This window comes from Tenacibaculum sp. Mcav3-52, from assembly GCF_022347665.1.
Taxonomy (GTDB): domain Bacteria; phylum Bacteroidota; class Bacteroidia; order Flavobacteriales; family Flavobacteriaceae; genus Polaribacter; species Polaribacter mesophilus.
In genome coordinates this window covers 115,343-173,013 of the sequence record NZ_JAKRGE010000004.1, presented here as the reverse complement: position 1 = coordinate 173,013, position 57,671 = coordinate 115,343, and the positions used below count along the sequence as shown (strand labels likewise).

Sequence of the window (57,671 nt, the reverse complement as noted above, 5' to 3'; positions counted from 1 at the left end):
AGGTACCACTTCGTTAAATAATACTCTACCAACAGTAGTTTCTATTAATTGAGTTACTAACTCACCATTCTCGTTAAAGTCTTTAGTTCTTACTTTTATTCCAGCATTTAAGTCTACTTGCTCTTCATTATAAGCAATAGTTACTTCTTCTGGAGAATAGAAAGTTAACCCTTCACCTTTAATAGGTACTTCTGGAGTTGACTTTCTTTCTTTTGTCATATAATATAACCCTAAAACCATATCCTGAGATGGTACCGTAATTGGTGCTCCATTTGCAGGGTTTAAAACATTATGAGAAGCTAACATTAATAACTGTGCTTCTAAAATTGCTTCTGGTCCTAATGGTAAGTGAACCGCCATTTGATCCCCATCAAAATCGGCATTAAATGCCGTACATACTAATGGGTGTAAACGAATTGCCTTTCCTTCAATTAATTTTGGTTGGAAAGCTTGAATACCTAAACGGTGTAAGGTAGGGGCACGGTTTAATAAAACAGGGTGTCCTTTAATTACATTTTCTAAGATATCCCAAACAACTGGTTCTTTTCTATCAATTATTTTCTTTGCAGATTTAACTGTTTTTACAATTCCTCTTTCGATTAACTTACGAATAACGAAAGGTTTGTACAATTCAGCTGCCATATCTTTTGGCAATCCACATTCATATAATTTTAATTCTGGTCCAACAACAATTACCGAACGTGCAGAGTAATCAACACGCTTACCTAATAAGTTTTGACGGAAACGTCCTTGCTTACCTTTTAAACTATCAGATAATGATTTTAATGGTCTGTTAGACTCTGTTTTTACAGCTGATGATTTACGTGTGTTATCAAATAATGAATCTACTGATTCTTGTAACATACGTTTTTCATTACGTAAAATTACTTCTGGTGCTTTAATTTCCATTAATCGTTTTAAACGATTGTTACGGATAATTACACGACGGTATAAATCATTTAAGTCTGAAGTAGCAAAACGACCTCCATCTAATGGTACTAATGGACGTAATTCTGGTGGAATAACCGGAATTACCTTCATAATCATCCATTCTGGATTGTTTTCTCTATTTTTTTGAGAATCTCTGAATGCTTCTACAACATTTAGACGCTTTAATGCTTCATTTTTACGTTGCTTAGAAGTTTCAGTGTTTGCTTTATGACGCAATTGGTATGATAACTCGTCTAAATCGATTCTTTCTAATAAATCAATTAAACACTCTGCACCCATTTTAGCGATAAACTTATTAGGGTCAGAATCTTCTAAATACATATTTTCTTGTGGAAGCTCATCTACGATATCTAAGTATTCTTCCTCAGTTAAGAAGTCCATTTTTTGTAATGGTTCTCCTTCGGCATTCTTAGCAATACCTGGTTGAATTACTACGTAACGTTCGTAGTAAATAATCATATCTAACTTCTTAGATGGTAACCCTAAAAGGTATCCCATTTTGTTAGGTAATGATCTAAAGTACCAAATATGTGCAACTGGTACTACTAAGTTAATATGACCTACTCTATCTCTACGTACTTTTTTCTCAGTAACTTCAACACCACAACGGTCACAAACGATACCTTTATATCGAATTCTTTTATATTTACCACACGCACACTCATAGTCTTTTACAGGACCAAAGATACGCTCACAAAACAATCCATCTCTTTCTGGTTTGTGTGTACGGTAGTTTATAGTTTCTGGTTTTAACACCTCTCCTTTAGAAGCCTCTAAAATAGACTCAGGTGATGCTAAACCTATTGAAATTTTGTTAAACTTCTTAACAGTGTATTTTTCGTTTTTTCTTGCCATGATAATGGATTCGAATTAAAAATAAATGTCTTATAATAAGACTGATATTGAAAAAATGATTTGCCTCAGAGCTTACACTCTGAGACATTTCACTGTGATTATTCTTCTAATTTAACGTCTAATCCTAAACCTTTAAGTTCGTGCATTAATACGTTAAATGATTCTGGTAAACCTGGTTCTGGCATTGCTTCTCCTTTAACGATAGACTCGTAAGTTTTTGCTCTACCTAATACATCATCAGACTTAACAGTTAAGATTTCTCGTAAGATACTTGATGCACCATATGCTTCAAGTGCCCATACCTCCATCTCACCAAAACGCTGACCTCCAAACTGTGCTTTACCTCCTAATGGTTGCTGAGTAATTAATGAGTAAGGTCCAATAGAACGCGCGTGCATCTTATCTTCAATCATGTGACCTAACTTAATCATATAAATTACTCCTACCGTTGCAGGCTGATCGAAACGTTTACCTGTACCTCCATCATATAAATATGTGTGTCCGTAACGTGGTATTCCTGCTTCATCAGTTAAAGCATTGATTTGATCAATTTTTGCACCATCAAAAATTGGTGTTGCATACTTTTGACCTAATTTTTGACCTGCCCATCCAAGAACAGTTTCATAAATCTGACCAATGTTCATACGAGATGGTACCCCTAATGGGTTTAATACGATATCTACTGGTGTTCCGTCTTCTAAGAAAGGCATATCTTCCTGACGTACAATACGTGCAACAATACCTTTGTTTCCGTGACGTCCTGCCATCTTATCCCCTACTTTTAACTTACGCTTCTTAGCTACGTAAATTTTAGCAAGTTTTAAGATACCAGCTGGTAATTCGTCTCCTACAGAGATTGTAAATTTCTCACGACGTAAAACTCCTTGTAGGTCGTTTACTTTAATCTTGTAATTGTGAACTAATTCTACAACTAATTGATTTAAGTCTTTATCAGTAGTCCAAGTTCCACTTAAATGTGTAAAGTCTTCTACAGAGTTTAACATTTTTTGTGTAAACTTTTTACCTTTTGGCAATACTTCTTCTCCTAAGTCGTTATACACTCCTTGAGAAGTTTTTCCTGATACTAAGTTGAATAACTTTTCAACTAAAACATCTTTTAATTCTTCAAACTTAGACACATAAGATGCTTCTAAAGCTGCTATTGCTTCTTTATCACGAGCACGCTTATTCTTATCTTTTACTGCGCGTTTGAATAATTTTTTGTTAATTACAACTCCTCTTAATGATGGAGACGCTTTTAATGATGCATCTTTTACATCTCCTGCTTTATCACCAAAGATAGCACGTAATAACTTTTCTTCTGGAGTAGGGTCAGATTCTCCTTTTGGTGTAATTTTACCAATTAAAATATCACCAGGATTTACTTCTGCTCCAATACGAATCATTCCATTTTCATCTAAGTCTTTTGTAGCCTCTTCAGAAACATTAGGAATATCGTTTGTTAATTCTTCAGCTCCTAATTTAGTATCACGAACATCTAATGAATATTCATCAATATGAATAGAAGTAAAGATATCTTCACGAACTACTTTTTCAGAAATCACAATCGCATCCTCAAAGTTATACCCTTTCCAAGGCATAAAGGCTACTTTCATGTTTCTACCTAAAGCTAATTCTCCTTTTTGTGTTGCATATCCTTCACAAAGTACTTGACCTTCTTCTACTCTATCACCTACTTTTACAATCGGTTTTAAGTTGATATTAGTACCTTGGTTTGTTTTTCTAAACTTAATTAAGTCGTACGACACTTCATCAGAATCAAAGCTAACCATGCGCTCTTCTTCTGTCCTATCGTACTTAATTGTTATTTTATTGGCGTCTACATATTCTACAACTCCTGCTCCTTCAGCATTGATTAAGATACGAGAATCTTTTGCTACTCTACGTTCTAAACCAGTACCAACAATTGGAGACTCTGGACGTAATAATGGAACTGCTTGACGCATCATGTTCGATCCCATCAATGCACGGTTCGCATCATCATGCTCTAAGAAAGGAATTAATGATGCCGAAATCGAAGCAATTTGATTAGGAGCAACGTCCATATAATTAATTGCTTCAGGGTTTTCCACTGGAAAATCTCCTTCTTCACGTGCAATAACTCTTTCGCTCTCTATTTTACCATCATTTGCTACTGGTAAATTAGATTGAGCAATTTTCATTCCTTCTTCTTCTTCTGCTGATAAATAAATTGGTTCTTCAGAAGAGACTGAACCATTATCTACCTTTTTGTATGGGGTTTCAATGAATCCCATATTATTTACTTTAGCATAAACCGCTAAAGAAGAAATAAGTCCAATGTTTGGTCCTTCAGGTGTTTCAATCGGACATAAACGACCATAGTGCGTATAGTGAACGTCACGAACCTCGAAACCTGCTCTTTCACGTGATAAACCTCCAGGTCCTAAAGCTGATAAACGACGCTTATGAGTAATCTCTGCTAATGGATTTGTTTGATCCATAAATTGAGATAACTGGTTGGTACCAAAGAAAGAGTTAATTACTGAAGATAACGTCTTAGCGTTAATTAAGTCGATTGGAGTAAACACCTCATTATCACGAACATTCATTCTCTCACGAATAGTACGTGCCATACGAGCTAAACCTACACCAAATTGACCTGCTAATTGCTCACCAACAGTTCTAACACGACGATTAGATAAGTGATCGATATCATCTACTTCAGCCTTTGAATTGATTAATTCAATTAAGTACTTAATGATTGTAATGATATCATTCTTAGTTAATACTTTTTGATCTAAATCTTCATTTAACTGAAGTTTAGTATTCATTCTAAAACGTCCTACTTCACCTAAACTATAACGTTGCTCTGAGAAGAATAATTTTTCAATAATACCTCTTGCAGTTTCCTCATCTGGCGGTTCAGCATTACGTAATTGTCTATATACATGCTCTACAGCTTCCTTTTCAGAGTTTGTAGGGTCTTTTTGTAATGTATTGTGAATGATGGCATAATCTGCTTGCTGATTGTCTTCTTTATGTAACAAGACTGTTTTTGCACCTGCTTCAATTATTTCATCAATATGTTCTTTTTCTATGATAGTATCACGGTCGAAAATGATTTCGTTACGCTCAATAGAAACAACTTCTCCTGTATCTTCATCTACGAAATCTTCATGCCAAGTTTTTAATACTCTTGCTGCTAATTTACGCCCTAATACTTTCTTTAATCCAGCTTTAGAAACTTTTACTTCTTCAGCTAAATCAAAAATCTCTAAAATATCTTTATCTCTTTCAAAACCTATGGCTCTGAATAACGTTGTTACTGGTAATTTTTTCTTTCTATCAATATAAGCATACATTACTTGATTGATATCGGTAGCAAATTCAATCCAAGAACCTTTGAATGGAATTACTCTTGCAGAGTATAACTTGGTTCCATTAGCGTGGAAAGATTGCCCAAAGAATACACCTGGTGAACGGTGTAATTGTGACACTACAACTCTTTCTGCACCATTAATAATAAAGGTACCAGAGTTTGTCATATAAGGAATTGTACCTAAATACACATCTTGAACGATTGTTTCGAAATCTTCGTGTTCTGGGTCAGTACAATATAATTTTAAACGTGCTTTTAGAGGTACACTGTGAGTTAATCCACGCTCGATACATTCTTGAATGCTATACCTTGGAGGATCTACAAAGTAGTCTAAAAATTCTAATACAAATTGATTACGTGTATCTGTAATCGGGAAGTTATCCATGAAAGTTTTATACAAACCTTCTTCTCCTCGCTCTTCAGCTTTAGTTTGCAATTGGAAGAAATCTTGAAAAGACTTCACCTGAATATCTAAAAAGTCTGGATAATCAGCTCCTAACTGCGATGACGCGAAGTTAATTCTTTCAGTAGTATTTATCGTTGCCAAAAGAGATGCTATTTTTAATTAAAAATATTATTTTTGAAACTTAATTGTTTCAATACTGCAATTTTAATTGCTCTTACTGATTAAAAATCAGCACTTTATAATCGTAAATTCACAAATACAAAAAATGTGAAAAATAAAGAACGAATATATACACAAAATGGTTTAGGCCTAAAAACATGAGTCTTTAGTACCTAAACCTTTATTGTTTTTTCCCGTTTTCTATAATTCGGGAGTATAGCTTACTTAAGCTCTACCTCAGCTCCTGCTTCTTCTAAAGACTTTTTAAGACCTTCAGCCTCATCTTTAGATACACCTTCTTTGATTGGTGCTGGTGCGCTATCTACAATACCTTTAGCTTCTTTTAATCCTAATCCAGTTAATTCTTTAACTAATTTTACAACTGCTAATTTAGATCCTCCAGCTGCTTTTAAGATTACATCAAACTCAGTTTTCTCTTCTGCTGCATCTCCACCACCTGCTGCTGGTCCTGCTACTGCTACTGCTGCTGCTGCTGGCTCAATACCATACTCTTCTTTTAAAATATCAGCTAATTCATTAACTTCTTTTACTGTTAAGTTAACTAATTGTTCTGCGAAATCTTTTAAATCTGCCATTTTAATTGTTTTTTAAAAATTTTATTTATTTAGTTTATTAGTGCGCGAAATTATTTTTCTGATAATGTCTTTAAGATACCTGATAATTTACCTCCACCTGACTGTAATGCTGAAACAACATTCTTAGCAGGAGATTGTAATAAGGTAATAATATCTCCAATAAGTTCTTCTCTAGATTTGATGTTTACAAGAGCATCTAATTGGTCATCTCCAATATAAACTGCCTCTTCTACATACGCTCCTTTTAATAAAGGACGATCTTTTGATTTTTTCCTGAACTCTTTGATAACTTTTGCTGGTGCATTTGCTGCTTCAGCAATTAACATTGAAGTGTTACCTTTTAATACCTCTGGTAATTCTCCGAAATCTTTATCAGAAGCTTCCATTGCTTTTGAAAGCAATGTGTTTTTAACAACAGCCAATTGTACGTTCGCTTTAAAACATGCTCTACGTAAGTTAGATGTAGTAGCTGCATCTAAACCAGAAATATCTGCTAAATAGATCGTGCTAGTATCTGCTAATTGTGCTGTTAAATCTTGTATTACTTGTGATTTTTCCTCTCTAGTCATAATTAAAAAGTTTTAACTGCCTTACGATACTGTTTTAACATCTACAGCTACACTAGGACTCATAGTAGAAGACATAAAAATACTTTTAATATAAGTTCCTTTAGCCGCTGTTGGCTTTAATTTAATTAATGTTTGAATTAACTCGTTTGCATTTTCTTCAATCTTTGCAGCATCGAAAGATGCTTTTCCGATTGCAGCATGTACAATACCAGTTTTATCTACTTTAAAGTCGATTTTACCTGCTTTTACTTCTTGTACTGCTTTTGCAACATCCATAGTTACTGTACCAGTTTTAGGGTTAGGCATTAATCCACGAGGACCTAATACACGTCCTAAAGGACCTAACTTACCCATAACGCTTGGCATAGTAATAATAACGTCAACATCAGTCCAACCACCTTTAATTTTTTGAAGGTATTCATCTAATCCAACGTAATCAGCACCAGCTTCTTTAGCTTCCGCTTCTTTATCTGGAGTAACTAATGCTAAAACTTTTACATCTTTACCAGTTCCGTGAGGTAATGTTACAACACCACGAACCATTTGATTAGCTTTACGAGGATCTACTCCTAAACGTACTGCTAAGTCTACAGATGCGTCAAACTTTACATTTGTAATCTCTTTAACTAATGCTGATGCATCTTGTAAGCTATAAACTTTAGAGCTATCTACTTTAGCACGAGCTTCTTTTTGCTTTCTAGTAATTGCCATTTCTAAATATCTTTTAAAGTTTAAGCAGGTGCATCACCTGTTACTGTTAATCCCATAGAACGAGCTGTTCCAGCAATCATTCTCATTGCAGACTCTACTTCAAAGGCATTCATATCTACCATTTTGTCTTCTGCAATTCCACGAATTTGATCCCAAGAAACGCTTGCTACTTTTTTCCTATTAGGTTCTCCTGAACCTTTCTTAATTTTGGCCGCTTCTAATAATTGTACTGCAGCTGGTGGAGTTTTTACAACAAACTCAAATGATTTGTCTGTATAAACTGTAATAACAACAGGTAATACTTTACCTTGCTTGTCCTGTGTACGAGCATTAAACTGCTTACAGAACTCCATGATGTTAACACCGGCAGCACCTAAAGCGGGTCCAACTGGTGGCGACGGATTCGCTGCACCTCCCCTAACTTGTAGTTTAACTAATTTACTTACTTCTTTTGCCATTGTTTAAGATTTAACGATGTGTTTAAATTGGAAGCTTAAACCCATCAAAATATAGGTGTAACAATTATATTTTCTCTACTTGCATATAGTTTAACTCTAATGGAGTTTTTCTTCCGAAAATCTTTACCATTACTTCTAACTTACGCTTTTCTTCATTTACCTTTTCAACAGTTCCATCAAACCCATTGAAAGGGCCATCAATTACTTTTACAGTTTCTCCAACTGAATAAGGAATTGCAATATTTTCGTCTTTAACAGAAAGTTCATCAACTTTCCCTAACATTCTGTTTACTTCTGATTTACGCATTGGTACGGGATCTCCTCCTTTTGTTTCACCTAAAAAACCAATAACTCCTGTTACTGATTTAATTACGTGAGGAACTTCTCCTGCTAAATTAGCCTCAACCATTACATAACCAGGAAAGTAAACTCTTTCTCTGTTAATTTTCTTTCCGTTTCTTACTTGAATAACTTTTTCTGTAGGAACAATTACTTGGTTCACAAAATCAGACAACCCATGACGAGCAATCTCAGTCTCGATATAAGTTTTCACCTTATTTTCTTGACCTCCAATAGCTCTAACCACATACCACTTCATCACCGAATCAGCCATCATTAAAACATTTTAAAGAAGTTATCTAATCCTGTTTGAAAAACCTTATCTATCCCCGCTACAGCTAAAGCAAATACAATTGTAAATGCTGCAACTACTACAGTAGACTTTTGAGCTTCTTCACGAGAAATCCAAGTCATATTGGTATTTAATTCTTCAAAAGAATCCTTAATATATTGTACAAAGTTACTCATATTTTATCCTTTTAACGAGTTGCAGTTTTCACCACAACTCGTTTTAGTTTTTTGCACGGGTTGAGAGGCTCGAACTCCCGACACCTGGTTTTGGAGACCAGTGCTCTACCAACTGAGCTAAACCCGTATTTTAAAGGAGTCCCTCTCTTATAAAAGAGACTCCTTATACTTTATTATTAAACTATAATTAGTCTAAGATTTCAGTTACCTGACCAGCTCCTACTGTTCTACCTCCTTCACGGATTGCGAACTGTAAACCTGTGTTTAATGCGATAGGTTGGATTAAGTCAACAGTAATAGTTAAGTTATCACCTGGCATTACCATTTCAACTCCTTCTGGTAAGTTAATGTTACCTGTTACATCAGTTGTACGTACGTAGAACTGTGGACGGTAGTTGTTGTGGAATGGAGTGTGACGTCCACCTTCTTCTTTCTTTAAGATATACACCTCAGCTTTAAACTTAGCGTGTGGAGTAATAGAACCTGGCTTACAGATTACCATTCCTCTCTTAATTTGAGTCTTTTCAATACCTCTTAATAAGATACCTGCGTTATCTCCTGCCTCACCTCTATCTAAGATTTGACGGAACATCTCGATACCAGTTACAGTAGATGTTAATTTTTCATCTCCCATACCGATAATCTCAACAGGATCTCCTGTATTAATGATACCAGTTTCGATACGTCCAGTTGCTACTGTACCACGACCAGTAATAGAGAATACATCCTCGATTGGCATTAAGAAATCTTTTTCAGTATCTCTTGGTGGCTCTTCGATCCAAGTATCAACAGCTTCCATTAATTCTAAAACTGTATCAACCCACTTTTGCTCTCCGTTTAATGCACCTAAAGCAGAACCAGAAACTACAGGACCATTATCTCCATCATACTCATAGAAAGATAATAAATCTCTCACTTCCATTTCTACTAACTCTAATAACTCTTCGTCATCAACCATATCAACTTTGTTTAAGAAAACAACGATACGTGGAATACCTACCTGACGACCTAATAAGATGTGCTCACGAGTTTGTGGCATTGGACCATCAGTAGCAGCTACTACTAAGATAGCTCCATCCATTTGTGCAGCACCAGTTACCATGTTCTTTACGTAATCGGCGTGACCTGGACAGTCAACGTGCGCGTAGTGACGGTTAGCTGTTGCATACTCTACGTGAGAAGAGTTAATTGTGATACCTCTTTCTTTTTCTTCTGGAGCGTTATCGATTTGATCAAAAGCTCTCTGCTCAGAAAATCCAGCATCTGCTAATACTTTAGTAATTGCAGCAGTTAAAGTAGTTTTACCGTGATCTACGTGACCAATAGTACCTACGTTTAAGTGCGGTTTCGAACGATCATAAGTTCCTTTTGCCATGATTATTAATTTTAATTCTTAGTTAAATATATTTAGTGTTATTTTTAAACTCTTGTCAAATAAACTCTAAAATAGAGCCAACAACGGGATTTGAACCCGTGACCTCATCCCTACCAAGGATGCGCTCTACCAACTGAGCTATGTCGGCAACGAATTTAGAGCGGGAGACCAGGTTCGAACTGGCGACATTCAGCTTGGAAGGCTGACGCTCTACCAACTGAGCTACTCCCGCAATAAAATTTCATTAAGATAGTGGGGAGAGCAGGATTCGAACCTGCGAAGTCGTAAGACAACGGAGTTACAGTCCGTCCCATTTGGCCGCTCTGGAATCTCCCCTAAACCTTAAATAATATTTTAATGAACTTTTATTTTTTAGAGCCGATGGAGGGACTCGAACCCACGACCTGCTGATTACAAATCAGCTGCTCTAGCCAGCTGAGCTACATCGGCTTTTGTTATAAAAAAACAATCCGCTATTTCTAACGGACTGCAAATGTAAAAAGTAATTTTTAATTTTTAAAACTTTTTTAATTATTTTTTATCGTTTTTATGAGACTAAGGCATCCTTTGATTTTTCTTTTGATTTTTGCAACTGTCTTTTTAAAGATTCTACAGACACACTAATACCTTCCTCAAAGGTCTTAGTTTGCTTTTTCACCATTAATTCGCTTCCTGGTATATTAATTTTTACTTCAGTTATTTTATTCTCCTTTTCACTCGTTTTTTGCACTTTTAAAAACACTTCTGCATCAACGATCTTATCATGAAACTTCTCTAATCCTCCTATTTTTTTCTCAATGAAGTCTATTAATTTTTGGTCTGCTGAGAAATTTACTGATTGTGTGAATACCTTCATAATTCTTCGATCTTTTAATTTGACCCTCTAGGATGAGTCTTATTATACACTTTTTTTATTTGCTCCAAGCTATTGTGCGTATACACTTGGGTAGAGGCTAAACTTGAATGCCCTAGTAATTCTTTAACCGAATTTAACGACGCACCGTTATTAAGTAAATGTGTCGCAAAAGCATGCCTTAATATATGGGGGCTTTTTTTTGCTTTCGTTGACACCCTACTAAAGTACAAATTTATTATTCGGTAAACAAGGGTTTCATAAATTTTAACGCCTTTTTTAGTCACTAAAAGCACCTCTAAATCTACATCTTCAATCTCTCTTTTTTGTCTTAAATATTCTTGTAAAGTTTTATATACTGATGGTAAGATTGTTACATACCTTTCTTTATTTCTTTTTCCTAATACTTTTATTGTTCTACTAGTATGATCTATATCTTTTTCTTTAACATTTATTAACTCAATCCTTCTCATCCCTGTTGAATACAATATTTCCACAATCAACCTATCTCTTACTGACTCAAAATCTGACCTCTCTTTTATTAGTTTTAAAACTTCTTCTACTTCATTTTGATCAAAGGGAGTTTGTATTTTTTTTTGAACTTTTAGCGCCTTATGATTTGAAAGTGGATTCACTGTCACCTCTCCTATTTTTTGCAGAAACTTATAAAAAGTTTTTAAAGAACTTACTTTTCTATTCACACTTCTATTTGACACATTAGCATTCACCAAGCTAACAATCCATGTTCTAATCTGGTTATAATGAATACTCTCTAAATCCTCTTGATCAAACTCAACCTCACAAAAATCTTTAAACGCTATTAAATCCGTTTTATATGCTTGAATTGTATTTTTTGAATACTTTTTCTCAAACTCTAAATACTCTAAAAAAGCTTCTATTAGCATTATCTATCTTATTTATTAATTGAAGATACAAAAAAAACCTGTATTGATATCAATACAGGTTTTTACACTTTTTAGGATGATTACTATCCTACTTCTTCTTGAGTTCTTAATCTCTGAACGTAAGATGCTTTAATCATTTGAGCTCGTTTTGCCACAGATGGCTTAGTAAACTGCTTTCTGTTACGTAACTGCTTCATCGTTTTTGTACGATCAAATTTACGCTTATAACGTTTTAACGCTCTATCGATATTCTCTCCTTCTTTAACTGGAATGATTAACATATTTTTGCACCTCCTTTCATCGTAGTTTCTATATCTTTAAAATCGACAACAATCAGTATATCAATTAATTATATTATTTTATTTCATTTTTGGACGGCAAAGATACAAAGTATTCTTTAAAAACACACTATTTTATTTCTTTTTAGTTTAAAAATGAGGCAAATAAAAATCCTGCTTTCACAGGGTTTTTACTTAAATATTTATCAAGAACCTATAAATAAATTATAGGTATTTCTTATCAAGAATCATTTTTACAAAATAGGAGGCATTAGGTAGCTGGCCTATATTCCTTCTTATCTATTACCATTTTTGCAATAATTTCTTTCAATATTTCTGAAGTACCTCCCCCTATCGGTCCTAATCGACTGTCACGTAATAAACGTGCCATTGGATACTCTTCCATATAACCATAACCTCCTAGTAACTGTAAAGCATCGTATATAACCTCATCTGCCATTTTAGTAGACAATAGCTTACTCATACTTGCTTCTTTTACCACATAAATACCATCATTTAATCGTTTTGCTATGGAATAGTTATATTCTCTACACATATCTACTCTACTAGCCATTTCCGCTACTTTATGACGTAAGGCTTGAAATTTATCTAGTGTTTTTCCAAAAGCTTCGCGTTCACTCATATATTGCACTACATAATCAACAGCATATTCCGCACGCGCATGAGCATTGATTCCCATTACTAATCTTTCTAAAGCAAAGTGTTGCATTATATATGGAAATCCTTTTCCTTCTTCTCCCATTAAGTTTTCAGCAGGTATTACCACATTATCAAAAGCTATTTCAGCAGTATCTGAAGCTCTCCAACCTAATTTATCTAACTTAGTTGACGATATTCCTGGAGTATCTCTATCAACTATAAAAATACTCATTCCTTTATGTTTATCCTCAGGATTAGTTTTAGCTGCTACTACTAAGTAATCAGAATATACTCCATTTGTGATAAACGTTTTAGACCCATTAATCACATATGAATCTCCTTTTTTTATTGCTGTAGTACGCATTCCTGCTACATCACTTCCTCCAAAAGGTTCTGTAATACATAAACACCCTATTTTATCTCCTTCTATGCTTGGTGTTAAATATTCATTCTTAATTCGATCATCTCCTTCTTTATTTACATGTGTCATTGCTAAATAAGCATGTGCCCACATATTAGCTGCAAAACCTCCTGAGTTTATTTTTTGTAGTTCTTCTAAAAAAATAACTGTATAAAAAAGATCTAAACCTAATCCTCCATATTCTTCAGGTTGATTTAAACCAAAGTATCCCATTTCACCGAACTTCTTCCAGATAAAACGCTCTACCGTACCTTCTTTCTCCCATTTATCTATGTGAGGAACTACCTCTTTTTGTAAAAAATCTCTAAAACTCTGACGAAAGGCTTCATGCTCTTCGGTAAAGTACATACTATTCATAGTGGTTTGTTTATTAAATTTTGTTGCTTGTTTATTATGCTTTCAAATATAAGATTATTCTATCGTATTTATTTAGTGGAAAATCTTTAATATTTCTTAATTCTGATATATCTTGTAGCTCAGCTACTTCATCTCGATATTCAAATATCTTTTTACATAACTCATAATCAATATATGGATTTTTTAACACTTCTTTGAATTTGGCTGTATTTACATTTACTTTTTTAATAGTTGGTTTTTTAATTACAGTAAAAGTTTGCATGACTTTGTTTGCTACAGCTTTATTTATTCCCCAAACTTCATATAATTGTTTTGAGAATGAATACCCTTGTAACTTCTTTCTATACTTTATAATTCGAGAAGATAATACTTCTCCAACACCACTAATAGTTTCAAAATCTTGTTGAGTGGCTTTATTAATATCATTAGTAGAAATTTTATATTCCTTATTATATGTATGCCTTTCACTTAAACCTAACTCTATTTTACTTTTCTTCTTTTGGTTTTCTTTTTTCACAACCCAATCTGGAAATTTAAAATAAGGAGCTATGCTATTCAATAGACTATCAGATATTTTTGTTACTTGTTTAAAATCTTTAGCTGAGTTAATCCATTTATTTTGTTTTCTGTAATTGTGTAATCTATCTATTTCCTCTACAGACATTCCTAGTTGATAACCTTTAAAGTCTGTTATATAATTTGGATTGAATGGATATCGTTTAGGTTTTCTTTTAATCAATTCAATTCTTTTCAAACTATCAATAGTATTTTGAAGAGCTACTAGCTCTTTCTTATTTATACCCTCTATTTTTTCTGATGAAAAGTCTATGTACACATATATAAATTGTAAAACAACTATTAAAAATAATAAAAAGAAAACCCCATTTCTTTGGCGTTTATTATACCAGAAATGGGGTTTAAATATTTTCATTCGTTTTGTTTTTTATTCTTCTACTGCCTCTTTTTTAAGGTTAATAGCATCTAAATATCTTTTTAGTTGCTTTTTAACCACTGGCATCAATAAGTATAAACCTACCATGTTAGGGAACACCATTGCAAAAATCATTGCATCTGAAAAATCCCAAATAGACTTCATACTCGCTGCTGCTCCAATTACTACGAAAGTTAAGAACAAAATTTTATATGTTAAATCCGCTTTTTTTCCTCTACCAAATAAAAATTTCCAAGACTGCAATCCGTAATACGACCAAGAAATCATTGTAGAAACTGCAAATAAAACAACTGCTACAGTTAAAAATACATTTGAGTATGGAATGTAAGCTGCAAATGCTCTTGAAGTAATTCCTGCTCCCTCATAAGCCACACCGTCAATAAATACAGATCCTGTACCATCTCCTCCATATTCAAAAGCTCCTCCAAAATTAAAGATAATAATTACTAAAGCTGTCATTGTACAAATTAATACAGTATCAATAAACGGCTCTAATAATGCTACTAAACCTTCTGATGCAGAATATTTTGTTTTCACTGCAGAGTGTGCAATTGAAGCCGAACCTGCTCCAGCTTCATTAGAAAAAGCTGCTCTTTTAAACCCTACTAATAAAACACCTATAACACCACCAACACCTATCGCTGTAGGATTGAAAGCTTCTGTTATAATTAAAGAAATAGCATCATCTATTAAAGAGAAATTAACCCCTAAAATATACAAACAAGCCAATAGGTATAGCAATGCCATAAAAGGAACTACTTTTTCTGTTACAGAAGCGATTCTTTTGATACCTCCAATAATTATAATACCTACTAAAATGGCTAGTACAATACCTATGATAGCTCCAGCTGCTGTACTCTCTAAACCTAACAACTCTTTAATAACTATTGTTGCTTGGTTAGATTGAGCTGCATTACCACCTCCAAAAGAACCTCCAATACAGAAAACTGCAAATGCTCCTGCTGCTATTTTTCCTAGTGTTGCAAAACCTTTTTCTTTTAATCCTTTAGATAAATAATACATAGGACCTCCATACACTGTTCCGTCTTCTCCTACATCACGATAATGTACTCCTAATGTACATTCTACAAATTTTGTTGACATCCCTAACAAACCGCAAATAATCATCCAGAAAGTTGCTCCCGGACCTCCTAAAGCAATTGCTAATGCAACTCCTGCAATATTACCATTTCCAACTGTACCAGAAACCGCTGTTGCTAATGCCTGAAAGTGAGAAACTTCACCTTCATGACTTTCATCGCGAATAGTATCTTTAATATCTCCATCAATTTCTAAGTCACTATGTAAGCTCTCTATATTTTCAATATGCTCCTCAATATCGTCAACTTCATTCATATCTACTCCCTGAGCTATACCATCTTCACCATACAATAATTGCGCACCATGTTTTTCAATATCTTCATATTTCCCTCTTACAACATTTATTGCAGTAAAGAAGTGACGGATATTTGGAAATCCAAAATAGAGCGTAAAAAAAGCGGCACTAGCCACTAACAAAATCAATACAAAAGGGGTACCAAATACTGGAAAAAAAATCACACTACTAAAAAAATCAGAAAAAGGTTTAAACGCTTCATCAATCATTTGATCAATTCCTTTTTCCTGTGCAAATGTTAACATTGGTGTTATTGAAAACAGCAATGCAAGTAGTTTTTTATTCATAATATGTATTAGATTTTTGAATTAGTAGCCCGCAATATCATAAAAAAATGCACTTACAACAAGTTTTCGTTGTTAAATATGGTTTTTACATTAGATTTTCTTTAAATTTATGTAAATCTTCTTTAAAAGATTTTGGTCGCAATCCTAATTCTGTTTGGGCTTTTGTTAAATCAAAACCCGTAATAGCAGGCCGTAAGGCTGTTTGATTTAAAACATCTGTAGAAATTGGTTTTATTAAGCTTTTATCTAACCTAAAAGCTTCTGCTATTTGTTGTGCAATTTCATAAATACTCATCATTCTTTTTGAGGAAATATTGAAAATTCCTAGTGCTTTTTTATCTATTGATAATTTACACGCTAATGCCAAATCTTCTACATAAGTTGGCATACGAAATTGGTCATCTACTATAGTTATTTCTTTCCTGTCTTCCAACATTTTCTTCACCCACAATACTATATTAGTGCGCGACATATCATATACTTTTCCATATACTAATATGGTACGTAAAATAGCATAATTTACCTTAGACTTTATTAATAATTCTTCTGATTTTAATTTGGAGAGCCCATAATAATTCAATGGGTTTGGCTTATCACTCTCTTTGTATGGTCCATTTTTCCCATCAAAAATAAAATCAGTTGAAATATGTATTAAATGAGTTTTATTTTCTTCTGAATAGTTTTTAAGATATTGAACTACATCTATATTTAGATTATCACAAGCTTGTTTATTTGTTTCACAAGCATCAACATTTGTCATTGCTGCTGTATTCACAATAACATCTGGCTTATATTCAGACAGTTTTTTGTAAAGCAAATCTTCATCTGTAATATCAATTGAAACATAATTAAAGTCACCTCTACCACTTCTATTTTCTCCTCTTGAAAAACCTATTACCTGATATCTTTCTTTTTCTTCTAATAAAAGGCTTACTAAAGTTTGCCCAAGTAAACCATTACTTCCAGTTATTACAACTTTCTTCATTAAAAAACTTTTCTAAGTGTTTCTATCTGTTCAGGACGTCCTAAAACAATCAAATTTCCTCCTATTTCTAATTTCACCGAAGCTTCTGGGTTGATAATGTAATCTTTATTTGGAGTACGATATCCTATAATTGTACAACCTGTTTTTTTTCGTAAATCTAAATCTAATATTGTTTTATCAATGTATTTTTCTGGCAAGTCATTAATTGCTACTTCTTCTAAGTTAGCAGTTGTTTCTCCTTCAATAGTTAGCCTATCTACAAACTCAATAACATCAGGAGTTACCACTAAAGATGCCATGTGAGAACCTCCTAATTTATCTGGCATAATTACATTATCTGCTCCTGCTATTTTTAACTTACTATATGATGTTTCTTTAGATGCTCTACTAATTACTTTACAATTTTTATTTAATTGTTTTGCTGTTAGAACTACAAATAAATTATCGGCATCAGAAGGCAACGCTGTTATTAGATTTTCTGCATTCATGATACCTGCTCTTAATAGAGTCTCATCAAGCGTTGCATCACCTTGAATAGTTAACACTCCTTTTTCATCTAACTGCCTCACTACATCATTAAATTTTTCAACCACTACAACTTGTTTCTTGTAGTTTTTCAATTTCGAAATAGCTTGTTTACCATTTCTACCATAACCACAAACTATGGTATGACCTTGTAACTGCTCTATTTGTTTTTGCACTTTTTTTATTTTTAACTGATGAAAAAATTGCCCACTAATTAAATACTCTGAGAATGAAGAAACTGCATAACCAAAAACAAACAAACTAGATATTATCAATCCGATAGTAAATAGTTTTTCCCCCGTACCAAAAGGATGTACTTCTCCAAAACCAATGGTACTAATGGTTATAATCGTCATGTACAAAGCGTTAATAAAGGAATAATCAAAAAGTAACATATAACCTGTTACTCCTAGCATGACTATTAAGACAGAATAAATTATAGCTCTATATAACCTTGATTGAAACACTGTGTTTATCATAAATCAAAAACAGATGTTCTTTTAGTATAAATCATATCTTTTAATCTTAGTAAAAAAGCCATTGTTAAATATAATCCAAAAGACAAACCTACTGTTACAAATGATATATAAATAAAAAACAAACGTACATTAGTGGCTCGCATACCCAATCTATCAGCAAACCTGGAAGACACGTTAAAACCATGGCGCTCAAAAAAAAGCCTTACAAAATCTATAAATTTCATTTATTAATTAAGTTTTATTCGCAATATACTATTTTCAGTTTATTTGTTGATAATCGCTGCTTCAAAATAAATTTGGTTTTGGTAACTTTGCTGTTTTTGGTAAAATCCTCACTTTGAAAGAACAAGAATACATAGAAGTTTACGGAGCTCGAGCTCATAATTTAAAGAATATTGATGTTAAAATTCCTCGTGAAAAGCTAGTTGTAATTACTGGCTTAAGTGGTAGCGGGAAATCTTCTTTAGCTTTCGACACCATTTACGCTGAAGGACAACGTCGTTATATTGAAACTTTCTCTGCATATGCACGTCAATTTTTGGGCGGATTAGAAAGACCTGATGTTGATAAAATTGACGGACTTTCTCCTGTAATTTCTATTGAACAAAAAACAACAAACAAAAGCCCTCGTTCTACTGTAGGAACCATTACTGAAATTTACGATTTTCTTCGTTTACTATTTTCTCGTGCAGCAGATGCTTATTCATACAATACAGGTGAAAAAATGGTAAGTTATTCTGACGAACAAATTAGAAAATTAATTTTAAAAGATTTTGACGGCAAACGTATTGCCATTCTTGCACCATTAATTAAATCGAGAAAAGGGCATTATCGTGAACTATTCGAACAAATTTCTAAACAAGGTTTTGTTCGTGTTCGTGTGGATGGAGAAATTAGAGAAATTAAAAAGGGCATGAAACTCGATCGTTATAAAACGCACGATATAGAAGTCGTTATCGATCGATTAGCCGTGAATGATGCTGCTGAAAAACGTCTAGAAGAGACTATTAAAACTGCCTTGTACACGGGTGATAATATTTTAATGGTAATTGATGTTGATGATGAAAAACCTCGTTATTTTAGTCGTGAACTCATGTGTCCTACTACGGGAATCGCTTACCCTAATCCTGAACCTAACACTTTTTCGTTCAACTCACCAAAAGGAGCTTGTTCTCACTGTAACGGACTAGGGATTACCAACGAGATAAATCATCAAAAAGTAATTCCAGACGATAGCATTTCTATCAAAAATGGAGGAATTGCACCTTTGGGTGAACAAAAAAACAGTTGGATTTTTAAACAACTTCAAACTATTGCTGAGCGTTATAACTTTAAACTAACCGACCCTATAAAAAGTATTTCTAAAGAAGCTATGGAGATTATTCTTCATGGAGGAAAAGAAAAATTTGAAATTCAATCAAAAACTGCGGGAGTTACCAGAAATTATGAGATTGATTTCGAAGGTATCATTGCCTTTATTGAGAATCAATATAAAAACTCAGAAAGCACATCAATCAAACGTTGGGCAAAAGGTTTTATGGATGAAGTTACTTGTTCGGTTTGTGATGGAAAGCGTTTAAAAAAAGAAGCGCTTCATTTTAGAATCACTGATAAAAATATTAGTGATTTAGCCCAAATGGATGTGCTAGAGTTGGCTAATTGGTTTCAGGAAGTTGGCACAAAATTATCAGAAAAACAATTAACTATTGCTTCTGAAATTTTAAAAGAAATTCGCACACGCATTCAATTTTTATTGGATGTTGGGTTAGATTATTTAACATTAGACAGAACTTCAAAATCTCTTTCTGGTGGAGAAGCCCAACGTATTCGACTTGCAACACAAATAGGTTCACAACTTGTAGGTGTTTTATATATTTTAGATGAGCCTAGTATTGGTTTACATCAACGTGATAATCAAAAATTAATTGACTCTTTAATTAAACTTCGTGATGTTGGAAACTCTGTTTTAGTGGTTGAACATGATGAAGATATGATTAAGAATGCTGATTTTGTTTTAGACATTGGTCCAGGTGCAGGTAGACATGGAGGAGAAATTGTTAGCGAAGGCAACTTTGACGATTTAAAAAGTCACGATACCCTTACTGCTGACTATTTATCGAGAAGAAAAGAAATTGAGGTTCCTAAAAAGCGTCGTGAAGGAAACGGAAAAACAATCTCATTAAAAGGCGCTTCTGGAAACAACTTAAAAAATGTTTCCGTTGAATTTCCTTTAGGAAAAATGATTTGTGTCACAGGTGTTTCTGGTAGTGGGAAATCTACCTTAATTAATGAGACCTTATACCCTATTTTAAACGCGCACATTTACCGAGCAGTAAAAAAACCAATGCCTTACAAAAAAATTGAAGGCTTAGAACATATTGATAAAGTCATTGATATTGATCAATCTCCAATCGGTAGAACTCCACGTTCAAACCCTGCTACGTATACTGGAGTGTTTAGTGAAATACGTAGTTTATTTGCAAAAACTCCAGAAGCCTCTATCAGAGGATATAAACCAGGTCGTTTTAGTTTTAATGTAAAAGGCGGACGTTGTGAAACCTGTCAAGGTGGCGGTGTTCGTGTAATAGAAATGAATTTCTTACCAGATGTTCACGTAGAGTGTGAAACTTGCCAAGGAAAACGTTTTAACCGAGAAACTTTAGAAATTCGTTATAAAGGAAAGTCAATTTCTGATATTTTAGAAATGACAATTAACGAAGCTACAGCATTTTTTGAACATATCCCTAAAATCTATAGAAAGTTAAAAACAATTAAAGATGTTGGTTTAGGATACATTACACTCGGACAGCAATCCACTACTCTTTCCGGAGGAGAAGCCCAACGCATTAAATTAGCTTCTGAATTATCAAAAAGAGATACTGGAAATACCTTTTATATATTAGACGAACCAACAACTGGGCTTCATTTTGAAGATATCCGTGTATTAATGGAAGTATTAAACAAGTTAGCAGATAAAGGAAATACCGTTTTAATTATTGAGCACAACTTAGATGTTATCAAACTCGCCGATTACATTATTGACATTGGCATGGAAGGTGGTAAAAAAGGCGGTAAAGTTTTAACATTTGGAACTCCTGAAGAAGTTTCCATCCACAAAAAAAGCTATACAGCAAAATTCTTAAAAAAAGAGTTAAAAAAGTAATACAATTACATTTTTTACAAGTAGATAATTTGTTTTTTATATATTTTTTTTTGATTTCAAATTAATTTATATAAATTTATGAACTGATTTGAAAAAAAGAAATCAGTTAAATAGTATTTCCCCCCGAAATTATTTAAACATGAGAAAAGAAAAACAATCTGCTTTGTTAGCAGATAATTGCCCGCTTATTTGTGAAACGTACAAGAACATAATATCTAAAATAGCTAGGTTAAACCCAAGTTTTAATTTTAACACAGACATTACCTATAATTGTAATGGAGCTTACGACATTATAAAAAAAACAATTGAAAAAGAAACTTCACTCAGCTTTGTTGTTTTAGACTTAAAACTTTCTCCTGCTAAGAATAGAAAAATCTTATCTGGTGAAGATTTAGGGCTTTTAATAAGAAAATTACTTCCAAACACAAGACTGATTGTTTCTACTGATTGTAATGATAATTACAGAATTTATAACATTTTTAAAAGCTTAAATCCTGAAGGTTTTCTTATTAAGAACGATTTAACTTCAAAAGAGTTAAAAAATGCAATAAAAAATGTAACAAACAATATACCTTATTATAGTAAAACTGTCTTAAGCCTCTTAAGAAAAGAAGTTTCTAATAATTTTTCCATTGACGCAATAGACAGACAAATACTATACGAACTTTCATTAGGCTCTAAAATGAAAGATATGCCGAATTACATACCTCTTTCCGCAGCTAGTATTGAAAAAAGAAAACGACATCTAAAAAAAATATTCAATGTTAAAGCTAAAGGAGACCGAGAGTTAATATTAACAGCCAAAGAAAAGGGCTTTATTTAAAAAAAAACGATTACGGTTTTCCCTTACTTTTTTTATGGCTTTTTCTATAAAAAAACAACTATCAAAATATAGCTTTGGGGAAACAGAAAATAACTATCCTTAAAACCTTTTTACTTTTGAAAGACACATTAATCAATTTAGTACAAAATTTACTTAAGAAAAATAGTATTTCTTTTGATAAGGAAGAATTGGCTTTTCAAATTCAAAGTCACCCTTCTTACCCTAGTTTACACGCAATTACTGGAGTATTAGACCATTTTAACATTGAAAATGTGGCAGCTGACGTTCCTGTTAATTCAGAAACACTTTTGCAACTCCCCGACTGTTTTATTGCTCAAATAAACAGTGAACATGGTCAAGACTTAATTGTAGTAGAAAGAAAAAAATCAGATTATATAATTTATGATTCTGAAAACAAAAAAACGAAGTTATCTGAAAATGAGTTTCTAAGTAAATTTACAGGAATTATTGTTGCTGTTGAAGAAACTGAAGGTTATCAAACAACTAAAAATAACTCCAAATTAGTTAAAACTATCGGTTTTTCTCTTCTTAGTATTTTTACGTTATTTTTTGTTTTTTTTAGTTCAACTTCATGGTACAATACTTTTTATTTCTTACTATCAGTAACAGGATTAATTATCAGTATCGCAATTGTAAAACAAGAACTTGGATTGAAAACCGCTATTGGTGATGCTTTTTGTTCAGGAGCTGATGATAAAAAAGATTGTGACGCTGTATTAACCTCAAAAGGAGCGGAAATTTTAAAAGGATATAAATTAAGTGACTTTAGCATGCTTTATTTTATTGGGTTATCTCTTTTAACTTTTACTCAAATTTCTAATCCTGTAATTTCATATACTATTAGTTTACTTGCTATACCTATTACTCTATACTCGCTATATTATCAATATGCAGTAGTAAAAAAGTGGTGTCTTTTATGCTTAAGTATAGTTGGAGTTCTTTGGCTACAAGCACTGGCTCCAGTATTGACAAATAATTACATTAACACCTTCATAATTAAAGATTTTGTCACCTTGGGTATCGTTGCTTCTTTTACGTGGTTAGCTTGGAATTATATTAAACCTTTATTTACTGAAGTTCAAGAACTCAAAAAAGAAAAGATAGCAAGTGTTAAATTTAAGAGAAACTATGCATTGTTTGATAGTTTATTACAAAAATCACCTCAACTTGACACTCAATTAACTGATAGTAAAGAAATTGTTTTTGGAAACCCTAACTCCAGCCTTGAAATTACAATAATCACCAATCCTTTCTGTGGACACTGTAAACCTGTTCACGCTCATGTTGATGAAATTATTAAAAGATACCATAACAATGCAAAAATTAAAGTACGCTTTAATGTAAGTGTAGAAAAAAAAGATAGTGATGTCGTTAAAATTACCAGTAGACTCATAGAAATATATAATACACAAGGAGAAAAAGAATGTCTTCAAGCCATGGATGCTATTTATGAAGGGCAAAAACCAGCTGCTTGGTTAAAAAAATGGGGTGAGTGTTCTAATAAAGAAACTTATACATTGGAGCTAGAAAAAGAAAAGAATTGGTGTAATCAAAATGGCATCAACTTTACTCCTGAAATTTTAGTAAACGGTAAATCATTTCCTAAGGAATATAACAGAACTGATTTAATTTTATTTATTGAAGATTTAGAAGAAAATATAGAAGCTTCTGATGTTTCATTAAAAACAGTATAAAAAGACAAAGCCCAAAAAGGGCTTTGCATTTTGAACAAAATTCTCTCGCGAAGAATAGACACATTGGTGAGTGTCTTTAAATGTTCGCCGCAAAAGTAACCTTAATATTTTAATTATGAAAAAACAAATTCTAAATTTAGGTAAAGCTTTAAAAAAAGCGGAACAATCTCAAATTAACGGAGGCAGAAAACAATGTGATAAAAACAGGGATGGTATCTGTGAAGACCATGGAAGACACTGTGCAGAGTTTTATTGTAGCTTTATTTTATAATAAAAAAGTTTAATCATGAAAAAATCAATTTTAAACTTAGGTAAGTCATTAAATAAAACAACACAAAAACTTATTACAGGTGGTGGTGCTGTTGGATTTTGTGACATAAATGGTAACTGCCCTTCTGGTCAGTATTGTGAAGAAATATATTGCTATACTAATGATACTGGTGGAGGCGGAGGCGGAAATAAAAACAACTGTACTCAACCTTGGGAATTTTGTCCTGATGGAAGTATAAGTTGTACAGGATGTTAAACTAAAAACATGAAAAAACAAATTTTGTTCCTTAGAAAAACTTTAAGTAAAGCAGAACTAGCTCTGGTTAGCGGAGGCAGAAAACAATGTGATAAAATAATGATGGTGTTTACTAAAACCATGTTACCAACTATGTATAAACATACTGCAGCTTTATTCCATAGCAAAAAGTTTAATTATAGAAAAGTTAGTTTTGAACGTAAATGAACTAGATTCCATTAGCGGTTCTACTATAATTGTACCGAATTCTATAGTAACGTAGAATATCTTGAAATCCAAAGTATATTGTACTTCGTGTAGAAAAACTATAAAAGAGCTGTAATAATTAATAAACAGAACAGGTAGGAGATACTCTATTATCCTATCTGTTTCATATCTAAACTGAACTTGAAAAAATTCCCAAACTATAAACAGACAGAAGCAAAAGATTGCGGACCTACTTGTATTAAAATCATAGCCAAACACTATGGCAAGACTATCAATACTCAACAATTAAGAAACCTAAGCGAAACAACACGTGAAGGCAGTAGCTTATTAGGTCTTAGTGAAGCTGTCGAGTCTATAGGCTTTAAGTCTTTAGGTATAAAATTAGCCTTTAACAAACTTAAAGAAGCCCCATTTCCTTGTATTATTCATTGGAATAAAAATCATTATGTGGTTCTTTACAAAATAAAAAAAGATGTTGTTTATATTTCTGACCCAGCTCATGGGCTCATCTCTTTTACTAAAGAGGAGTTTATCCAACATTGGATTGGTAATAATGCCGATGAAAATACAGAAGAAGGTATTGCCTTATTAATAGAACCAACTCCCAAATTCTATCAAGAAGAGTTTGAAGAAGATGAAAAATTTGGTTTTTCATTTATTTTCAAATACTTATATAAATACAAAAAGTTTATAGTTCAATTAATAATTGGGCTCCTAGCTGGTAGTTTATTACAATTAATCTTACCTTTTTTAACTCAAAGTGTTGTTGATGTTGGTATTAAAAACCAAGATTTAAACTTTGTATACTTAATCTTATTTGCTCAATTATTTTTATTCATAGGAAAAGCTTCTTTAGAAATTATTAGAAGTTGGATTTTACTTCATCTTAGTACTCGAATCAACATATCTTTAATTTCAGATTTTTTTATCAAATTAATGAAATTACCTATCTCTTACTTCGATGTAAGAATGACAGGAGATTTATTACAAAGAATCAACGATCATAAGCGTATTGAACGAATTTTAACCACTTCTTCTTTAACTGTTTTATTCTCTTTTTTCAATCTCATAATTTTTAGTTTAGTTTTAGGGTATTATAGCATGCAAATTTTTGGTGTTTTTGTGTTAGGAAGTGTTTTATATTTTGGTTGGGTATTATTCTTCTTCAAAAAGAGAAAAGAGCTTGATTATAAACGTTTTTCTCAAGTAAGTCAAGAACAAAGTAAAGTAATTGAACTTATTAATGGAATGCAAGAGATAAAGCTTCACAATGCTGAAAGACGCATGCGATGGAATTGGGAATATGTACAAGCTCGTTTATTTAAAGTAGCTACTAAAAGCCTTGCTCTTGAACAAACACAAAGTGTAGGTTCTAACTTTATCAATGAACTTAAAAATATGTTCATTACTATACTTTCTGCTAAACTAGTAATAGATGGACAAATTACCTTAGGTATGATGATGGCTATTAGCTACATCGTCGGACAACTAAACGGACCAATTACACAACTAATAAACTTTATGAGAGATATACAAGATGCACAAATCTCCTTAGATAGATTAGGTGAAATACACAACATGGAAGATGAAGAAAAACCTAGTGATGAAAAAGTAACCATCATTCCAGATAACGCATCTATAAGACTAAATAATATTTCATTCAGGTACACTGGTGGTTTAGAGCCTGTTTTGAAAGATTTATCTCTTGAAATCCCTGCAAACAAAACAACCGCAATTGTAGGGGTTAGTGGAAGTGGAAAAACCACATTAATGAAATTACTTCTTGGTTTTTATCAAGTTGATCAAGGAGATATTATGATAAACAACTTTAACTTAAAAAACATTTCTCAAAAAGAATGGAGAAGAAACTGCGGTGTTGTTATGCAAGAAGGATATATCTTTAATGATTCTATAGCTAAAAACATTGCTGTGGGCGAAGATTATGTTGACAAAGAAAAGCTAGCTCACGCAATAGACGTAGCAAATATCAACGATTATATTGAGGGATTACCGCTAGGATATAATACCAAAATTGGTAGTGAAGGTAGTGGCTTAAGTACTGGTCAAAAACAACGATTACTTATTGCTAGGTCGGTATATAAAAATCCAAAATTCTTGTTCTTTGATGAAGCTACTAGTGCACTTGATGCAAATAATGAAAAAATTATTATGGGTAAGCTTAATGAATTCTTTGCTGACAAAACAGCTGTTGTAATAGCACACCGACTAAGTACTGTAAAAAACGCGCATCAAATAGTTGTCCTTGAAAAAGGAAAAATTATTGAAAAAGGAAATCATGAAGAATTAATCAAATTAAAAGGAAGTTATTACCATTTAGTCAAAAACCAACTAGATTTAGGTAAATAAAATATTCACTCGCGAAGAATAGACATAAACCTTGAGTGTCTTTAAACTGTTCAAGGATTTCATCAAACTTAAATTATTTTAAAATGAAAAAATCAATTTTAAACCTAGGAAAAGCTTTAAACAAAGTTGATCAAAAATTAATTAAAGGAGGTCGAATCTCAGCACATGGAGGTTACCAGTGTTGTAATGCATGGGGCTGTGGTGCTTGTGTAACTGGTTCTAGTGAAGACTGTAGTGGTTATGGTGAAGATGTTTATGGAAGACATTGTACAGTTAATGAAGAAATAAAAATAGCCTAATCATGAAAAAATCAATCTTAAACTTAGGTAAAACTTTAAACAGAGTTGAACAAAAACAAATTAGTGGTGGATACATGCAAGCCACATGTGAAGATTTAGGTTGGACTAGTAGTAGGTGTAACCAATGTCTATGGGATTTTGAATCTTGCTGGTTACAAAGTGGATATAGAAAATGTTGCCCTTTATAAAAGAGAATTATGAAAAAGCTAGCATTAAACTTAGGAAAAAAACTAAAAAAAACAGAACAAAAACTAATTAACGGAGGCAAACCTATTATTTTTCAATGCTCTAACTACTTTTTTTGCGCTTTAGATTGTAACGAAGGTGATACTTGTAATGTACCAAATGGAATGGGAGGTGCTAATAGAGGTGTTATAAAAAACGGACAATGTTGCCCTGCTTAACCCTGTAAATAATTATGAAAAAATCAGTCTTAAACTTAGGTAAATCTTTAAATAAAACCGAACTAAAAAAAATTAATGGAAAATTAGTCAAACTTGTGGTTTTTATGGAATGTATAATGTAAACGACTGTAATGAATGTATTAATACTATATTACCTGGAACCCCAACTTTTTGTTACAATAATTGTTGTGAAATGACTTACTAAATATAGTATATAAATACTCTCTCGCGAAGAATAGACACAAGCCTTGAGTGTCTTTAAACTGTTCAAGGGTTAATTGAATACTTAAAATTTTTAATCATGAAAAAATCAATTTTAACCTTGGGAAAAACCCTAAACAAAATAGAACAACAACAAATCAATGGCGGGTACATATATACTTGTAAAAAGTTTTGTAGTGTATCTCGTGAAGAACAACAAGACCAAATTGATAGATATGGCTGTTCTGCTTTTAGTTCTTGCCCTTGTTATGTTCCTTGCTAATATTTAATAACCTTAATTATGAAAAAATCAATTTTAAACTTAGGTAAAATTTTAAATAAAGTTAAACAGCAACAAATCAATGGAGGAAAGGTAATTGATTTTCCTTGCTCAAGCTACTTTTTTTGTGCTTTAGATTGTGAAGAAGGAGATGCTTGTGCTGTACCAAATGGAATGGGAGGTGCTAATAGAGGTATTATAAAAAACGGACAATGTTGCCCTGCTTAACCTTATAAATAAATAATTATGAAAAAAACAATCTTAAACTTAGGAAAAGCTTTAAATAAAGCTAAACAAAAAAATATTAATGGTGGTTTTGGTGGTACAGCAATGGGAGACTGTTTAGTTCCAGACCCTAACAATAATAACGAACCTTTACTTGTCGGTCACGCCCCTTGCGACGGGGTAAGTATGTGCCCTGCTCAACCTGACTATGGGTTTAATTCCCCTTACCCTCCTATGTGCTTCGCTTTTTAAAACCATAATTATCCACAAAACATAAAGGGAGGGACTAACTCTCCCTTTATTACAAACTAAAAGATGCCAAACAATACTCAAGATATAGAAATTAGAAGTGAAGAAGTTCAAGAAATTTTAACTCACGTACCTAACTGGATGATTCGTTGGGGTAACACCTTGCTTCTTGGACTCATAATAATGTTATTATTCATTTCATGGTTTGTAAAATACCCTGACGTTATTTCCACCGAAGTAATGGTTACTACCTCTACTCCTCCTGAAAAAATTTATGCAAAGTCTACCGGTCAATTCGAAACCTTTTTAACAAGCGAAGGGAAAAGCGTGTCTGAAGGTGATGTTTTAGCTGTAATTGAAAACAGTGCTTTGTACAAAGATGTTTTACTACTGAAGAGTATTGTCGATACTATCGAAGTAAATCAACAAAAGTTCTTTTTCCCTATTGATAAAGTTCCTCCACTAATTTTAGGAGATATAACCTCTAGCTACTCTCAATTTGAAAATGACTATTCTGAATATACCTTAAACGAAAAACTAACTCCGTTTAAATCGGAAAATTTCGCTAACCAAATGTCTGTTATAGAAGCTAGAGGCAGACTACAAATTTTACTTTCTCAAAAAGATTTAAATCTTAAAGAACTAGAATTTAAAGAGAAAGATCTTGATCGTAGTAGAAAAATGTTTAACCAAGGGGTTATATCTGCTAAAGAAAAAGATCAAAAAGAAATTGAATACTTACAAGCAAAACGCTCATATAAAACCCTTGAATCATCAATTTCTCAAATAAGAGAATTAATCAATAACTCTGCTAAAAACCTAGAAGGCACTTCTATAAAAAAAACACAACAAGATACTCGTTTAAAAAAGAAAGCTGTTCAATCTTTTTTATATTTAAAAAAAGCTATTAAAGACTGGGAAAAACAATATGCTCTAACTTCTTCAATAAATGGAAAAGTATCCTTTTTATCTTTTTGGAATAGAAACCAAACAGTTAATTCAGGAGATTTAATATTTACTATTATTCCTAATAAAGGGAACTCATTTATCGGTAAAATTGAAGCACCTGCTGCTAATTCTGGTAAAATAAAGAAAGGTCAAAAAGTTCAGATTAAACTTTTGAATTATCCATCTGATGAATTTGGTGAATTAAACGGAAGAGTTAAATCAATTTCTTTAACTCCTGATGAGGAAGGTAATTATTTAATTAATGTAGAGTTACCACAAGAATTAATAACGACATACAATAAAACTATTCCTTTTAGACAAGAAATGAAAGGTGCTGCGGATATAGTAACTGAAGATTTACGTTTAATAGAACGTTTCTTTTATCAATTAAAAAATATTATCAAATAATAAAAACAGACATAAACCTTGAGTGTCTATAAATGTTCAAGGAATTTATTAACCCTCGAAATTTTTCTATTATGAAAAAATCAATTTTAAGTCTAGGAAAAGCTTTAACTAAAGCTGATCAAAAACAAGTTAACGGAGGTACTGGTTGTGTAATTTATACACCAGCAGAGTGCTTTGCTTGTGGTGGTTTCTCTTTACCTAACGGATGTTGCTTAGGATCGTATGAAACACATGCTTGTTTAGGAGAAGATGTTCCTCAATAAGAGAGTTCATTTACTATTATTTTAATTGAATCATTCCTAGGTTTAAACCAATTAAGAATAAAGTAGGTTTAAACCTAGGATAAATTTAGATTATACACAAGTAGACTATCAAGCCAATATAGATTATAAATTTACCCTAATAGAACAACTCATTGTTAATAATATTTACTCGCGAAGAATAGACACAAAACCTTGAGTGTCTTTAAATAATTCAAGGATTATTAAATATTTAAACTTTTTAATCATGAAAAAATCAATCTTAAACTTGGGTAAACCTTTAAATAAAGCCAATCAAAAACAAATTAATGGAGGAGGTCTTTCTGATTGTAGTACTTACTCTGGTCCTTATTGCTATAGCGATGTTCAAAGCAACTGTGGTAGTTGTCTTGAATACAAGGCTCTTCCTGAAGAACATAAGCCTTGCGTACTTGTTGACTATTATTGTGAAGTGTAATAATAATCAATGGGTAATTTTAAATAAAGTTTCAAACTAAAAAACCTAGCTATAATAGGCGTCCTGTAAAAAAACTCAGCAATTTCTTTTCACTAAATTATAGCTGGTTAAATATAATTCTCTCGCGAGGAATAGACACAAAACCTTGAGTGTCTTTAAATAATTCAAGGATTATTAAATACTTAATTTTTTTTAATCATGAAAAAATCAATCTTAAACTTAGGTAAAGCTTTAAACAAAGCCGATCAAAAACAAATTAATGGAGGTGCAGCCAATGGTTGCTATCAAGACGGTAGAAAATGTTGTCAAACTGGCCCAGGAGGACATACTTTCTGCGATGCTGGTATATGTGATAGATTCGGGTGTGTATGGTTTTAAGTACAAAACAATAATCTTATACTTACTAAAACATGAAAAATCAATCTTAAATATAGGAATAGCTATAAGCAAGACTAATCAAAAACAAATTAACGGGGGAGGTTCTAGTTGCAATACCTACTCTGGACCTCCTTGTTACGGTATACGTAACGGAGTTTGTGGTACTTGCTCTCAGTATCAAGCACTTCCTCAGGAACATAAAGGTTGTGCTTTTGTCCATATTGATTGTGAGGAAAAATAATCCTTCTTAACTATATATAATATAGTTTTAAATAAGGTTGTACAGAAGCAAACCAACGGAAAAAATTTTTAAGCGTTTTATAAACTTTAAATCAATTGAGCGCTTCTGCTACAAATGTCAACCTAACTATTTATAAGCTTTTTAATTAAAGCTATATTAATTACAAACAGTTAGACCAATAAAACTTACTTTTTAAAAAGTAAGTTTTATCGAAAATGTGACTTTATTCAAATTTCTCTCACGTAGAATAGACACAAACCTTGAGTGTCTATAAACAGTTCAAGGATTTTATCAAATTTTTAATTATTTTAAAATGAAAAAATCAATCTTAAACTTAGGAAAAGTTTTAAATAGAAATGAACAACAATTTATTAATGGAAGAAAAATGCAACCTAGCCCTTGTGATAATGGATGTATAATTAATGGAATTTGCGTTTCAAAAGGTTTTTTTGGATGTAGATAGATTATTAAATAGCAAAAAAAGACATATACCTTGAAGTATTTAAAATTTTTCAAGGTATATTAAATATTTAAATTTTTTAATTATGAAAAAATCAATCTTAAATTTAGGAGAAAAACTAGATAAAACTCTTCAAAAACAAATTAATGGAGGGACATACAGAACCAAAGAGGAATGCGATTCTGCAGGTTGCTTTTGGGGCTTAGACGCTTTCACTAATAAATGGAGATGCGTCTGCCCTTAGTCTAAATAATGGATAAACTCTCTCACGTAAAATAAATTTATACAAATGTTAGAGTCCTTTTTAAAAATTCGAATATTAACCAATTTTATTTTATAAATATGAAAAAATCAATCTTAAATATAGGAACAGCTATAAGCAAGACTAATCAAAAACAAATTAACGGGGGAGGCTCTAGCTGCAATACCTACTCTGGACCTCCTTGTTATGGTGTAAGTAATGGGTTTTGTGGTACTTGCTCTCAGTATCAAGCTCTTCCTCAAGAACACAAAAGCTGTGTTCTTGTTCACATTGACTGTGAAGAAAGTAACCCTTTTTAATTAGAAAATACTTTGTTTAAAAGTCTATTTTAAACTTAAGAAAAGCTTTAACCAAAACTGATCAAAAATAAATTAAAGATTGAGAAAGCGAAAAAGTCGAGGTAAATAAAACAGTAATTTTCTTGGTTCAGTTGTATAACTAACTGTTTTTATGTGAGAAATTTTCTTTTTATTACTTCTAAAACCTCGTGTTTATGCTAATGAATCTTATAAAGCTCAAACTTGATTAAAGTTTTACATATAAAAAGCTACCTTGATTTCAAGGTAGTTTTTTATTTTTATCTTGTATCTATCCATAAAAAACCACTAAATTAGCAAGCTTGCTAAAAATTAAATTTTAGCTATTTAATTTGTTATTTAATATAAAAGTAGAAGAATTATGAGTCCGAATGATGACAGAAAAATTAGAGAAAAACTACAACAAAAAACTTGGAATGAAATAAAAACCAACGATTCTTGGGCTATATTTAAAATTATGTCTGAGTTTGTTGATGGATATGAAAAACTAAGTAAAATTGGTCCTTGTGTATCTATTTTTGGTTCTGCCCGTACAAAAACAGACGATCCTTATTATAAATTAGCTGAAGAAGTTGCTTTTAAACTAACTCAAAGCGGATTTGGTGTTATTACAGGAGGAGGTCCTGGTATTATGGAAGCTGGTAATAAAGGAGCGCACCGAGGAAAAGGAACCTCTGTTGGTTTAAATATTGAACTTCCTTTTGAACAACATGACAACCCATGGATTGACCATGACAAAAACTTAAACTTCGATTACTTTTTTGTTCGTAAAGTTATGTTTGTTAAATACTCACAAGGTTTTGTTGTTATGCCTGGTGGATTTGGTACTATGGATGAACTTTTTGAAGCTATAACACTAATACAAACTAACAAAATTGGACGTTTCCCTATTGTACTTATGGGTAAAAAGTTTTGGGGAGGCCTACTTGATTGGATTAAGAACACATTATTAGAGGAAGGAAATATTAGTGAAAAAGATTTGAATTTATTTAGAGTTGTTGACACTGCTGATGAAGCAGTTGAACACTTTAATAAGTTTTATGCTAAATATCAGCTAAAACCTAATTTCTAATTTTTTTTATCTTTAAAGCTCGTTATAAATACAACGAGCTTTTTTATTTTCACAAAGTTTATGAAACTTAAATGTTTTCTGTAAAACTTTTAAACTCACCTTATATAATATTGAAACAGAAAATACTCCTTTTAGTATGTACTTCCATCTTGTATTGCTTTAAAATAGTAGCACAAGAAAACTCTGTTGAAATAAAAGCTAAATTAGATATAGACAACGATGTTATTCATATTCTACAAAAAACAACTTTTTACAATCACTCTTCTTCTAATCTAGATTATATTTTTTTACATAACTGGGCAAATGGTTATAAAAACGATGATACTCCCTTAGCAAAACGGTTTATTGAAGATTACAAAAAAAACTTTTACTTTTCAAAAGAAAAAGATAGAGGCTACAGTAAAATAAAAAACTTAACTGTAAACTTTAAACAAGTTTCATTCAAAGAGAATAAAAATCAACAAGATATTATTAAAGTACTACTCAACAAACCTTTAAAACCAAAAGACAGCTTAATAATACGTACCTCATATTCTGTAAAAATTCCAAATGCAAAATATACAGGATATGGAAAAACAAAAACTGGATACCATTTACGTTTTTGGTATCTAACTCCTGCCGTATATGATAAAAAATGGCAACTGATGAGTAACTTAAATTTAGACGATCTATACGAGGAGCTCTCTAATTACTCTATTTCTATAGATATTCCTAAGAATTATCATATTGAAAGTAATTTGTATCAATATAAAACTGAACACAATAGCTATACAAACTATTATTTAGTTGGCGCCCAAAAAAAGGATATTATACTCCATATTGACACTGTTAAAACTTTTAAATCTTTTAAGCTAAAGGATAAAGAAATTAAAACTGATGCCTACCTTAAAAAAATCACGAATGAAGAGACTACCAAAATTATAAATAAACAAATACAATTTATAGAAAACTTTATAGGTAAACACCCTCACCCTGAAATTTTTGTAGATTCTCGAACTATTAATAAAAATTCATTACATGAAATTTATGGGCTTCCAAGCTGGTTGAAACCTTTCCCTAAAAACTTTAGATGGGAAACTGGGTTCTTTAAAGCTCTTACTCAGAAATATTTCGACGATATTATTATTCAAAACCCAAGAAAAGATTATTGGCTTACTGATGGCTTGCAAACTTTTTTAATGATGGAGTATGTAAAAAAATACTATCCTGAAATTACTTTTCTAGGAAAATACTCTAAGTATTGGCCAATAAAAACATATAACATTGCTCAATTAAAGCAGAATGATAAATACCCTCTAGTATATCAGTTTAGCTCTCGAAAATTTTACGATCAATCTTTAATAACCTCTAGTGATTCTCTTTCTAATTTTAACAGAAAAGTTGTTAGTAAATACAAAGCAGGTTTAGGTATTAAGTATTTACACGATTTTGTAGGCGATAGTATTTTAAAAAAATCAGTAAAAGAATTTTATATTCAAAATCAATTAAAGCCCTCAAGTAGTAAATACTTTGCTCATATACTTCAAAAAAACACTTCAAAAGATTTGCAATGGTTCTTTGGAGATTATCTTACTACCGATAAAAAAATTGATTACAAAATAAAAAAGGTAGCTTATACCAAAAATAAAGACTCTCTAATTGTTACAATTAAAAATAAAAGAACGTTTAAAGCTCCTGTTGCACTATATGGCATCCAAAATAAAGATATAAAATTTAAAACTTGGATTACTAATATAGACTCTACCAAAACAGTTAAAATTAAAAGAGGCGACTTCAATAAACTAGCTTTAAACTATGAAAACAACTATCCTGAATTTAACTCTCTTAACAATTTTAGAAATGTAAATAATAGCTTTATAAGCAAGCCTCTCCAATTTCGTTTTTTTAAAGATTTTGAAAACCCCTATTATAATCAGTTATTTTATTATCCTGATATTAAGTATAATTTGTATGATGGTTTAATACTTGGAGTAAATATAAATAATAAATCACTGGTTAATCATAATTTTCAATTTAGTTTAACCCCAAACTATAGTCTAAAAAGTAGAAACTTTACAGGATCTTTTTCTGTAGCATATAATCATTTTTTAAGAGACTCTAAGATTTATAAAATACGATATGGAATTTCAGGAAGTAACTTTCATTACGCACCTGAATTAGGGTATAATACTTTAAGTCCATTTATTAATTTTCAATTTAGAAGAAATACACTCCGCGATATAGGTTCAAAATTCTTAATAGCTCGAATGGTTAGTATTAATAAAGAAGTTGCACCTAACAATACTCAGAGTGATCAAGACAAGTATAATATTTTTAACCTTCGCTATATCAACAACAAATTTGATGCTATACGCAGAATACAGTATGCTGCTAACCTTGAAATAAACTCTAATTTCAGTAAAATTTCAACCGATTTTCGTTATAGAAAATTCTTTACTGCTAATGAAAGTTTTGAAGTTCGATTTTTTGGTGGACTCTTCTTATCAAACAAAACAGAAGGAAATTACTTTAGCTTTGGATTAAATCGCGGAAATGATTACTTGTTTGAGCAAAATTTATTTGGTCGCTCAGAAAGTGAAGGTATCTTTAGTCAGCAGTTTGTCGTTGGTCAAGGAGGTTTTAAATCTAAATTTAAAGAACCATACTTTGCTAATCAGCTTATAACATCTATTAATACCAGTGTAAGCGTATGGAAGTGGGCAGAAATTTATAATGACGTTGCCATGTTAAAAAACAAAAATACCTCTCCAAAGTTTTTTTATGAAAACGGTATTCGATTGAACTTCCTTCCTGAAATATTTGAATTTTATCTTCCTATTTACACCAATGAAGGTTTTGAAATCAATAAAAGAGCCTATCCTTCAAAAATTAGATTCATCATTACAACAGATATTGATAGAATTTATAATTTTATCAGAAGAGGTGTATTATAAATATCTCAATAATTACTTTATTTTAGTTGTTTTTTTGAAGAATATTCAACGAAAATAGAAATTTTTAAATATCAACTAAAAAACCTATCTTTGTAACCATACCTAAATTAGATGATTATGACGCAAAATACCGAAATAGCTAATACTCAACAGCTTTCTTTTCAAGATTTTAAAAATGAAGTTTTAAAGGACTATAGAATTGCTCGTATTAGTCGAGAATGTAGTTTATTAGGAAGAAGAGAAGTTTTAACAGGTAAAGCTAAATTTGGAATTTTTGGAGATGGTAAAGAAGTACCACAGTTAGCTATGGCTAAAGCTTTTCAAAATGGAGATTTCAGATCAGGTTATTATCGTGACCAAACCTTTATGATGGCTATTGGAGAATTAACTCCACAACAATTTTTTGCAGGATTATACGCACATACTGATATTGATATTGAGCCTATGTCTGCCGGTCGTCAAATGGGAGGACATTTTGCAACACATTCTTTAGATGAAAACGGTAACTGGAAAAATTTAACCGCTCAAAAAAATTCATCATCAGATATCTCTCCTACTGCAGGACAAATGCCTCGTTTATTAGGATTAGCACAAGCATCTAAAATCTATAGAAATGTTAAAGGTTTAGAAAAGCATACTAACTTTTCAATCAACGGTAACGAAGTTGCTTGGGGTACTATTGGTAATGCTAGTACAAGTGAGGGATTGTTTTTTGAAACTATCAATGCTGCTGGTGTTTTACAAGTTCCAATGATAATGAATGTTTGGGATGATGATTACGGAATTTCAGTTCATGCACGTCACCAAACTACTAAAGAAAGTATTTCAGAAATATTAAAAGGATTCCAACGTGAAAATGAAAGTAATGGGTATGAAATTTTCGTAGTGAATGGTTGGGATTATGTTCAGTTAATTGACACTTACAACAAAGCTTCTAAAATTGCTAGAGAGCAACATATACCTGTATTAATTCATGTAAAAGAATTAACACAACCTCAAGGACACTCTACTTCAGGTTCTCACGAACGTTACAAATCAAAAGAACGTTTACAATGGGAACAAGAGTTTGATTGTATTGCTCAAATGCGTAAGTGGATTTTAGAATTTGAACTAGAAAATGAAGATGGAGAGACTTTAAAATTTATTGATTCTGAAGAAGATTTAATCAATATTGAAAAAGAAGCGAAAAAAGAAGTTAGTAAAGCTAAACGTGATGCTTGGAGCGCATATACAAACGAAATAAAAGCAGAAGTAGCCGAAGCTATTGCTTTGTTAGATACCATTGCACAAAAAAGTAACAACGGTTCTTTCATTTCAAAATACAAAAACGATTTAGCGGCAATTGCTGAACCTATCAGAAAAGATATTTTAGTAGCAGCACGTAAAACGTTACGTTACTTAAGAGATGAAGGTTTCACTGAAAAAACTGCACTTCAAAACTTTATTAAAACTTCAATTGATAAAGCTGCTGTAAAATATTCAGCTCATTTATTAAGTGAAACTGAATTAGCTACTGAAAAAATTTCTGCCGAAGCTCCAACCTATGCTTCTGAAAAAAATATGGTAGATGCACGTATTATTATGCGTGATAACTTTGATGCTATTTTAGCAAAACACCCTGAAGTGTTAATTTTTGGGGAAGATGCTGGGTATATAGGTGATGTTAATCAAGGGTTAGAAGGTTTACAAGAAAAGTTTGGTGAGTTACGTGTTTCTGATACAGGTATTCGTGAAGCGACTATTTTAGGTCAAGGTATTGGTATGGCAATGCGTGGTTTGCGCCCAATTGCTGAGATTCAATATTTAGATTATTTACTGTATGCTTTACAAATTATGAGCGACGATTTAGCTACGTTGCGTTACCGTACTTTTGGAAAGCAAAAAGCTCCGTTAATTATCCGTACCCGTGGACATCGTTTAGAAGGAATTTGGCATTCAGGTTCACCAATGGGTGGAATAATAAACAATGTAAGAGGAATTCATGTATTAGTTCCTCGTAACATGACTAAAGCCGCTGGGTTCTATAACACTTTATTGGAAGGAGATGATCCTGCCTTAGTCGTAGAATGTTTAAACGGATACCGTTTAAAAGAAGAATTACCAACAAACTTAGGAGATTTTAAAACTCCAATTGGTGTTGTTGAAACTATCAAAGAAGGAAACGATATCACCATTGTTTCTTATGGTTCTACCCTACGAATTGTTGAAGAAGCTGCTAAAGATTTAGCACAAGTAGGTATAGATGTAGAAATTATAGATGCTCAAAGTTTATTACCTTTTGATATTAATCACGATACAGTTAAATCAGTGGCTAAAACAAATCGTTTATTAGTTGTTGACGAAGATGTTCCTGGAGGAGCTTCAGCTTATTTATTACAAGAAATTGTTGAAAATCAAAATGGTTATAGACATTTAGATAGTAAACCACAAACATTAACAGCAAAAGCACATAGACCTGCTTATGGTACCGACGGAGATTACTTCTCTAAACCATCTGCAGAAGATATTTTTGAGAAAGTATACGAAATTATGAACGAAGCAAACCCTTCTAAATTCAAGAGTTTGTATTAATAATTAATTTTAAAATAATTAAAATAAAAAAACGATTTTAGAATATTCTAAAATCGTTTTTTTATTCGCTTTTTTATATAATTATTCAGCTGCTTTTTCTGCTACCGCCTCAGTAGCCGCTTCTGCTTCCTGCGTATCTAAAGGCTGATTTTTTGACTCGTAATCTTCTATTTTATTCTCTATAACTGGGATAAACTTAGAAGAAGATAGATCTGAATTATTTATAACATCTTTCAATGCCTTTATTCTTTCTGTCATTGTTGGTTGAGTATTTGCTATTCCTGCAAATTTAGCTGTTGCTATATCAACTTGATCATTTGTAATATTAGAAGTTTTTACCCAACCTTCTTCTATATACTTCCCTTCAGATCTTTTTCCTTTAACTTTAATCCAATCGCCTTGAGTTTCAGTCACAGCAATAATATCCATAACGCTGTACTTTTTTTCTGTTTTAGTAAGTAAATCTGGCCTTTTGTAAACTACTGCCTCTTCTAACATAGCTCCCACTTTACCATTAACAGCTAAAAAGGTAGATCTAGTCCATCCTTCTTTTCCGTCAATCAACTTTACTTTGTAATACTCTTTCTTAGAAACAGAATCTATAGTTTCTTCTCCTGTTAAGGTTACTTTTTCTCCTAAACTAATAGAAGTTATCCATTTCCCTTTTGCAGAAGCACTTTCTCTAATAGATAATTTATCTAATAAACAAATTGCTGAAGTAGACTTTTCTTCTTTTTCACTAATAGATTTTTCAGTTGTTGAAGTATCTCCTTTGTTTTCTGAGTTTTTGTCGTCTTTACAACCTATACAAATAGTAGACACTAATGCAATAGCAATTAATATTTTTTTCATTATTATAAATTTTTTACGCAAATATATCATTTATTAATTAAATAATTTAACATGCTTTATTTACTTATTTGTTTAAAATAAAATTCCCAACATTACAGCTTAAACATTTTTTGTTTTGGCAATAATTATTTTTCAACTCTAATAAAGCCTGAGATTCAAAAGCATTTTTTGCTTTAATTTTTAACTCATCAAACTTATTTATAATTGAATTTTTTTCTGGGTGTATTTGTTGTATCAATTTTAACAAACTTTCTTCATTAACCTCTCCTCTAGCTTGTTCATAAACAAACTTTAAAGGAATAATTGTATTAATAATCAACAAGTCAATAAATGATTTTGTAAGTATTTTAACTGATTTTTTTGACTCAGAACCAAACGTATAATGAGTTTTCCAAAACTCATTTACTTCAACTGTAAATAAATTATAAAAACCCTCTATTTTATTTACATCCATTAACCTTGAAAATAAGCTTTCATATTTATTATATAAAGCCACTAATTGCGCTATTCTAATCGTAGGAAAGTTATTGGGGCGCATTCTAAAAAATTGAAAACGGTGTTTTATTAATGATTGTAGCCTGTATTTGTGCTTTATATAAACATACTCATTTTTAAGTTGCTTATAATAACTCTCTTCTATTTCATCAGCTAAAAAACCTGCCTGTCCAAACAATAAAGCAGATAGCTGCTCTTCGTTAAATCGAACTTTACGTAACACAGAAAAATCAAACGATTGTGCTAGTTCTAGGAAAGCTGTTCCATTAACTTTCAATCCGAAATTCTTAGCTAATAACTGAAACAACACCGCTTCATAATCATTATTTGATTTTTTTAGCAGCTCTTTTATTACCACCGATTTATTCTCTAATCGTTCAAAATACAAACGTTCTAACCAGTTATTTAATAAAAAAGAATTGATTTCTCCTATCTGCTTTTCACAAGGAATCCATCGTCGTTCTTTTAAAAACAATTTTCTATAATTTACCAATACATCTTCTTGAACAATTTTTTGTAATTCAACCGTTGGTAATGGATGATTATTTTTCATAAACACATCAGAATCATATTCCCACACAACATGTAAAATAACCGCATCATAATTCACATCTTTTTCATGATGATGCGCATACCAATCTGATGACTTTATATGAATTTCAACATTTCCAACCCATAGCTGCCCATCAATCTTCAATTTTGTATTCAAAAAATCAGGTCCTGAATTCGTATTATGACTCCCTGTGTTTAATACTTCAACGGTTTCTCCTTTTACTGATATTAAATTTGCTTTGCTAAATAGTTTATACTGCCAAATAAAGTGCAAGAACTCTTCTTTCATACATTTTTTTATTTTCAATGTACAAAATATTTTTATGATACTATCAATATTAATTATTCGAAGTATTTTTAGACTACTTTTTATTCTTCTATTTTTGTCAAAATAAATTACTATAGGTAAACTTACAGGATAACAATGTAAGGCACGTTTTTAATTTAGAGATAAACCTTGAAGTATTTTAACTCTCAATTATCGAGTAAAAATTAAACCACATGAATAGTATAGAAAATTTACAATGGCGTTACGCTGTTAAAAAATTTGACGAGCATAAATTTCTTTCCGAAGAACAAATTAATCTTTTAAAAGAAGCATTTAATTTAACTGCTACTTCTTATGGATTACAACCTGTAAAAATGGTTGTGGTTAAAAACAAAGATTTACAACTACAATTGGTGGCACATTCTTGGAATCAACACCAAGTTGCACAGGCTTCTCATTTATTGGTATTGTGTACCCCAAAAGAACTTACTACTAAAGATGTTGAGAGCTATTTTAAATTAGTAAAAGACATAAGAAACACACCCGATGAAATTTTAAACCCTTTCAAAGAGTTTTTAACTAACGATATAGAAAATAAATCTCCTGAAGTATTATTCCATTGGATGAAAAACCAAGCATATATTGCTTTAGGAAACTTAATGACTGTTGCTGCAAATGAAAAAATTGACAGCTGCCCTATGGAAGGTTTTGTTCCTGAAAAATATGATGAAATTTTAGAATTAGATAAATACAACTTACAATCAGTTTTAGTATTACCTGTTGGTTTTAGAGCAGAAGATGACTACATGAAAGACTTAAAAAAAGTTCGTAGAAAAACAGAAGATGTCGTTATTGAGCTTTCTTAGACAACACTAATTATGAATTACGATTGATAATTTTAGTACATTCGTAATTCATAATTTAACTATATGCAACCGTTACATATACTACTCCTTATTTTAGCCTATTTTGGTGTATTAATTCTTATCTCATACATCACAGGTAAATCGGCAAACAATCAAACATTTTTTAAAGCAAACAACTCATCTCCTTGGTATTTAGTTGCCTTTGGTATGATTGGAGCATCATTATCTGGAGTTACTTTTATTTCGGTTCCTGGTTGGGTTGAAGGTGACAAAATGAGTTATATGCAAATGGTGCTGGGGTATGTATTAGGTTATGCCGTTATTGGATTGGTACTACTTCCACTCTATTACCGATTAAATTTAACTTCAATTTACACCTATTTAGAAGGACGTTTTGGTAGATATTCGTACAAAACTGGGGCTTCTTTTTTCTTACTTTCAAGAACTATTGGTGCTGCCTTTCGCTTGTTTTTGGTGGCAAATGTATTACAGTTAATTTTGTTTGATGCTTATGGAATTCCGTTTTGGGTAACAGTAACAATTACCATTTTACTTATATGGCTATATACTTTTAAAGGAGGCATAAAAACTATTGTATGGACAGACACTTTACAAACGTTGTTTATGCTAATTGCTGTTGGAGTTTGTATTGTAATGATAAAAGATGAAATGCAAATTGATAATTTGTTTTCGTATGTAACAGACAATAGCTTATCTAAAACTTTCTTTTTTGACGATGTAAAGGCTGGTAACTATTTTTGGAAACAATTCTTTTCAGGAGCTTTTATTTCAATTGTGATGACAGGTTTAGATCAAGACATGATGCAAAAAAACTTGACTTGCCGCAATTTAAAAGATGCTCAAAAAAACATGTTTTGGTTTACTATAGTACTCGTTATTGTTAACTTCTTTTTCTTAGCTTTAGGAATCCTGTTAACTGATTACGCTACAGTAAATGAACTAAACGCTCATAAAGACAACTTATTTCCTACCATAGCTATGAGTGGTGATTTAGGTATAGCTACTTCCCTATTCTTCCTTCTCGGTTTAATAGCAGCAGCATACTCAAGTGCTGATAGTGCTTTAACTTCGTTAACTACTTCTTTTAGTATTGATATTCTTGAAATTGACAAAAAAGATAATGAGCAAGAAAGAGAAAAAACACGAAAGAAAATTCATGTGCTGTTTTCATTTATTTTAGTGGCTACTATCTTAATTTTTAAATATTTTATTGCTGATGAGAGTGTAATTGCTAAAATATTCCAATTTGCTGGTTATACTTACGGGCCGTTACTAGGTTTATATGCTTTTGGGTTATTTACCAAACTAAACATAAAAGACAAGTTAGTTCCTATCGTTTGTTTAATTGCTCCGGTTTTAACCTATGTTATTAGTTTTTATAGCAAGGAAAAGTTTGGGTTTGATTTTGGATTCTTTGTATTAGTATTAAACGGATTCTTAACTTTTTTAGGATTACTTTTGATAAGTAATAATAAACAAAGTAAATCAGCAATTCTGCCTATAATTATGTCTCTTCTTGGTTTTCTAAGAGCTATATTGAATGGATTTGAAGACTGGAGAGCTATATTATTCCTAATTTTAGGTTTTACTTGGCTCAGTATTATTATCTCTAGATTAAAAAGCAAGCATAATGCCTAAAAAAGGAAAAGCTAAAAATACTGTAAACAAAGCGAAACATACACGCTTAATGAAGCAGAAAGAAAACAAACTTCGTTTGGAAAAACAACGTACCAAAGAACGTTTAAAAGCCATTATTAAAAAAGTTAACGAACAAAAAGAAAATGACAGCTCAACAAATAATTAAAAAGTTTGACTTAACGGAACATCCTGAAGGTGGTTTTTATAAAGAAACCTATAGAAGCAACGGAATTATTAAAAACAAACACTTAAATTCTAACTTTGTAGGTGATAGAAATTACAGTACTTGTATTTATTTTTTATTAACTTCTGAAAAATTTTCTGCCTTTCATAAAATCAATCAAGATGAAATTTGGCATTTTTACAAAGGAAGTACCTTAAAACTACATATGATTTCTCCCAAAGGAAACTATTCTTTTGTATTGATTGGAAATAATATAGAAAATGATGAGCAACCACAATTTGTAGTTCCTGCTGGTTACTGGTTTGCTGCTGAAGTTAGTAAAGAAAACTCATATGCTTTTACTGGTTGCACTGTTGCTCCTGGATTTGACTTCAGCGATTTTGTTTTACCTAAAAGAGAAGAGTTAATACAACTATTCCCACAACATAAAGAAATCATAACTAAACTAACACATTTTTAAATAATTCTTCCTCACTACCTATATACAAATCTACTATATAGTGTATAAGAAGTAAGATTCTTTTACATTTCCTTTTCATCTATTAATTGATTAAATTTGTTACTTAGTATTACCTATCTACAGATACTAAAAAAAACTTCAATTATAAAGTAACGAAATACTTAGCCGTTATTTTACTTAAAAAAAAATGAAAAATAACACATACAAAAAGCTATCTATTTGGTATAAAAAATTCCAAATTAGCAAAACACCTCAAATGAATTTAGTTTGGGGATTCTTCTTATATACCTTTATCGGTTTTATTTTACTATCAATTCCTCTGTTTCATAAAGCAGATGTATCTTTTTTGGACAATCTATTTATCTCAACATCAGCAATATCAACTACAGGGCTAGTTACTATCAGTATTTTTGATTCCTATAATTTCTTCGGACAGTTTATTATAATGATGCTCATACAAATTGGTGGAATTGGCTACATGACACTAACAACCTACTACTTGTTATTTATCACAAAAAAAATAACGCATTGGCATAGTAAATTATTAGGAACAGAATTTACGTTACCTAATAGTATTAAAATAAAAGATTTTATTAAAAGTGTTATTGTCTTTACTTTAATTATGGAAACTATTGGAGTTATACTGTTTTATATTGCTTTTACCAATTCTGGTATGCAAAACTTAAAAGCCATTTGGTTTGCTATTTTCCATAGCGTTTCATCTTTTTGCACTGCGGGTTTTGGTTTATTCAACAATGGCTTTGAAGAATACCACGATAACGTTTTTATAAATACAACAATCTCTATTTTAGCTATAGCAGGTTCTTTAGGTTTTATTGTTGTTACCGATTTATGGTATCGTCTTTCTGGAAAGACTAAAGAAATATCCTTCACAACAAAAATTATTGTCTACGGATTTATATTCTTATTACTTTCAGGAACATTACTTACGTACCTATCAGAACCTTCTTTAAACCTAAACTCCAACCATTCGTTAATGACTTCTTTTTTTCAAACAATGTCTGCAATGACAACAGTTGGTTTTAATACTGTACCTATTGGTGGTTTTTCTTTACCAATATTATTACTACTTACTTTTTTAATGTACATAGGTGCATCACCATCTGGAACAGCTGGAGGAATGAAAATCACAACTTTAACAGCAATGATTTCTATATTAAAAAGTAGATTATTAGGACAAAAAAAGATTACGTTTTTAAACAGGATTATACCTTTTGATAGAATTTACATAGCAACCTCTACTTTTATGTTATATACCAGTTTAATTTTTTTATTCTCTTTTTTACTTTCATATAGTGAAAGCTTCTCTTTTGACAAAATATTGTTTGAAGTTGCTTCTGCTCTTGGCACCGTTGGATTAAGTACTGGAATTACTGGAGACTTATCAAACCTAGGCAAATTCCTCATAATTATTCTAATGTTCATAGGAAGAGTTGGTGTTTTAACTTTTGGTTTTGCTTTATTACAACAGAAACAAAACGAATTAGAAAAAATAAAATCTGACGATTTAGCCGTATAGTTTTTTAACCGATAGCGAAATAATAATCGCTATCGGTTTATAATTTTACATGAACGCTATCTGTAAGCCCATCAATACAAATATTACACCTGAAATTTTATTTAACCTTACCCCTATTCTTTCATTCTCTTTAATCTTAGTTGAAAATATCCCAGCAAACGATGTTAAAACCAAGTACCAAATGGTAGTCATTACCGCATAAATTACTCCCATTATTATAAAAGGAACTGGATTTTCTATCTCTTTTGGGCTTATAAACTGCGGAAAGAACGCTATAAAGAATAATGCAACTTTCGGGTTTAATATATTTGTTACAAACCCTGATGTAAAACTGCTTTTTGCTGAATTTTTCTTTTGTTCTTCGTTTGTATTAGCAATCAGCCCTTTTTTTGACATCACTTTTGTTACACCTAAATAAATTAAATAAGCTGCTCCTAAATATTTAATCAATGCAAAGAATATTGCTGATTTAGCTACCATAATCGATAAACCTAATGCTCCAAACAAAGTATGTACTAGAGCTCCAGTGTTTAAGCCAAAACTAGTATATATACCAGATCTTCTTCCTTGGCTAATTGACTTGTTAATTAAAAAGACGGTTTCTATTCCTGGTGTCAAAACAAAAAGAATAGTTGCTACTAAAAATGCGATAAAATTCTCAATTCCCATTTCGTTACTTCTTTAAAAATGATTACAAAGTTTTTTATGCAAAGCAACAGCAGTTCTCTTTATTAAAAAATACTTATTTTTGACTAATTAATGCAAAAAACGCATTAAAATGACTATTCAACAGATTCGATATTTTTTAATTCTAGCAGAAGAATTACATTTTTGGAAAACAGCAGAAAAAGTTTACACCTCTCAATCGTCATTAAGTAGGCAAATTCAATCTTTAGAAGAAGAATTAGGCATTACTTTATTTGAGCGAGATAAAAGAAATGTAAAACTTACTGAAGCTGGTGTATTCCTTAAAAAAAAATGGGATGTTCTATTAGACGAGTTCGATCGTACACATCAACATGCTAAAAAAATTGATGAAGGTTCTTCTGGACTTGTTAGTATTGCCTACCCTGGCTCTATCTCTTACAACTATTTACCTGAATTACTTAAAATATTTTCAGAAAAGAAACCAGATTTAAAAGTAGAACTTATGGAGCCTACTGATATTACACTTGAAAAATTACTTTCTAGTTATCAAATAGATTTTGCTTTTAGCAGAAATGAAGTTCTAAATGCTTCTATTTTATCTGAAAGATTGTATGCTGAACCCGTTTGCCTTGTGGTTCCAAAAGATCATTGGATAACAGAAGATTCTTTTGTTGATTTAAGAGACGTAAAAGACGAAAAATTTATCCTTTCTGGTTTACATCATACTACTTATTTTTCCTCATTACTACGCAATATTTTTAACACTTATGGTTTTGAACCTCAAACTCATATTGAATCTGATTTTGGGAGTATGATATTAAACTTAATTGGTAGAGGTTTAGGAATATCTATTTTACCTTACTCATATCAGTTTTCTTTAAATACGAACATACGGTTTATTACACTACCCGAAAGCACAGAATTATATATCAATTGGCGCAAGAACGACCATAGAAAAGTAATTAAAAGTGTTATTGAATATTCTGTAAAATTAGGCAAAAACTACAACCGAAAGTTTGTATAAAACAAAAACCTGAACATTTTCTAATGTTCAGGTTTTTGTTTATTTGTATACGTACAAGTAACTATTTATCAATCGAACCTAAAACACGTTTCATAAAATTATTTAACGCTTCTTTTTTAGGTGTTCCATCTTTAATCATTTTATTAACTTCAATTGCTCCGTACATATTAGAGATTAACTCTCCTATAACGTCTAGCTCTTCATCTTTTAACGATGGAACCTCTGTTAAAGCTTCAAGCGTCTCAATAGTTTCTAGTACATAATCTTGGTCATTTTCTTCAATAAATGAAGTTAAATGTTTAATTACTGGTAATTTCATAACTAAGCTACTTCATTTACTAAATCCTTCAATACATCAAACTTATTGGTTTGAGTTTGATTTACTAATTTTCCATCAATATAAGTAGCAAAAGTAGGCAAGTTACTCACATCAGCAAGTTTTCTACTCTCTGGAAATTTTTCGGCATCAGCTATTACAAAAACCATATCTTCATTCTCAGAAGACAACTTTTTAAATTTAGGTTTCATAATACGGCAGTTACCACACCATGAAGCTGAAAACTGAACTACAACTTTTTTATTACCTGCAACAACTTCAGATAAATTGTCTTGACTTAATTCTTGTACCATTTCTTTAATTATTATCCATTTCGAAAGGAGCTCGTGCTCGACCCCTTCACTTATCTCACACGAACTTGTTTCCTTTCTTTAATTATGTCTAATTAGTTTGCTGCTAAATATTCTGCTGTTGCTTTTGCATTAGCTTGCATTGCTGCTTTACCTTCTTCCCAGTTTGCAGGACATACCTCACCTTTTTCTTGTACGTGAGTATAAGCATCTACTAAACGTAAATATTCATTTACATTACGACCAACTGGCATATGGTTTATTCCTTCATGAAAAACAGTTCCTTCTTCATCTATTAAATATGTAGCTCTATAAGTTACATTATCTCCTTCAACCTGTACAGTTCCTGTAGCTTCATCATAAACCTCGTTAGAGATGTCTAAGATACCTAAAATAGATGATAAATTACGATTACTATCAGCTAATAATGGGTAAGTAACACCTTCAATACCTCCATTATCCTTAGATTGGTTTAACCAAGCAAAGTGTACTTCAGGAGTATCGCAAGAAGCTCCAATTACAATGGTATTTCTTTTTTCAAATTCTGGTAATGCAGCTTGAAAAGCATGTAACTCAGTTGGACAAACGAAAGTAAAGTCTTTCGGATACCAAAACAACAACACTTTTTTCTTGTTTTTAACTGCTTCTTCTAATACATTTAACTTAAACGTGTCACCCATTTCGTTCATTGCATCTACGTTTAAACTTGGAAATTTTTTTCCTACTGCTGTAGCCATTTTATAGTTTTTTATTGATTAATATTTTTTTACAGGCACAAATGTATTTTGTTTCTTCTCATTTAAAGTGTGAATCTAAAAATATTTTTTTATTTCACTATAACTATAACCAATAGTTAACATATTTTTAAATCACTAAAAAAAATATACCTTTATATTCCAACACATTATAAAACACAAAAACAAAAACTATAGTTATTTATTATTTTAAAATAAAAAATATAGATAAAAATTATTCATTGTTTTATAGTAGCTTTGCCCTATTCTAACCTATTAAATTATAATAAAAATGAAAAACACAAACTCACATTCTTCGAAAGGTAAATGCCCTTTTTCTCAAGGCGCAAACACAGAAATACATGATAACATCATGGAGTGGTGGCCAAAATCATTAAACTTAGATATACTACATCAACACGATACCAAAACCAATCCTTTAGACAGTAATTTTAATTATGCTGAAGAATTTAAAAAATTAGATTTAGAAGCAGTTAAAAATGACCTTAAAGACTTAATGACCGATAGTCAAGATTGGTGGCCTGCCGACTGGGGACATTATGGTGGTTTAATGATTCGTATGGCGTGGCATGCTGCTGGTACCTATAGAGTTGCTGATGGTAGAGGTGGTAGTAATACAGGCAATCAACGCTTCGCTCCTTTAAATAGTTGGCCTGATAATGGTAATTTAGATAAAGCAAGACGATTGTTATGGCCTATCAAGAAAAAATACGGAAACAAACTATCTTGGGCAGATCTTATTATTTTAGCTGGTAATATGGCTTATGAATCAATGGGCTTCAAAACTTTTGGTTTTGCCGGCGGACGTGAAGATATTTGGCATCCTGAAAAAGATATTTATTGGGGATCTGAAAAAGAATGGTTAGCGCCAACAGGGAGTAAAGGTTCTCGATATTCTGGAGACAGAGACTTAGAAAACCCATTAGCTGCTGTAATGATGGGATTAATTTATGTAAACCCTGAAGGGGTTGACGGAAAACCCGATCCTTTAAAAACCGCAAAAGACGTAAGAGAAACCTTTAAGCGCATGGCAATGAATGATGAAGAAACCGTTGCTTTAACTGCTGGTGGACACACTGTAGGAAAAGCACACGGTAATGGTGACGCAGGAGCCTTAGGTGAAAGCCCTGAAGGTGCAGAAGTTCAAGATCAAGGCTTTGGCTGGATGAACCCTAAAGGGAATGGAAATGCTGCAGATACTGTTACTAGTGGTTTGGAAGGAGCTTGGACAACTACCCCCGATAGATGGAACCATACATACTTTCATTTGTTGTTAAATCATGATTGGGAATTAACAAAGAGTCCTGCTGGTGCTTGGCAATGGGAACCTGTTAATATTGATGAGGCAGATAAACCTGTAGATGCTCACAATCCGAACATCAAAAGAAACCCAATAATGACTGATGCGGATATGGCAATGAAAATGGACCCTGAATACAGAAAAATATCTGAAAAGTTCTATAAAGATCCAGCCTATTTTTCTGACACCTTTGCACGTGCTTGGTTTAAACTAACACATCGTGATTTGGGTCCTAATACACGTTATTTAGGGGTTGATGCTCCAACAGAAACACTTATATGGCAAGATCCTGTTCCTACTGTAGACTATACTTTAAACGATACTGAAGTTGAAGAATTAAAAGAAAAACTGTTAAACAGTGGACTTACTCGTACTGAACTTATCAATACTGCTTGGGATAGTGCTAGAACTTATAGAGGATCAGACTTTAGAGGTGGTGCTAATGGAGCACGCATTCGTTTAGCTCCTCAGAAAGACTGGGAAGGAAATGAACCTACAAGACTAAAAAGAGTATTAGATAAGCTTGCTGAAATTCAAGCTAGTTTAAGTAAAAAAGTTAGTATTGCTGATTTGATTGTTTTAGGAGGTAGTGCTGCTGTTGAAAAAGCTGCTAAAGATGGTGGTGTTGACATTAAAGTTCCTTTTACCTCTGGAAGAGGTGATGCAACCGCTGAAATGACAGATACTGAATCTTTTGATGTTTTAGAGCCTCTACATGACGGATACAGAAATTGGCAAAAGAAAGATTATGTAGTAAAACCTGAAGAATTATTATTAGACAGAACACAACTTATGGGGTTAACCGCTCCTGAAATGACTGTTCTAGTTGGGGGAATGCGTGTGCTAGGAACTAACTACGGAGGAACTAAACATGGTGTATTTACAGAAAATGAAGGTGTGTTAAGTAACGACTTCTTTGTTAATCTTACCGATATGAAATACTCATGGAGGCCTTCAGGGGAAAGCTTATACAATATTGTTGATCGTAAGACAGGAAACACTAAGTGGACAGCTACACGAGTGGATTTGATATTTGGTTCTAACTCTATTCTTCGTTCGTATGCAGAAGTATACGCACAAGACGACAACAAGAAAAAGTTTGTGAAAGATTTTGTAACTGCCTGGACTAAAGTAATGAATGCAGACAGGTTTGATGTAGTATAAATCACAACTAAATGATAATATTTTAAGCTAGATTTTTTTAATTAAAGAATCTAGCTTATTTTTTTACACTCTAATCACCACTCCCTCTTTCTTCCTCATAAGTCATTAATAGCAATTGAGTTAACATTTAAATTTATTGAGCTAAAGAAACATCAGCTATCAAAGTATTTTTGTTACAGAAATCATTTAATAATTAAAAAACAAATATATTATGAGTAACGATAAAAGTATTTTAGGCTTATTAGCAGGAGTAGCTGTAGGAGCAGGATTAGGCATATTATTCGCCCCTGACAAAGGGAGTAATACACGAAAAAAAATAGCAGACGGAGCAGCCTCTGCAAGAGACACTATTACTTCAGAAGCAACACACCTTAAAGAAGAAGTTAAGCATAAAGCTGAAAGCTTAAAAAATAATGTGGCTGAATCTCTTAGCAGCAAAACAAACTCATTAGAAGAAAAATTAGAAACTATTGTAACTGATGCTAGCTATAAAGCCGAAGATGTTATAACCCAATTAGAACAAAAACTAAAAGTATTAAAGGCTAAAAACAAAAAATTACAAACTAAATAATGTCGATATTCAAATCAATACATACCAACTCTGAAAAAGTAATTGAAAAAGGCGAAAGCTTTATAAAGAATTCTGAAGAATACTTTAAATTAAAAGTATTTTATATACTAACCTCTTCTTTAAGCATGATTTTCAATTTTGCTATTATAGGTATATTCCTACTTATTGCTTTTGTTTTTTTGGCTGTAACAATATCGGCAACCATAGGTAATTATTTAAACAATGTTGTTTTAGGATACTTGTTAGTAGCTTTACTTTTTATAATTTTCGCTTTAATAGCATATAGTATGAGAACAAATGTAGAGAATTTTGTAATTAAAAATTTATCTAAAAAGTATTTTGACGATGAAGAAAACCTATAATAATAGTAAAGAAATAACTAAAGAACTAAAATTACTGAAGCTTAAAAGAGATATTTCTTTAGAAGAAATTAAACTTGTAAAAGAACAATTTAAAGAAGATTTATCTGTAGGGAATTGGTTTCAAACTATATTTGAAACAGTTGGTAAGTTTGGAATATATACTTTAGCTAGGAAATTTTTAAAATAATCTTTTTTCAACTCAATCTTGAATAGCTACAAAGCTTTAATTTAGGTGTAAGACATATAACTTCTTTCCTCTTATAATTAAAAAACTATCTTCTTCAGATGGTTTTTTAATTATAAGCTTTACTCATTACGTACTCAATATTGTTTCATATTTATTTTCTTTTTTTGTGTGTTTTTTTTTTAAAAGCTTCATCCCCCCTTAATTCTGTTAGCTTTTATAAACTTTTACAAAACAACAAAGATGAAATTGTATTAGCTTCTTTCTAATACAACCTCACCTTTATTTATATAACAATTATTGTAAACTACTTACTATAACTTACAGTTTACCATCCAACGTATATTAAATTTATCGGTACAAGCCCCATACAGTGCGTTCCATTCCGTTTCCAATAGTTCAGTATGAACTATACCTCCATTAGACAACTCATTAAAAACAACAGTAGCTTTCTCCTCATCATCTAAATCAACACTCATTTGAATATTATTACCACTATTTAGCGGAGTATCTGGAGAAACATCATACGCCATAATGTGAATCCCCTTCCCTTTCAATTCTGCATGTTGTATTTTATGCCTGTAATCCTCTGGAATATCTCTCTTTGAGTCTTTGTACGTTTGTTTGTTTACTATTTTTGCATTAAATAAGTCTGCATAAAAATTTAATGCGTTTTGACATTCTCCTCTGAATGCTAAGTATGCTTGTATGTTCATAATTTTTATTGTTTTGTATAAAAATAAAAACAAGCATCTATATAAATTAACTCTATTGCTGTGATTATTAACTCAAAAATTTAAAACGTTATTAATTATTTACTAGCAAATAGTTTTACATCATTTTTAGAAACTTCTTTTTCTCCTAAAATAAGTAAACGTTCAACTACATTTCGTAATTCTCTAATATTTCCTGTCCAATCATACTCTTGTAACAATTTAATAGCATCTTCCGAGAAACCTTTCTTAGGCATCCCTTGTTCTTCAGAAATTTTCTTGGCAAAGAAATCTACTAATAACGGTATATCTTCTCTTCTATCGTTTAATGCAGGAACTTTAATTAAAATCACTGCTAAACGATGATATAAATCTTCGCGGAAACGTCCTTCTTCTATTTCCTTCTTTAAATCTTTATTTGTTGCAGCAACTACACGCACATTTACTTTTATATCTTTATCCGAACCTACTCGTTGAATACGATTTTCTTGTAATGCTCGTAATACTTTCGCTTGTGCCGACAAACTCATATCTCCAATTTCATCTAAGAAAATGGTTCCTCCATTAGCTGCTTCAAACTTTCCTGCTCTATCTTTGTTAGCTCCTGTAAAACTCCCTTTTACATGCCCAAACAATTCACTTTCTATTAACTCAGAAGGTATAGCTGCACAGTTTACTTCAATCATAGAACCTTTAGAACGGTCAGATTTTTCGTGTAACCAATGCGCTACTAACTCTTTTCCTGTTCCATTAGGTCCGGTAATTAAAACTCTTGCCTCTGTTGCAGACACTTTTTCAATAATATCTTTAATATGAGTAATAGCATCGCTCTCTCCAATCATTTCATAATTCTTACTCACCTTCTTCTTTAAACGCTTATTTTCTACTACCAACTCCTTTTTATCTAGAGCATTTCTTACAGTATTCAATAATCGATTTAAATCTGGCGGTTTAGAAATATAATCAAAGGCTCCTAAGCGCATGGTGTTTACTGCAGTATCTAAATCACCATGACCAGAAATCATTACCATTGGTATTTCAGGTTTTAACTTTCTAGCTTTTTCCAACACCTCAACACCATCCATTTTTGGCATTTTAATATCACACAAAACCAAATCGTAATCTGTTTTCTTTATCATTTCAATTCCTTGCAAACCGTCTTCAGCTTCTTCTACTTCATAGGAATCGTTTTCTTCAGAAATAATTTTTTTTAATACTCTGCGAATTGCAGCTTCATCTTCTATTATTAATATTTTACTCATATTTTTTTTTAGTCTTTTAGATATTAAAAAGGCTAGTTTAATAAATTCTTTAAATCAGAAATCATTTTTTGGAGCTCACCTACTTCGTTTTCTGAACCTATTAACGTTACTTTATTAACACATTCTTTACAACAAGTAAGAACCATTGGTGGTTACAACTCAAAAAGCAAGCCAAACATTTTTCAGCTTAATTATTTAGTTCTTCTTTAGAATTTCTTTCCTCTTTACCTTCAATTTCTTTCTGATTGTTTTGAAGTACCTCTTTTTTTGGAGGTTCAAAATGCAACCCTTTGGCATCTACAATATGTATATCTCTTTGAGGGAACGGAATACTTATATTATGCTCTCTAAACAGCTCGTCTATTTTAAACCGTATATCACTTTTTGGTATCGCTGCCTGAAAACTATCATTTAACGTAAAAATTAATTTAAAATTTAACGAACTATCTCCGAAATTTTCAAAAAGTACTAAAGGAGCTGGATGCTGGTATACTTTTGGATGTTCACTGGCCGCTTGCAACAATAATTTTTTCACTAAAGCTACATCACTACCATAGGCCACACCCACTGTTACACTTTCTCTAGTTGTAGTACCATTTTGCGTCCAGTTATATAGGCTGTTAGATAAATACTTGTGATTAGGAATAACCAATACTTTATTATCGATTGTTACGGCTCTAGTGGTTCTCAGTTTTATCTCTTCCACCCTACCAACTTTTCCATCTAGTTCAATAATATCCCCCACATGAACACTTTTATCAAGAATAATAAAAACTCCAGAGATTATATCTTGAAAAAAGGTTTGTAACGCCAAACCAATACCTATTAACAAAGCAGAAGACGCTACTAAAATCGCACTTAAATCGACTCCTGCTGAACTTAAACCTATTGAAAAAACAATTACATATACTAACCAACTAGTAAATGAGAAAATAGTATCAAATTTATTTTTGTCTTCCTGTTCTAGTTTACTTTTTGCTAGTACTTTTAAATATTTCAACAAAAGCTTCACTAAAAGTAAACCTACTATTAAAAACAAAATTGTTTTTACTGTAAACTCGATATCTTTTCCTCCTATTGGTATTCTATAGTTTAGAAAATCCGTTATTTCTTTTATTATTTCTTTCATCCTAGTTTATGTTATAATCGTTACACACAATTTATAATCAACACTTTTAAACAATATTAAGTAATTTCATAAAAGTGTTAATTACCCATTATAACGAATCCATTTCCATAAATCTTTGTAGGTTGGTTTTTTACCGTACATTAAAATACCTACACGATAAATTTTAGCGGCAATCCATACAATTACCATAAAAGTAAGAATTAATAGCAACATAGAAATGGCTATTTCCCACCAAGCAACTCCAAACGGGATTCTCATTAACATCACTATTGGAGATGTAAAAGGTATATAAGAAAATATTACTGAAACCGGACCATGAGGATCGTTAATAACCGTTGCAAAACCTACATAAACTGCCAAAATTAACGGTAGCATAATAGGCATCATAAATTGTTGTGTATCCGTTTCATTATCTACCGCTGCACCTACTGCTGCAAACAACGAGCTATATAACATATACCCTCCTAAGAAGTAGAAAATGAATAAGAAGAACATTTTTACTAAAGGCAATCTGAAAATTTCTTGCACAATCATTTCACCTTTATTGGCTGCTGTTTGTTGAATAGCTTCCATTTGTTCTGGTGATACTTTTGCCGACTGCATTTCCATCATATGAACTCCAAAGAAAGAAGATGCTACTAGGCTAAACACTAAAAACAAAATCCCCCAAATAAAGAATTGTAACAATCCAGCTGATGCATTTCCAATAATCTTTCCTAACATTAATTGAAAAGGTTTTACAGAAGAAACGATCACCTCAATAATTCTACTTGTTTTTTCTTCAATAACACTACGCATTACCGATGTTCCATAAATCATTACAAACATCATCAATAAATATCCTGCGATAGCTCCTACACCAATCTTTAATCCGTTGATTAATTTTGATGATTTTTCCCCAGAGAAATTCAACATTTTAATTTCTGATGAAATTTTAGACTCTTCTATATGCGCAATATCAATTCCGAAGCTTGTTAGTTTTTTATGACGTAACTCCTTATCAATTTTATCTTCTAAACGTTCCATGATAGACATACTTGGCGAATCTTTAGAGAAAAACTCAATCGATTTTGCCAACATTTCTAAACTATCTTGTTTCGGAATGTATAAAGCTCCGTAGTAATCTCCTTCTTCGACCTTTTTTTTAGAGTTTTCAATTCCTAAGGCTGTAAAATCTTCATACTTTACTGTTTTTGAATCTTTAAAAATATCTTTAGAGAACATTCCAGACTCATCAACATATACTATCTTCTTAACCTTTTCATCGTTCTTCTTCATTAAGAAAAATACTAAAGCCCCCATACCAATCATTAACAATGGACTTAAGAAAGTCATAACGATAAACGACTTATTTCTAACCTTAGCAATAAACTCGCGTTCTATAATTAATCGTAATCTTTTCATTGCTTAACTGTTTTTATGGATTGCTTGAATAAAAATATCATTAGCACTTGGTACTAACTCTACAAAATGCTGTACTTGACCTTGGTTGGTTAAATAGGATAGTAAATCGTTTGGAGAACTTCCGTTAGTAAGTTTTACATTTAACTTTAACCCTTCGTTTAACAATTTGAAGTCTGCCGGTAAGACCTCGAAGTTTTCTTTAAGCTTTTGCTCCACTTCTTTTGAATTAGAAGTAGCTAATCCAACCTGAAAAGTATTTGTTCTAAACTCCTTTTTAATATCTTCTAGCTTACCATCTAAAATTTTATTCGACTTGTTAATCAACGCTATATAATCACACATTTCCTCTACAGACTCCATTCTATGAGTAGAAAAAATAATGGTAGCTCCTTCATCACGCAACTGTAAAATTTCTTTAGCTATTAGTTGAGCATTAATAGGATCGAAACCAGAAAAAGGCTCATCAAAAATTAATAATTTGGGCTGATGTAATACCGTTACTATAAACTGTACCTTTTGAGCCATCCCTTTAGACAACTC

62 protein-coding genes and 5 tRNA genes (2 of these 67 running past the window's edge) are annotated in these 57,671 nt (G+C 31.8%); 33 read left to right on the top strand and 34 right to left on the bottom strand.

Annotation, left to right across the window (positions count from 1 at the left end):
- From rpoC to MHM83_RS12460, 23 genes are all read right to left on the bottom strand, one after another.
- On the bottom strand, window positions 1-1,806 hold the start of the coding sequence (gene rpoC / locus MHM83_RS12570; RefSeq protein ID WP_047790110.1) for a DNA-directed RNA polymerase subunit beta'. It extends 2,469 nt beyond the left edge of the window; 1,806 of the gene's 4,275 nt are visible here — the first part of the coding sequence; its start codon is at window positions 1,804-1,806; its stop codon lies beyond the left edge, outside the window.
- 98 nt (window positions 1,807-1,904) lie between these two features.
- Complete coding sequence (gene rpoB, locus MHM83_RS12565; protein ID WP_047790109.1) at window positions 1,905-5,714, bottom strand: DNA-directed RNA polymerase subunit beta; 3,810 nt, start codon at window positions 5,712-5,714, stop codon at window positions 1,905-1,907.
- A gap of 239 nt (window positions 5,715-5,953) precedes the next feature.
- Complete coding sequence (rplL, locus tag MHM83_RS12560; RefSeq protein WP_047790108.1) at window positions 5,954-6,328, bottom strand: 50S ribosomal protein L7/L12; 375 nt, start codon at window positions 6,326-6,328, stop codon at window positions 5,954-5,956.
- 50 nt (window positions 6,329-6,378) lie between these two features.
- Window positions 6,379-6,897: a 50S ribosomal protein L10 gene (gene rplJ / locus MHM83_RS12555; RefSeq protein ID WP_047790107.1), complete on the bottom strand. Its 519-nt coding sequence runs from the start codon at window positions 6,895-6,897 to the stop codon at window positions 6,379-6,381.
- A gap of 21 nt (window positions 6,898-6,918) precedes the next feature.
- Complete coding sequence (gene rplA, locus MHM83_RS12550) at window positions 6,919-7,608, bottom strand: 50S ribosomal protein L1 (RefSeq protein WP_047790106.1); 690 nt, start codon at window positions 7,606-7,608, stop codon at window positions 6,919-6,921.
- Between the two features lie 20 nt (window positions 7,609-7,628).
- Window positions 7,629-8,066 (bottom strand): 50S ribosomal protein L11, encoded by a 438-nt coding sequence (rplK, locus tag MHM83_RS12545; protein ID WP_047790105.1) that lies wholly within the window; start codon window positions 8,064-8,066, stop codon window positions 7,629-7,631.
- Window positions 8,067-8,130: 64 nt separating this feature from the next.
- The gene (gene nusG, locus MHM83_RS12540; protein WP_047790161.1) at window positions 8,131-8,679 is read right to left on the bottom strand and encodes a transcription termination/antitermination protein NusG; all 549 of its coding nucleotides are present in this window, start codon (window positions 8,677-8,679) and stop codon (window positions 8,131-8,133) included.
- Window positions 8,680-8,681: 2 nt separating this feature from the next.
- Window positions 8,682-8,873, bottom strand: a complete 192-nt coding sequence (secE, locus tag MHM83_RS12535; protein ID WP_047790104.1) for a preprotein translocase subunit SecE — start codon at window positions 8,871-8,873, stop codon at window positions 8,682-8,684.
- A gap of 54 nt (window positions 8,874-8,927) precedes the next feature.
- Window positions 8,928-9,000 (bottom strand) — tRNA-Trp (locus MHM83_RS12530).
- Between the two features lie 60 nt (window positions 9,001-9,060).
- Window positions 9,061-10,248 (bottom strand): elongation factor Tu, encoded by a 1,188-nt coding sequence (gene tuf / locus MHM83_RS12525; protein ID WP_047790103.1) that lies wholly within the window; start codon window positions 10,246-10,248, stop codon window positions 9,061-9,063.
- Window positions 10,249-10,323: 75 nt separating this feature from the next.
- Window positions 10,324-10,396 (bottom strand) — tRNA-Thr (locus MHM83_RS12520).
- Window positions 10,397-10,407: 11 nt separating this feature from the next.
- A tRNA-Gly gene (locus tag MHM83_RS12515) sits at window positions 10,408-10,480 on the bottom strand.
- A gap of 21 nt (window positions 10,481-10,501) precedes the next feature.
- Window positions 10,502-10,584 (bottom strand) — tRNA-Tyr (locus tag MHM83_RS12510).
- A 40-nt stretch (window positions 10,585-10,624) separates the two neighbouring features.
- Window positions 10,625-10,698, bottom strand: a tRNA-Thr gene (locus MHM83_RS12505).
- A 97-nt stretch (window positions 10,699-10,795) separates the two neighbouring features.
- Window positions 10,796-11,104 (bottom strand): ribosome hibernation-promoting factor, HPF/YfiA family, encoded by a 309-nt coding sequence (gene hpf / locus MHM83_RS12500; protein WP_047790102.1) that lies wholly within the window; start codon window positions 11,102-11,104, stop codon window positions 10,796-10,798.
- Between the two features lie 14 nt (window positions 11,105-11,118).
- Window positions 11,119-12,006 carry a tyrosine-type recombinase/integrase gene (locus tag MHM83_RS12495; protein ID WP_239180086.1) on the bottom strand — a complete coding sequence of 296 codons (888 nt, stop codon included), beginning with the start codon at window positions 12,004-12,006 and terminating at the stop codon, window positions 11,119-11,121.
- Between the two features lie 83 nt (window positions 12,007-12,089).
- The gene (gene rpsU, locus MHM83_RS12490; protein ID WP_028892869.1) at window positions 12,090-12,287 is read right to left on the bottom strand and encodes a 30S ribosomal protein S21; all 198 of its coding nucleotides are present in this window, start codon (window positions 12,285-12,287) and stop codon (window positions 12,090-12,092) included.
- 268 nt (window positions 12,288-12,555) lie between these two features.
- Window positions 12,556-13,722: an acyl-CoA dehydrogenase family protein gene (locus tag MHM83_RS12485; protein WP_125066961.1), complete on the bottom strand. Its 1,167-nt coding sequence runs from the start codon at window positions 13,720-13,722 to the stop codon at window positions 12,556-12,558.
- A gap of 34 nt (window positions 13,723-13,756) precedes the next feature.
- Window positions 13,757-14,653 (bottom strand): helix-hairpin-helix domain-containing protein, encoded by an 897-nt coding sequence (locus tag MHM83_RS12480; RefSeq protein ID WP_239180084.1) that lies wholly within the window; start codon window positions 14,651-14,653, stop codon window positions 13,757-13,759.
- A 12-nt stretch (window positions 14,654-14,665) separates the two neighbouring features.
- Window positions 14,666-16,357, bottom strand: a complete 1,692-nt coding sequence (locus MHM83_RS12475) for an alanine/glycine:cation symporter family protein (RefSeq protein WP_047790098.1) — start codon at window positions 16,355-16,357, stop codon at window positions 14,666-14,668.
- Window positions 16,358-16,442: 85 nt separating this feature from the next.
- Window positions 16,443-17,342, bottom strand: a complete 900-nt coding sequence (locus MHM83_RS12470; protein WP_239180082.1) for an SDR family oxidoreductase — start codon at window positions 17,340-17,342, stop codon at window positions 16,443-16,445.
- Entirely contained in the window at window positions 17,342-18,346 is a 1,005-nt protein-coding gene (locus MHM83_RS12465) for a potassium channel family protein (RefSeq protein WP_047790096.1), read from the bottom strand. The genes MHM83_RS12470 and MHM83_RS12465 overlap by 1 nt, the downstream gene beginning before the upstream one ends.
- Window positions 18,343-18,570 carry a hypothetical protein gene (locus MHM83_RS12460; RefSeq protein WP_047790095.1) on the bottom strand — a complete coding sequence of 76 codons (228 nt, stop codon included), beginning with the start codon at window positions 18,568-18,570 and terminating at the stop codon, window positions 18,343-18,345. The genes MHM83_RS12465 and MHM83_RS12460 overlap by 4 nt, the downstream gene beginning before the upstream one ends.
- A gap of 113 nt (window positions 18,571-18,683) precedes the next feature.
- Here MHM83_RS12460 and uvrA point away from each other — a divergent pair, with 113 nt between their 5' ends.
- The 23 genes from uvrA to MHM83_RS12345 all read left to right on the top strand — a co-directional run bounded on the left by uvrA (window position 18,684) and on the right by MHM83_RS12345 (window position 39,112).
- Window positions 18,684-21,509 carry an excinuclease ABC subunit UvrA gene (uvrA, locus tag MHM83_RS12455; protein WP_239180080.1) on the top strand — a complete coding sequence of 942 codons (2,826 nt, stop codon included), beginning with the start codon at window positions 18,684-18,686 and terminating at the stop codon, window positions 21,507-21,509.
- Between the two features lie 139 nt (window positions 21,510-21,648).
- Complete coding sequence (locus tag MHM83_RS12450) at window positions 21,649-22,332, top strand: response regulator transcription factor (RefSeq protein ID WP_047790093.1); 684 nt, start codon at window positions 21,649-21,651, stop codon at window positions 22,330-22,332.
- A 116-nt stretch (window positions 22,333-22,448) separates the two neighbouring features.
- Window positions 22,449-24,047, top strand: coding sequence for a vitamin K epoxide reductase family protein (locus MHM83_RS12445; RefSeq protein ID WP_239180078.1), 1,599 nt, complete (start codon window positions 22,449-22,451; stop codon window positions 24,045-24,047).
- A 115-nt stretch (window positions 24,048-24,162) separates the two neighbouring features.
- Window positions 24,163-24,318: a hypothetical protein gene (locus MHM83_RS12440; protein WP_239180076.1), complete on the top strand. Its 156-nt coding sequence runs from the start codon at window positions 24,163-24,165 to the stop codon at window positions 24,316-24,318.
- Window positions 24,319-24,333: 15 nt separating this feature from the next.
- Entirely contained in the window at window positions 24,334-24,573 is a 240-nt protein-coding gene (locus tag MHM83_RS12435) for a hypothetical protein (protein ID WP_159613847.1), read from the top strand.
- A gap of 9 nt (window positions 24,574-24,582) precedes the next feature.
- Complete coding sequence (locus MHM83_RS12430) at window positions 24,583-24,780, top strand: hypothetical protein (RefSeq protein WP_159613845.1); 198 nt, start codon at window positions 24,583-24,585, stop codon at window positions 24,778-24,780.
- Between the two features lie 180 nt (window positions 24,781-24,960).
- Window positions 24,961-27,147, top strand: coding sequence for a peptidase domain-containing ABC transporter (locus MHM83_RS12425; protein WP_159613843.1), 2,187 nt, complete (start codon window positions 24,961-24,963; stop codon window positions 27,145-27,147).
- 83 nt (window positions 27,148-27,230) lie between these two features.
- On the top strand, window positions 27,231-27,446 hold the full coding sequence (locus MHM83_RS12420) for a hypothetical protein (RefSeq protein WP_159613842.1): 216 nt from the start codon (window positions 27,231-27,233) through the stop codon (window positions 27,444-27,446).
- 2 nt (window positions 27,447-27,448) lie between these two features.
- Complete coding sequence (locus MHM83_RS12415) at window positions 27,449-27,634, top strand: hypothetical protein (RefSeq protein WP_239180074.1); 186 nt, start codon at window positions 27,449-27,451, stop codon at window positions 27,632-27,634.
- 9 nt (window positions 27,635-27,643) lie between these two features.
- Complete coding sequence (locus MHM83_RS12410; RefSeq protein ID WP_159613840.1) at window positions 27,644-27,850, top strand: hypothetical protein; 207 nt, start codon at window positions 27,644-27,646, stop codon at window positions 27,848-27,850.
- A 301-nt stretch (window positions 27,851-28,151) separates the two neighbouring features.
- Entirely contained in the window at window positions 28,152-28,334 is a 183-nt protein-coding gene (locus MHM83_RS12405) for a hypothetical protein (protein ID WP_159613838.1), read from the top strand.
- Between the two features lie 18 nt (window positions 28,335-28,352).
- A complete protein-coding gene (locus MHM83_RS12400) occupies window positions 28,353-28,559 on the top strand; it encodes a hypothetical protein (protein ID WP_159613836.1) in 207 nt (68 codons plus the stop codon).
- A gap of 18 nt (window positions 28,560-28,577) precedes the next feature.
- Window positions 28,578-28,808 carry a hypothetical protein gene (locus tag MHM83_RS12395; RefSeq protein ID WP_159613834.1) on the top strand — a complete coding sequence of 77 codons (231 nt, stop codon included), beginning with the start codon at window positions 28,578-28,580 and terminating at the stop codon, window positions 28,806-28,808.
- Window positions 28,809-28,871: 63 nt separating this feature from the next.
- Window positions 28,872-30,161, top strand: a complete 1,290-nt coding sequence (locus tag MHM83_RS12390) for an HlyD family secretion protein (protein WP_159613832.1) — start codon at window positions 28,872-28,874, stop codon at window positions 30,159-30,161.
- A gap of 71 nt (window positions 30,162-30,232) precedes the next feature.
- Window positions 30,233-30,424, top strand: a complete 192-nt coding sequence (locus tag MHM83_RS12385) for a hypothetical protein (RefSeq protein ID WP_159613830.1) — start codon at window positions 30,233-30,235, stop codon at window positions 30,422-30,424.
- Window positions 30,425-30,668: 244 nt separating this feature from the next.
- Window positions 30,669-30,878 (top strand): hypothetical protein, encoded by a 210-nt coding sequence (locus MHM83_RS12380; RefSeq protein WP_239180071.1) that lies wholly within the window; start codon window positions 30,669-30,671, stop codon window positions 30,876-30,878.
- Window positions 30,879-31,076: 198 nt separating this feature from the next.
- Window positions 31,077-31,256: a hypothetical protein gene (locus tag MHM83_RS12375; RefSeq protein WP_173359727.1), complete on the top strand. Its 180-nt coding sequence runs from the start codon at window positions 31,077-31,079 to the stop codon at window positions 31,254-31,256.
- Between the two features lie 554 nt (window positions 31,257-31,810).
- Window positions 31,811-31,960, top strand: a complete 150-nt coding sequence (locus tag MHM83_RS12370; protein ID WP_159613826.1) for a hypothetical protein — start codon at window positions 31,811-31,813, stop codon at window positions 31,958-31,960.
- Between the two features lie 82 nt (window positions 31,961-32,042).
- Complete coding sequence (locus tag MHM83_RS12365) at window positions 32,043-32,201, top strand: hypothetical protein (RefSeq protein ID WP_239180069.1); 159 nt, start codon at window positions 32,043-32,045, stop codon at window positions 32,199-32,201.
- 98 nt (window positions 32,202-32,299) lie between these two features.
- Window positions 32,300-32,518, top strand: a complete 219-nt coding sequence (locus MHM83_RS12360) for a hypothetical protein (protein WP_239180067.1) — start codon at window positions 32,300-32,302, stop codon at window positions 32,516-32,518.
- A 379-nt stretch (window positions 32,519-32,897) separates the two neighbouring features.
- Window positions 32,898-33,608: a TIGR00730 family Rossman fold protein gene (locus tag MHM83_RS12355; RefSeq protein WP_047790084.1), complete on the top strand. Its 711-nt coding sequence runs from the start codon at window positions 32,898-32,900 to the stop codon at window positions 33,606-33,608.
- 110 nt (window positions 33,609-33,718) lie between these two features.
- A complete protein-coding gene (locus MHM83_RS12350) occupies window positions 33,719-36,541 on the top strand; it encodes an aminopeptidase (protein WP_239180065.1) in 2,823 nt (940 codons plus the stop codon).
- A 117-nt stretch (window positions 36,542-36,658) separates the two neighbouring features.
- Window positions 36,659-39,112, top strand: coding sequence for an alpha-ketoacid dehydrogenase subunit alpha/beta (locus MHM83_RS12345; protein WP_239180062.1), 2,454 nt, complete (start codon window positions 36,659-36,661; stop codon window positions 39,110-39,112).
- Between the two features lie 81 nt (window positions 39,113-39,193).
- Here MHM83_RS12345 and MHM83_RS12340 read toward each other — a convergent pair whose 3' ends face one another.
- A complete protein-coding gene (locus MHM83_RS12340) occupies window positions 39,194-39,964 on the bottom strand; it encodes an SH3 domain-containing protein (RefSeq protein WP_239180060.1) in 771 nt (256 codons plus the stop codon).
- Between the two features lie 64 nt (window positions 39,965-40,028).
- A complete protein-coding gene (locus tag MHM83_RS12335) occupies window positions 40,029-41,300 on the bottom strand; it encodes a DUF2851 family protein (protein WP_239180058.1) in 1,272 nt (423 codons plus the stop codon).
- Window positions 41,301-41,512: 212 nt separating this feature from the next.
- Here MHM83_RS12335 and MHM83_RS12330 point away from each other — a divergent pair, with 212 nt between their 5' ends.
- The 5 genes from MHM83_RS12330 (at window position 41,513) to MHM83_RS12310 (ending at window position 45,988) form a co-directional block, all read left to right on the top strand.
- Window positions 41,513-42,145, top strand: a complete 633-nt coding sequence (locus MHM83_RS12330; protein ID WP_239180056.1) for an NAD(P)H-dependent oxidoreductase — start codon at window positions 41,513-41,515, stop codon at window positions 42,143-42,145.
- 63 nt (window positions 42,146-42,208) lie between these two features.
- Window positions 42,209-43,804, top strand: a complete 1,596-nt coding sequence (locus MHM83_RS12325; protein ID WP_239180054.1) for a sodium:solute symporter — start codon at window positions 42,209-42,211, stop codon at window positions 43,802-43,804.
- Complete coding sequence (locus MHM83_RS12320) at window positions 43,797-43,970, top strand: hypothetical protein (RefSeq protein ID WP_164505159.1); 174 nt, start codon at window positions 43,797-43,799, stop codon at window positions 43,968-43,970. Before MHM83_RS12325 ends, MHM83_RS12320 begins: the two co-directional genes overlap by 8 nt.
- The gene (locus MHM83_RS12315; protein ID WP_239180052.1) at window positions 43,948-44,448 is read left to right on the top strand and encodes a cupin domain-containing protein; all 501 of its coding nucleotides are present in this window, start codon (window positions 43,948-43,950) and stop codon (window positions 44,446-44,448) included. The genes MHM83_RS12320 and MHM83_RS12315 overlap by 23 nt, the downstream gene beginning before the upstream one ends.
- A 187-nt stretch (window positions 44,449-44,635) precedes the next feature.
- On the top strand, window positions 44,636-45,988 hold the full coding sequence (locus tag MHM83_RS12310) for a TrkH family potassium uptake protein (RefSeq protein ID WP_073184557.1): 1,353 nt from the start codon (window positions 44,636-44,638) through the stop codon (window positions 45,986-45,988).
- A 45-nt stretch (window positions 45,989-46,033) separates the two neighbouring features.
- On the opposite strand, the gene MHM83_RS12305 is transcribed toward MHM83_RS12310, so the two are convergent.
- Entirely contained in the window at window positions 46,034-46,657 is a 624-nt protein-coding gene (locus MHM83_RS12305; protein WP_239180051.1) for a LysE family translocator, read from the bottom strand.
- Between the two features lie 109 nt (window positions 46,658-46,766).
- On the opposite strand from MHM83_RS12305, the gene MHM83_RS12300 reads away from it, so the two are divergent.
- Window positions 46,767-47,660, top strand: a complete 894-nt coding sequence (locus MHM83_RS12300; RefSeq protein WP_239180050.1) for a LysR family transcriptional regulator — start codon at window positions 46,767-46,769, stop codon at window positions 47,658-47,660.
- Window positions 47,661-47,721: 61 nt separating this feature from the next.
- Here MHM83_RS12300 and MHM83_RS12295 read toward each other — a convergent pair whose 3' ends face one another.
- The 3 genes from MHM83_RS12295 to MHM83_RS12285 all read right to left on the bottom strand — a co-directional run bounded on the left by MHM83_RS12295 (window position 47,722) and on the right by MHM83_RS12285 (window position 49,024).
- Window positions 47,722-47,979 carry a DUF6952 family protein gene (locus MHM83_RS12295; protein WP_047790075.1) on the bottom strand — a complete coding sequence of 86 codons (258 nt, stop codon included), beginning with the start codon at window positions 47,977-47,979 and terminating at the stop codon, window positions 47,722-47,724.
- A gap of 2 nt (window positions 47,980-47,981) precedes the next feature.
- A complete protein-coding gene (locus tag MHM83_RS12290) occupies window positions 47,982-48,290 on the bottom strand; it encodes a thioredoxin family protein (protein WP_047790074.1) in 309 nt (102 codons plus the stop codon).
- A 92-nt stretch (window positions 48,291-48,382) separates the two neighbouring features.
- A complete protein-coding gene (locus MHM83_RS12285) occupies window positions 48,383-49,024 on the bottom strand; it encodes a peroxiredoxin (protein ID WP_159613816.1) in 642 nt (213 codons plus the stop codon).
- Between the two features lie 289 nt (window positions 49,025-49,313).
- Here MHM83_RS12285 and katG point away from each other — a divergent pair, with 289 nt between their 5' ends.
- From katG to MHM83_RS12265, 4 genes are all read left to right on the top strand, one after another.
- Complete coding sequence (katG, locus tag MHM83_RS12280) at window positions 49,314-51,506, top strand: catalase/peroxidase HPI (RefSeq protein WP_239180048.1); 2,193 nt, start codon at window positions 49,314-49,316, stop codon at window positions 51,504-51,506.
- A gap of 211 nt (window positions 51,507-51,717) precedes the next feature.
- Complete coding sequence (locus MHM83_RS12275) at window positions 51,718-52,077, top strand: YtxH domain-containing protein (protein WP_047790071.1); 360 nt, start codon at window positions 51,718-51,720, stop codon at window positions 52,075-52,077.
- The gene (locus tag MHM83_RS12270; protein ID WP_239180046.1) at window positions 52,077-52,439 is read left to right on the top strand and encodes a phage holin family protein; all 363 of its coding nucleotides are present in this window, start codon (window positions 52,077-52,079) and stop codon (window positions 52,437-52,439) included. Before MHM83_RS12275 ends, MHM83_RS12270 begins: the two co-directional genes overlap by 1 nt.
- Complete coding sequence (locus MHM83_RS12265) at window positions 52,423-52,626, top strand: hypothetical protein (protein WP_047790069.1); 204 nt, start codon at window positions 52,423-52,425, stop codon at window positions 52,624-52,626. Before MHM83_RS12270 ends, MHM83_RS12265 begins: the two co-directional genes overlap by 17 nt.
- Before the next feature lie 311 nt (window positions 52,627-52,937).
- Here MHM83_RS12265 and MHM83_RS12260 read toward each other — a convergent pair whose 3' ends face one another.
- From MHM83_RS12260 to MHM83_RS12240, 5 genes are all read right to left on the bottom strand, one after another.
- A complete protein-coding gene (locus MHM83_RS12260) occupies window positions 52,938-53,339 on the bottom strand; it encodes a VOC family protein (protein ID WP_047790068.1) in 402 nt (133 codons plus the stop codon).
- Window positions 53,340-53,434: 95 nt separating this feature from the next.
- On the bottom strand, window positions 53,435-54,598 hold the full coding sequence (locus MHM83_RS12255; RefSeq protein ID WP_047790067.1) for a sigma-54-dependent transcriptional regulator: 1,164 nt from the start codon (window positions 54,596-54,598) through the stop codon (window positions 53,435-53,437).
- Window positions 54,599-54,785: 187 nt separating this feature from the next.
- A complete protein-coding gene (locus MHM83_RS12250; RefSeq protein ID WP_239180044.1) occupies window positions 54,786-55,727 on the bottom strand; it encodes a mechanosensitive ion channel family protein in 942 nt (313 codons plus the stop codon).
- An 81-nt stretch (window positions 55,728-55,808) separates the two neighbouring features.
- Window positions 55,809-57,131: an ABC transporter permease gene (locus MHM83_RS12245; protein WP_239180042.1), complete on the bottom strand. Its 1,323-nt coding sequence runs from the start codon at window positions 57,129-57,131 to the stop codon at window positions 55,809-55,811.
- A gap of 3 nt (window positions 57,132-57,134) precedes the next feature.
- On the bottom strand, window positions 57,135-57,671 hold the 3' portion of the coding sequence (locus MHM83_RS12240; protein ID WP_239180040.1) for an ABC transporter ATP-binding protein. Its footprint extends 393 nt past the window's final position; 537 of the gene's 930 nt are visible here — the last part of the coding sequence; its start codon lies beyond the right edge, outside the window — the gene reads right to left on this strand; the stop codon is at window positions 57,135-57,137.

What these genes read in the sequence shown, in the direction of transcription:
- rplL (WP_047790108.1), bottom strand. Translation starts at nt 6,328, where the DNA reads ATGGCAGATTTAAAAGATTTCGCAGAACAATTAGTTAACTTAACAGTA.
- MHM83_RS12440 (WP_239180076.1), top strand. Translation starts at nt 24,163, where the DNA reads ATGAAAAAACAAATTCTAAATTTAGGTAAAGCTTTAAAAAAAGCGGAA.
- MHM83_RS12370 (WP_159613826.1), top strand. Translation starts at nt 31,811, where the DNA reads ATGAAAAAATCAATCTTAAACTTAGGAAAAGTTTTAAATAGAAATGAA.
- rpsU (WP_028892869.1), bottom strand. Translation starts at nt 12,287, where the DNA reads ATGTTAATCATTCCAGTTAAAGAAGGAGAGAATATCGATAGAGCGTTA.
- MHM83_RS12485 (WP_125066961.1), bottom strand. Translation starts at nt 13,722, where the DNA reads ATGAATAGTATGTACTTTACCGAAGAGCATGAAGCCTTTCGTCAGAGT.
- rplA (WP_047790106.1), bottom strand. Translation starts at nt 7,608, where the DNA reads ATGGCAATTACTAGAAAGCAAAAAGAAGCTCGTGCTAAAGTAGATAGC.
- nusG (WP_047790161.1), bottom strand. Translation starts at nt 8,679, where the DNA reads ATGGCTGATTCGGTGATGAAGTGGTATGTGGTTAGAGCTATTGGAGGT.
- MHM83_RS12310 (WP_073184557.1), top strand. Translation starts at nt 44,636, where the DNA reads ATGAAAAATAACACATACAAAAAGCTATCTATTTGGTATAAAAAATTC.
- MHM83_RS12390 (WP_159613832.1), top strand. Translation starts at nt 28,872, where the DNA reads ATGCCAAACAATACTCAAGATATAGAAATTAGAAGTGAAGAAGTTCAA.
- rplK (WP_047790105.1), bottom strand. Translation starts at nt 8,066, where the DNA reads ATGGCAAAAGAAGTAAGTAAATTAGTTAAACTACAAGTTAGGGGAGGT.
- MHM83_RS12315 (WP_239180052.1), top strand. Translation starts at nt 43,948, where the DNA reads ATGACAGCTCAACAAATAATTAAAAAGTTTGACTTAACGGAACATCCT.
- MHM83_RS12470 (WP_239180082.1), bottom strand. Translation starts at nt 17,342, where the DNA reads ATGAAGAAAGTTGTAATAACTGGAAGTAATGGTTTACTTGGGCAAACT.
- MHM83_RS12305 (WP_239180051.1), bottom strand. Translation starts at nt 46,657, where the DNA reads ATGGGAATTGAGAATTTTATCGCATTTTTAGTAGCAACTATTCTTTTT.
- MHM83_RS12295 (WP_047790075.1), bottom strand. Translation starts at nt 47,979, where the DNA reads ATGAAATTACCAGTAATTAAACATTTAACTTCATTTATTGAAGAAAAT.
- MHM83_RS12300 (WP_239180050.1), top strand. Translation starts at nt 46,767, where the DNA reads ATGACTATTCAACAGATTCGATATTTTTTAATTCTAGCAGAAGAATTA.
- katG (WP_239180048.1), top strand. Translation starts at nt 49,314, where the DNA reads ATGAAAAACACAAACTCACATTCTTCGAAAGGTAAATGCCCTTTTTCT.
- MHM83_RS12325 (WP_239180054.1), top strand. Translation starts at nt 42,209, where the DNA reads ATGCAACCGTTACATATACTACTCCTTATTTTAGCCTATTTTGGTGTA.
- hpf (WP_047790102.1), bottom strand. Translation starts at nt 11,104, where the DNA reads ATGAAGGTATTCACACAATCAGTAAATTTCTCAGCAGACCAAAAATTA.
- MHM83_RS12465 (WP_047790096.1), bottom strand. Translation starts at nt 18,346, where the DNA reads ATGATAAACACAGTGTTTCAATCAAGGTTATATAGAGCTATAATTTAT.
- MHM83_RS12475 (WP_047790098.1), bottom strand. Translation starts at nt 16,357, where the DNA reads ATGAATAAAAAACTACTTGCATTGCTGTTTTCAATAACACCAATGTTA.
- MHM83_RS12275 (WP_047790071.1), top strand. Translation starts at nt 51,718, where the DNA reads ATGAGTAACGATAAAAGTATTTTAGGCTTATTAGCAGGAGTAGCTGTA.
- MHM83_RS12435 (WP_159613847.1), top strand. Translation starts at nt 24,334, where the DNA reads ATGAAAAAATCAATTTTAAACTTAGGTAAGTCATTAAATAAAACAACA.
- rplJ (WP_047790107.1), bottom strand. Translation starts at nt 6,897, where the DNA reads ATGACTAGAGAGGAAAAATCACAAGTAATACAAGATTTAACAGCACAA.
- MHM83_RS12375 (WP_173359727.1), top strand. Translation starts at nt 31,077, where the DNA reads ATGAAAAAATCAATCTTAAACTTAGGTAAAGCTTTAAACAAAGCCGAT.
- MHM83_RS12330 (WP_239180056.1), top strand. Translation starts at nt 41,513, where the DNA reads ATGAATAGTATAGAAAATTTACAATGGCGTTACGCTGTTAAAAAATTT.
- MHM83_RS12420 (WP_159613842.1), top strand. Translation starts at nt 27,231, where the DNA reads ATGAAAAAATCAATTTTAAACCTAGGAAAAGCTTTAAACAAAGTTGAT.
- MHM83_RS12260 (WP_047790068.1), bottom strand. Translation starts at nt 53,339, where the DNA reads ATGAACATACAAGCATACTTAGCATTCAGAGGAGAATGTCAAAACGCA.
- tuf (WP_047790103.1), bottom strand. Translation starts at nt 10,248, where the DNA reads ATGGCAAAAGGAACTTATGATCGTTCGAAACCGCACTTAAACGTAGGT.
- MHM83_RS12495 (WP_239180086.1), bottom strand. Translation starts at nt 12,006, where the DNA reads ATGCTAATAGAAGCTTTTTTAGAGTATTTAGAGTTTGAGAAAAAGTAT.
- MHM83_RS12400 (WP_159613836.1), top strand. Translation starts at nt 28,353, where the DNA reads ATGAAAAAATCAATTTTAAACTTAGGTAAAATTTTAAATAAAGTTAAA.
- secE (WP_047790104.1), bottom strand. Translation starts at nt 8,873, where the DNA reads ATGAGTAACTTTGTACAATATATTAAGGATTCTTTTGAAGAATTAAAT.
- MHM83_RS12265 (WP_047790069.1), top strand. Translation starts at nt 52,423, where the DNA reads ATGAAGAAAACCTATAATAATAGTAAAGAAATAACTAAAGAACTAAAA.
- MHM83_RS12250 (WP_239180044.1), bottom strand. Translation starts at nt 55,727, where the DNA reads ATGAAAGAAATAATAAAAGAAATAACGGATTTTCTAAACTATAGAATA.
- MHM83_RS12480 (WP_239180084.1), bottom strand. Translation starts at nt 14,653, where the DNA reads ATGAAAATATTTAAACCCCATTTCTGGTATAATAAACGCCAAAGAAAT.
- MHM83_RS12395 (WP_159613834.1), top strand. Translation starts at nt 28,578, where the DNA reads ATGAAAAAAACAATCTTAAACTTAGGAAAAGCTTTAAATAAAGCTAAA.
- MHM83_RS12355 (WP_047790084.1), top strand. Translation starts at nt 32,898, where the DNA reads ATGAGTCCGAATGATGACAGAAAAATTAGAGAAAAACTACAACAAAAA.
- MHM83_RS12285 (WP_159613816.1), bottom strand. Translation starts at nt 49,024, where the DNA reads ATGGCTACAGCAGTAGGAAAAAAATTTCCAAGTTTAAACGTAGATGCA.
- MHM83_RS12415 (WP_239180074.1), top strand. Translation starts at nt 27,449, where the DNA reads ATGAAAAAATCAATCTTAAACTTAGGTAAAACTTTAAACAGAGTTGAA.
- MHM83_RS12410 (WP_159613840.1), top strand. Translation starts at nt 27,644, where the DNA reads ATGAAAAAGCTAGCATTAAACTTAGGAAAAAAACTAAAAAAAACAGAA.
- MHM83_RS12385 (WP_159613830.1), top strand. Translation starts at nt 30,233, where the DNA reads ATGAAAAAATCAATTTTAAGTCTAGGAAAAGCTTTAACTAAAGCTGAT.
- MHM83_RS12345 (WP_239180062.1), top strand. Translation starts at nt 36,659, where the DNA reads ATGACGCAAAATACCGAAATAGCTAATACTCAACAGCTTTCTTTTCAA.
- MHM83_RS12335 (WP_239180058.1), bottom strand. Translation starts at nt 41,300, where the DNA reads ATGAAAGAAGAGTTCTTGCACTTTATTTGGCAGTATAAACTATTTAGC.
- MHM83_RS12405 (WP_159613838.1), top strand. Translation starts at nt 28,152, where the DNA reads ATGAAAAAATCAATTTTAACCTTGGGAAAAACCCTAAACAAAATAGAA.
- MHM83_RS12360 (WP_239180067.1), top strand. Translation starts at nt 32,300, where the DNA reads ATGAAAAAATCAATCTTAAATATAGGAACAGCTATAAGCAAGACTAAT.
- MHM83_RS12340 (WP_239180060.1), bottom strand. Translation starts at nt 39,964, where the DNA reads ATGAAAAAAATATTAATTGCTATTGCATTAGTGTCTACTATTTGTATA.
- MHM83_RS12365 (WP_239180069.1), top strand. Translation starts at nt 32,043, where the DNA reads ATGAAAAAATCAATCTTAAATTTAGGAGAAAAACTAGATAAAACTCTT.
- MHM83_RS12320 (WP_164505159.1), top strand. Translation starts at nt 43,797, where the DNA reads ATGCCTAAAAAAGGAAAAGCTAAAAATACTGTAAACAAAGCGAAACAT.
- MHM83_RS12460 (WP_047790095.1), bottom strand. Translation starts at nt 18,570, where the DNA reads ATGAAATTTATAGATTTTGTAAGGCTTTTTTTTGAGCGCCATGGTTTT.
- MHM83_RS12380 (WP_239180071.1), top strand. Translation starts at nt 30,669, where the DNA reads ATGAAAAAATCAATCTTAAACTTGGGTAAACCTTTAAATAAAGCCAAT.
- MHM83_RS12450 (WP_047790093.1), top strand. Translation starts at nt 21,649, where the DNA reads ATGAGAAAAGAAAAACAATCTGCTTTGTTAGCAGATAATTGCCCGCTT.
- MHM83_RS12255 (WP_047790067.1), bottom strand. Translation starts at nt 54,598, where the DNA reads ATGAGTAAAATATTAATAATAGAAGATGAAGCTGCAATTCGCAGAGTA.
- MHM83_RS12430 (WP_159613845.1), top strand. Translation starts at nt 24,583, where the DNA reads ATGAAAAAACAAATTTTGTTCCTTAGAAAAACTTTAAGTAAAGCAGAA.
- MHM83_RS12270 (WP_239180046.1), top strand. Translation starts at nt 52,077, where the DNA reads ATGTCGATATTCAAATCAATACATACCAACTCTGAAAAAGTAATTGAA.
- MHM83_RS12245 (WP_239180042.1), bottom strand. Translation starts at nt 57,131, where the DNA reads ATGAAAAGATTACGATTAATTATAGAACGCGAGTTTATTGCTAAGGTT.
- MHM83_RS12290 (WP_047790074.1), bottom strand. Translation starts at nt 48,290, where the DNA reads ATGGTACAAGAATTAAGTCAAGACAATTTATCTGAAGTTGTTGCAGGT.